The sequence below is a fragment of the Desulfosediminicola flagellatus genome, from assembly GCF_005116655.2.
Taxonomy (GTDB): Bacteria; Desulfobacterota; Desulfobulbia; order Desulfobulbales; family Desulfocapsaceae; genus Desulfopila; species Desulfopila flagellata.
Window position 1 is genome coordinate 346,029 of sequence record NZ_CP050698.1, and the last position, 57,671, is coordinate 403,699.

Here is a 57,671-nt window from a genome sequence, read left to right on the forward strand (position 1 = left end):
TACTCCCAGTTCGAGAACTCCGTCAATATCCCATTTGTACTGCTCTTCTGATAATCGATACTCAGGAATACCGTAGAGAGGCATACCACCGAGTTTTGGCATCATCTCAAATATTTCTACCTGATGACCAAGCCGTGCCAGGTAGTATGCCGCCGAAAGTCCAGACGGACCGCCACCTACTATAGCGATTCTCTTACCCGTGTCAGCTGCAACAGGAACAGGCAGTCTCTTACCACTTTCACGTTCCCAGTCGGCTACGAAGCGTTTGATAGCATTGATGCCAAGTGGATCATCCTGAATCTGACGACGACATTCACCAGCACACAACTCAGGACATACACGCCCGGTTGCTACCGGTAAAGGATTGTTGGCTTTAACGGTCATCAGGGCCGCACCATATTCGCCTTTACGGGCGTGGGCCAGGTATTTCGGGATATTGATCTGGGCAGGACAGCGCTGTCTACATGGGGACAGGCAATTGGTGTACTGGTTCCAGTGCAGAATCTTTGTTGTCTCTCCGACCAGGGAGATGATCCCTTTGGGGCAGGTAGCAACGCAACTACCGCAACCTACACAGCGATCCGCATCGAATATAGGCAGACCACTTTCAGGGTTCATTTGAATCGCGCCGAATTTGCAGGCATTCTTACATGACCCCATACCAAGGCAGCCGTTTTCGCAGCGTATAAACCCATGATAGAGCTGTAGAGCAGCACGGCAATCCTGCAGGCCTGAGTAGTTATACTTACGTGCGGCACGGTAACCGCCTTCACAGGTAGCGCAGGCAAGCGCCGGCTCTGAGCCAGTCACGTCATAGCCAAGGAAGGTTCCGATCTCTTCAGCGGCTTCATTGCCGCCTACCACACATGAATTTACCGGGATCTCTCCCTTGACCATAGCCTCGGCTGCAGAACTGCAACCTGCCTGTCCACATCCGCCACAGTTGGCGCCGGGGAGCAGGTTTGTTATAGCCTCGATGCGTGGATCTTCTTTTACGTAAAAAACTCTTGCTGCTATGCCCAGAATAATAGCCGCCACAAAGGCAATTCCGACGAGCAGGAGTATCGGTGCAATCACAATAATTCTCCTTATTTCCTATTTGGTTTCCGTTTGAAAAACAGGAATTTTGTTCGAGACTCAGGCATATTCAGAAAATTCTGAGTACCAATAATATCGTGCAAAATAACAGTTTTCATATGGGAACTAAGCAGCCATTCCCTGGAAGCCCATAAATGCCAGTGCCATGATGCCGGCGGTTACCAGTGCTACGGCAGTGCCCTGCATACTTTGGGGTACTGCCGAGATCTGAAGTCGCTCACGAATACCGGCGAAGAGGACTAAGGCCAAACCATAACCAACTGCGCTTGTTCCTGAGAAGACCAGCATTTCAGTAAAAGCCAATTCTTTTTTAGCGATAAGCAGGGCAACACCCATAACTGCACAGTTGGTTGTGATCAAAGGGAGATACACACCAAGCGCGTTATAGAGAGTCTTACTCTGTTTCTTCAGGATGATTTCCACCAGCTGAACAAGAGAAGCAATGATCAGGATAAAGGTCAGCGTCTGAAGAAATTCAAGGTCATATGGCCGTAGCACATAGGTGGATACAGACCAGGTGAACGTACCGGCAAGTAAGGTAACGAATACAACTGCTGCGGCCATACCGAAGGCAGTTTCCAGCTTCTTTGATACTCCAAGAAACGGGCAATTTCCAAGATACTGGGCGAGCAGAATGTTGTTGACGAAGGTAGCTGAGATAGCCAGATAGAAAAGATCCATGAGATTTTCCTTTAACCCTGTATAAATTTCTCACCGCGCCAGCGGGAGAAGAGATTCTGGAGAGCAACCAGGGTGCCGATAGTCATAAACGCTCCCGGTGCAGAGACGAGGAAAGCCATCGGTTCAAATGATTCCCCTAAAACCGGTATTCCAAACCATGATCCTGCCCCTAATATTTCACGAACTGAGCCGATAAGAGTAAGAGATATGGCGTAGCCGGTACCGACGCTCAATCCATCTACCATTGAAATGAACGGGGGATTCTTGGATGCGAAACCTTCCGCCCGACCGAGTACGATACAGTTGACCACGATGAGAGGAATATAAATGCCGAGCTGTACAGAAAGCGGGAAAAAGTATGCTTTCATGAGAATCTCGACAATGGAAACCAGGGTAGCAATGATAACGATGTATGAAGCGATGCGTACCTTGGCGGGAATAACATTTCTTAAACTGGAAATAGCACCGTTGGAGAGGATCAATACAAACGCTGTGGCCAGACCCATGCCAAGTCCGTTTTCGGCAGACATGGTCACCGCAAGCGATGGGCATAAACCGAGAACCAGACGGAACGGCGGGATGCGTTTCCACAGTCCGGCAGTCAATGTTGCTGTAAATTTCTGTTTCATTGGTATGAGTCCTTTTAACGCGCTGAGATTAGTTTGAGAATTTCAGCTTTGTTCTCACGCACAAAATCAAGTGCATCGTTGGTACCGTTAACAGCGGCTCTTGAGGTTGTAGAAGCCCCACTGATAGCATCGATTGTGCCGCCATCAGCGCTGAGTGCTACAGGAGTATCTATAGGTAATCCCTGCCATTGACGGCGGAAGGCGATTTCAATTATACGTGCACCCAGGCCGGGAGTTTCACTGTGACTTACTACTTCGATACCCGTCTGGCGCTCGTTGATAAGGTCTATACCGACCATAAGCTTCAGGTCACCACCAAATCCGCCTTTGCCGATTGCCTCAATGGCAAGAGCAGAGACACCTTTGTCTTCGACGGTATAAAAAACCGGGACAGCAACTCCTTCCACATTGACGACGACCTTGTTACCAAGCACTTCTTTGGCAGGCTTATTGAAAAGCCGTTCCAGGCCGGGGCCGCGAACGTAAAGGTCTGTTTGAGCTTCAACTCTCGGTCCCAGCTGGATGTTGGCTGCAGTGAGTGCCGCCGCAGAGAAGCCTGCGATCAGCGAAAGTATCACTACCATGCGAATTATCTCATTCATTTCCACCTCCCTTAACTTTAGACTTGATCATGTCCATGAGCGGTGAGCAGAGATTGACCAGAAGGACGGCATAGACGATGCCATCAATATGTTTCGAATATCCCCTGATGAGGATGAGCAGGACACCGGCAAGAATTCCGCAGAGAAACATGGGGACTCTGTTCACCGGTGAAGTGGTATGATCGGTAATCAGGAAGAAACCCATAAATACAGTCCCTCCGCTTAAGAGGTAAAACATGGGTGTCGCAAAAACTTCAGGGTTGGACATGTGCAGTGCGGTAGCGGTGCCTAGAAGTCCTACTATAAACCCAAGCGGGAGCTGCCATTGAATTTCACGCATCGCCAGCAGAAATATTCCACCAATGAGTATGAAAATCACCATGCCTTCAGCAGTTCCTGCAACCTGACGACCGAGTAAAAGGTCCGTCAACTGGTATTGAGATTCTGCAGAAGTGCCGAGCGTTTTTAAGAGTCGCAGTGGTTCGATAAGCGAAGCTGACCAGTCTAGATGTTTCAGGGCGTCAGTGTTATCCATGCGTCCCGGCCATGAAAGATGCAGGATTGCAAGGCTGAGAACAGCCGGATGAGCAGGGTGCGCTCCAACTCCGCCGAACATTTTCTTGCCAACTATTACCATGAAAAAACATCCTACCAGGATGAGCCACCAGGGAGCATTGAGCGGTAACATAAAGGCCAGCAGTAAGGCCAGAACAACGCTGCTCCAGTTAGAGGTGAGATCCCGTGAGGGAGCGAGTTTTTCTGACAGAAAATCGAGGCAAATAGCAAAGACCACACACATGCCGAAGATACGGAGCGAGGCAGGGCCGAAAAAATAGAAGCTTGCCAGCATAGCGGGAACCAGTGCGATTACCCAACGCTGGTGTATTTGCGCTAATCCTTTTCCATGCCGCCAATGGGGGCCGACGGCTACGTCGAGCATGGGTTTGGTTGCAGGTGTCGGTGGTTGGACTACTTTGAGCTCTTTCATGGCTTACCTCCGTCGGTCCAGTTGAAACGCTCACCGTGAGACATTTCATGATTGCAGAAATGAAGGAGTTGAACGATAGGTCGTTCCGCCGGACAAACATGGGCACATAAGCCGCATTCGTGACACGCTTCGGGGTGTAACCCTTTGGTAGCATCGATTTTGCCGAATTCGATCATGCGATTGACCATATGCACCTGAATATTAACAGGACATACCCTGGTGCAACGACCGCAGAAGATGCACGGTGCGATAGCATCAAAGGGTGTGATGTCTTCTGCAATAAGAAAGATGCCGTTATTATAAGTAATGGGAGTCAGATCTGAATATTGAGCGAAGCCCATCATCGGGCCACCGACAACAGGTCGTGTATAGTCTGAAATATTCAGGCCCTGACTGGCAAGTATATGTCTGAGAGAACTGCCCATTGGGAAGCGAACGGTTATCGCTTTGTCTATACCTGAGCCGCTTATGGTTATGCACTTCTGCATAAATGGGCTGACTCCGTCAAGTGCATCCACTGTAGCCAGTACATATTCTACATCCATAACCGCGATACCATGAGAACGATAGCTCTCCCGGCTTGGGATACGATGTCCGACCAGACGTGTAACAACCTCACGCTCAATGCGGGCGGAATAGTTTTTCGGCAGATAAACCAGTTCAGCCAATTGTGAGAATATGGGGTCAGCCCATGACCGAAGATCTTCCGGTAACGTGAGCCAGACGCGGGCATCCGGGAGAAGTGTGCTAATCCGTTTAAGACCATCGGCTACTTTGTCAGCGTGTTGCTGGAGGAGTAACAGGGAGGTGAGTACTGTGGTTTCCTGCCTGATGCCGGTGATAATGACCGATTGTATAGAAGGAAGATCCTCTATTTCACCATCTGTATAATCACGGCCGGAAAACGTCCAGGGCGGGTTTACTCCGGCTGCACGCATCCTGGCGATTACCGCTTCCTTATTATCGGCACGTACCGGACCGTCGAAAATTTCCTCAGCACTCATCGCTTGACCGCCATTGTTTTCTATAACTATGGCAGGTGAATGGACGCTCTGGGAAGTCCAGGTGGTGGTGATTTCCTTGACGGTGCCACTGATAGTGGCAAACGTACAGTTGCCGAGTCGTGACTTACCGATGACCTGACCCTTGCGAACCTTCTCGCCAGCTTCCACAGTCGGGAGATACCGCACACGACCGGGGTAATCCAGAGGAATCACGACGTGATCGGGGTCTTCGACCTGGCGGATAACAGGATCATGGTCCGATACGCTTGGCAGAATCGGCTTTTTCTTGAACAGCTTCAACAATCCTTGCATGACAACATTCTCATCGTAAGTGGCAAGCTCCGCATAGCAACTCGCCGTTGGCTTTGGTGAATTTTTCCGGAGAATTTTCCAGGTGGCAATCTGAGCAATTCTTATGGTAGGCGCTGGAAATAGATCTTGGAGCATGACAACTTAGGCAGCTATGATCTTCGATCTCCAGATATTCTTCATGTTCCATCATATCAGGTGTGTAGTCGTCATCGTGACATTCAATACACGCAAGTGTATTCGTTTCGCTTGGTTGAACTGTCTGATGACATTCCCGACATGAGGCAGCTTCTTCTTCAGCTTGAATGTTGTGATGACAGGTGACACATGATTCTGCAGAATCCTGATGCGCTCCGTGATCAAAGAGCACGGCTCCAGCCGTATTCGTAAAATAGAGTCGATCGGTTTTTTTAGCACCTGCATCGACCATGCAGCCAATAACGGCCGCAGCTACAGCGACGATTAATGTAATCGTCAGTGACCGGGTCCAGTTTCTGCGATCCCGAATATTACCACTCATGACTATCCCTTAATATGAGTCGTTCGTTATCTTCTTCACTCATCATGTACCAGCGGCATGAACGACGAATGCAGACGGTGAGTTTTAATTTTATAGAATTAGAGACTGAGACTTGAAACGCCATGAGTTTACAGCCGTCTTCTTTGCAGAGTTGGTCCGGTTGGATCAGCGAGGTATGGCAATGTGGACATTTGACATCGGCCAATTCCTCATCATCTTCAACGTGAATAGAACTTTCCCGATCCAGAACGTTGAGATATGGCGACACCTTGCTGGTTCCGACCTGTCCCTGATTGTTGACGATCTCGAATACCGCTTTATCACCATCATTGAGGCTGGCTTCACAATGGGGGCACCAGCAGTTGAGGTAAGTATTCTGCTTGATTTTCGAGCGTTCCATTAATGGTTGGGTGTCCCAAACTTCTTCTTCCCAACGAGCGGGCGGATCTGTACCTTTGTTTTTCATCAAGAACTCCGTAGATGCACTGCTTTTGTAATAGTGGTTGGATAATTCCGGTAACTAAAAACGCAAGAGCTAGGTGACAACGAATTGATATAAAATCTAATAGTTAAGCAGCAATGTGAAAAAAATATGTAAAATCAAGGCGGTAATTGTCTTGATTCTTCTGTGGGGGCTTGATATTAGCCATTCAATGACATCTAAGCAACTCTTTTTTTTTCCTGGTAATTGCTCTTACGGGTTACACCACTCAAGCGTCTCAAAAATACTATACTTTTTGTCTAATCTTTTTTTTGCATATTCCCATAAGTCACATGGTGTTTATGTTTGACTAAAAAAAAGATATGTATATTGAGTTTTATACTACATTGTAGCGATAAAATCTTCTTTTTCCGAAGTTTGCACAAATATTAATAGAAGCCGGTATAGACGATGATATAGAATTCCAGTGAAAGGTGAACAGGTTGAGTCGACTCAAGGTATTTTCATCTCTATCGTGGTTCTGTTATACACATATACATGGTAAAACGCTGATAAGGTGTGGTTATCTTGAGGTGGTGTTGCTTTGGGCTCAGGGTGTATACGCTACTCAGGAAAATGAAAACAATTGGATGAGAAATTCCGGCTAGTATTTCTCTACATATTTTTCATTACAGAGAACCTCCGAGCAATCGATAACGAGGAGATTCCCTTAATGGTATATTTTCTAGGCCGGACACCACGCGGGTGTCAGGTGTGCGCTGAGATTCGTAATTGTTGCGTGTGTATAAGCACGAAATCTTAACTTATTGTAATCACTTTGTCAGCCAGTTGCGTTGCGGTTACGATATCCAACATGTTGGTTGTATCACCTACAGCTTTCTCGGTGAGCAGATTAAAATGTTCCAGACAGGTTCCACAAGCCAGAATCGAAACTCCGGAAGTCTGGTAGTCTTGTAAATTTTCAATAACGGGAGATGATTTCACTGTAAGTTTCACTCCGCTGTTCACAAAAATTATCTGCCAGAGGTCAGGTCCCATCTCTTTGAGTGTTTTGATATAATTGATCAGTAATTTTTTACCGAGTTCGTCATCTCCGCGTCCCATACGGTCTGTCATTATCATTACAACATGCTTCTGGGAGTCTTTATCTGCATGCGCGGTATTTTCCTCAAGCTGTTCGGTTTCAAACTCATCATCACGACTTGCTTTAAGTTCGAAATTTCCCGCAATTTCATTCGGGGTTACCGAATAGCCTCTTGAGTTGAGAAAACGGGTTACATTTTCTCTGGAGGCGTCATTATCGACAACCACTGTTAATTGACTCAATTGTTCCTTTTCTACACAGTCTTTAACCAGCAGAACTGGTGCTGGGCAGGTCAAACCACACGCATCTATTATTTTTGCCATTATTTTGTCCTTAATATGTGTTTCCCTTCTAAAACTACTTTTGGCCCTAATTTCAACGTTGCGTATACGCCTCGAACTTGAGCCAAAAAATGAGTTTTAGGATGAAAACTATTTGAGAATTATCATATTGTCCGTTTTGTCAGTTACGTATCCTATAATAGTAGCTCCCTCAATACCGTGATCTGTCATTTGCCGCACAATGTGTTTACTCGCTTTTTCAGGACAACCGATAAGTAGTCCCCCTGAAGTTTGAGGGTCGAAGAGAATATCTCGCAATACCGGGTCAAATTCAGCATCCATTGAAATCATCGAGGTTCGGTGGTCTCTGTTTTTATACGCACCAACCGGTACTAAACCCATTGCCGCAAATTCATAGGCCATTTCAAGTATGGGTATTTTTTCGGCCTCAATGGTAACGCCAATATCCACTCCTGCTATCATTTCTGCCAGATGTCCCAGTAAGCCGAAACCGGTGACATCGGTACATGCCGAGACAGGGAAATGTTGCATGATTTCAGCGGCTGACTTATTCAGTCTGGCCATATTTTCTGTTGCAATAGCAATAGTCTGAGTAGATGCAAGTCCGCCTTTTATAGCAGTATTGATTATGCCGGTGCCGAGTGGCTTTGTAAGAATCAGGCAATCTCCGTCCCGCAGTCCCTGGTTCTTCAGAATGCGATCGGGATGAATAAATCCGGTAACCGACAGTCCATATTTTAGTTCATCATCTTCAATGGAGTGTCCGCCGAGAAGCACTGTTTCAGCATCCCTTAAGGTATCAGCACCTCCTGCAAGCATTTCTCTCAAAGGCTCAGGTCCAAGAATGTTCATGGGGTAGGCTACAATATTCATCGCCGTTTTCGGCGTGCCACCCATGGCCCAGACATCAGAGAGGCTGTTAGCTGCTGCAATGCGGCCAAACTGATATGGGTCATCAACCATAGGGGGGAAGAAATCAAGCGTCTGGATCAACGCCAGATCGTCAGATATTTTATATATTCCGGCATCATCGGCTGTTGCTGTTCCTACCAGAACATTACTGTCTACCGGGAATGATAAATGGGTCAATGCACGCTCCAGATCCGCTGGAGCAAGTTTAGATGCTCATCCGCCACCTTTGACGCATTGTGTAAGTCGAACTCTGTCTTTTTTATTGTCCATATGAACAGTTAACCTCTTCAGCGTTGTAGGTGTGGAATTCACCGCATAAAGGACATGCTGATTTCAGGGACACCTGTCCGATCAGTTTTTTCTCGCCAGTATCGGAAACATTTATGTGATAGCTGTCGCGAAGGTAATAATCGGATGTGCCGAATACCTTTTGTCTCTTGGGACAGGTGAAATAGAGTTTCATTCTCGTAAATCAATTGATTGTAGACATGGTGCTGGAGGCCGTTATGAAAACCAGAAACTGCACGAGTGGATAATTTGAATGATGTTGAATTGTCAAAAATGCATTCAATATCTGTAATGTTAAGTAATGATGTGAGAAATATTTAGATTCAGATGTCTTTTATACAAGAAATCTTTCCACAACTCAAATCGTTAAATCGTATGAATTGTCTGTGACATATATAAAATTCTGATGAGAGGAACCGCCGACAGTCAGGAATGTGTCGATAGTCGAATTTGAATAAGGGCCTTTTTTCATATTTCACGCATAGATTACCATCAAAATATCAGCAATCCACTGAAAATTGTGAAAGTTCTGGACATAAGAATAGAATACTTTCTATTGTGTTTTGTTACTGAATAACTTTGTTAGATTTGACTGCGAAATATATATTTTAACAAAACTATTATCATTGGAGGTCTAATTATGATGGGAAAACGAGTCATTCGCTTCCTAGCAATTACATCCTGTATTGTGTTGATGGCACAAGGTGCAGCTTTGGCTAAGGAGTACCAGCTCACAATACTCCACACCAATGATCACCATGGTCATTTTCAGAAATTTGATCCCTATCCTATGGTAGGGGTGGGGGGGCTGGCGGCACAGTCGACTCTTGTGAATATTGTGCGGGCTGAAGTTGAATCTGCGGGCGGGCATGTACTGGTACTCTCCGCCGGGGATGTGAATACAGGTGTGCCTGAGTCAGATCTGTTAGATGCGGAACCCGATTTTCAAATGATGAATCGTATTGGTTATGATGCCATGACCCTCGGTAATCATGAGTTTGACAATTCTTTAGAAGTGTTGATGAAACAAAAAGGTTGGGCAAAGTTTCCTTTTCTGGCTGCAAATATAGTGAAGAAAGGTACTGAAGATGTGTTGTTTGAACCGTATATTATAAAGGATGTTGACGGATTGAAGGTAGCAATTCTGGGACTAATTACAGAAGAAATTCCTATTCTTGTGCTTCCTGACAATATAAAAGATCTCGAATTTAAACCTGTTATTGAAACGGCAAAAAAGTATGTACCAGAATTGCAGGAAAAAGCGGATTTGGTAATTGCTCTGACGCATATAGGTTTATATGACGCAGATTCAGACCAGACCGGTGATTTACAGCTTGCTCAAGCTGTTCCCGGTATTGATGTGATCGTTGGTGGTCATACCCATACCGATTTGGAGGCGCCTGTTGTGGTTGCTGAAACTCTCATTGTTCAGGCCGACGCATATTCTGAGAAAGTTGGTAGGTTGAACATAGTAGTTGATAGCGATACTGATACGGTGAAAGACTATTCGTTTGAATTGATGCCGGTTAACGGGAAAAAACGGATCAAACATAACGGTAAAAGTTATTACCAGTACACCGGAACCGGGGTTGTTGAAGATAATGAAATCCTGGAAGCAATGACGCCCTATCTCCAGGGGGCTGATGAAATGTTGAAAAAGCCGGTAGGTACAGCCGTGGTTGAGCTAGTTGGCGGTAAGAGTGTAAGTCGGTCTCAGGAAACTAATCTTGGTAATTTAATTACCGATGCTATGCGTGCCAAGACCGGTGCTGATATCGCCCTGCTGAATGGTGGAGGAATTCGCGCAGGAATTGCTCCTGGAGTTATCACCTATCGTGATGTGTTGAGTGTCCAGCCATTTGGAAATACCCTTACCGAGATAATGATGACAGGCTCCCAAATTATCGAAGTGCTGAACCTGTCGGCCTCAAAGATCGGGAGTGGCGCATTTATGCAGGTATCCGGATTGAAATATACCTATAACCAGACAGAAGCTAAGATAGAGACAGTGATGGTTGGCAATGCCCCTATTGAATTGGAAAAAATCTACAAGGTGGTGACCAATAATTTCGCTGCTTCGGGTGGAGATGGGTATAGCATGTTGAAGCCACTGGCCCAATATGATACCGGATATGTCGACGCAGACGCCACAATGGAATACATACGGAAAAATGGTGAGGTAGATCCGAAAATAGAAGGTCGAATAACACTCGTGAAATAACGTAAAACACCCCGTGGATAAAACGTTTTATCCACGGGGTGTTTTTGGTATAAGAAGAGGTTCTCAGGGGAATCTGTTATCACATTCAAAAAGACTAAGAAGATAATAACACGTGTGATTTTGACACGTGAGAGGTATTTTAGTATTTTAAAAAATGTCTGAACTCTTTTACGTGCACATTAATGCTGGTAAAAAAATCTAGTGGGAGGATATGTCATGAATGAAAATTTAGATCTTAACGGTCCTGTGCAAAAAGAAGCACCAAAAAAACCGGAGCCTGCATGGTACGATTTTATAGTGAAAATTGTTCAGGATCTTCTGAATTTTAATATGCACACCTATACGAAAGAAAAGGCCCCGCGACTGTAAACCTGTCTTTGATATACAAGGGTCCCCACCGGCCTGATGTATATATAGTATGAGGGAGGTATCATCTGCGGACAGGGATAGGTGTTGTTTATCTACAGGTCCTGAAGATATGTCTCTGTTCAGTTTGTACAGTCTCCTGCAGCACCACGAATCATTGTGTGTTTTGTGCTCCAAGCTTTTTGGTTATCTGAGCAACGATGGTGGATTTTTCACAGTGTGATCCAGCTTTTGGGCTACAGTCGAGGAGGATACCCATAACCTTGTCGGCAGTTGTAAAACACTTTGCGTCTTCTAATCTAGAGAGCAAATCTGACATGAGTTTGCAGAAATCTTCACATTTCGCATAATCAGCGGTAGCACGTTGGTGCAGATCAGCTGCTTTTTGTAAATCTCTCTTGATGTCATCAGGTAGTATCTCAGTCATAAAATAATACTCAATAATTTGATAATTACATTGGAGTGATACTCAAATCTCGTTACTGATTTGCGATAGCGGTATAAGCAAAAAAGCCGCATATCCTGAAATGGGTATGCGGCCTTTTTATTACGCCTTCTTTTATGCTGTAGTCTTTACCCAGACAGGCCAGTTGCTATCAAGCCGGATAAATCGTTTGTCATGATCGATGTCCTCGCCCATCTTTCTGTTTGCAATAAGGATCGCTCCAGGTTTTAGCGAATTTTCGACATGCTTTTCAAACGTTAATTGCAGCTCTTTTTTACTGAATGGCCTGAAGTAATAGACGATGTCAAAGTTGCCAAGTTCGTTGAAATCCCAGATGTCATCCTGGCTGACACATTCTTCGCCTACCAGCTGTTTTGCTATATCATAGGAGGCGCTGTCTTTTTCAATGCCTGAAACTTTGCATTCCATCAGTTCTGCCAGTAGTAGAATATTGCCAATCCCGCAGCCGATATCTATAAACGAGATCTCCGATGACTTTTCTCTGGTTTCTCGGAGGTGGCTGCACGCAAGACGAATCTGCTCGTAGGCCTGACGGGTGTCCATGGCAACGAAAGGATACTCCTGGCTTGTGTCGTTGATTGTGTTGGGGACAGCCTGTCGTGTGAAATAGCCGATAAAGCGGTTGATAACTCCAAAGAGAATATCCTGTTCTTCTTCTCTTATGGTGAGTGATATATCGTTCATGTAGAGTTCGTGGGTGTCTGTTGGGATTTTCAGGTTTAATGCTGTTGATGCCGATGAATTAGGCGCAGGCTTCTACCAGTTCTTCAAGGCGTATGGCGTGCTGGCGTTCTTCTTCAATGATGATTTTAAGCTCACGTGCAGTGGCTTCATCTTCGATCAGGGCGAGAAGGAATTCATAAAAGAGGATTGTGTCTTCTTCAAAGGCCTTGGATTGGGCTAGCAGTTCTGCAACTGTTTCAGTTTGGTCAAGTCGTTTCTGGTCAAGAGAGAAGGTCTGATTTGCGACCATATCCTGCAGCAGAGATTTGCCCATCTTCTCAAGTTCTTCCTGCTCTGGGGGAACCGACTGGTTTGACTCAATTGCTTCAAACCACTTTCTGTGTCGGCGCTCCTCGTTTGCCATCCATTCAAGGATTTCCTGGATTTTTGGATCTTTTACGCTATCCGCGGCCTGCCTGTATGAAGCCTCGCCGTTCTTTTCAATCTGAATAGCGATGTTACGTATATCTGTAATTCTGAACATGATTCTATTGCCTGGGGAAATAGGGTGGTGTGTACAGTTAGAATGGGACTATTGGATATGGACGGGATTAAATACTACCTAACACTTTACACCGGATTGAGCTGGAATACAGTAAATATTTATTGATTCTCATATCTGAAACTACAGATATCCGCCCTGTTTATCTTCGTATTACCTGGGTAACAACTGAATATAATTGATCGAAGCCACATATTGCGATGAGTTTTCATGAACAAAACGACTTTAAATGTATATTGACAAAATGGTGGTCGGTTGTACAATTAAACAAAATGTATATGTACATTAAGGAGGCGGTGTGGAATTAACAGATAGGCAACAGCGATTTTACGATTACCTTGCGGACAAAATTGGTAATGACGGCCGGGCTCCCAGTCTGCGTGAGGCAGCGGTGGATATGGGTGTGAGTCATAATGCGGTAGCCCAGCTGATTGGTCAACTTGAGAGAAAAGGAATGCTTGAGCGAGAGGGGCATTACAGTCGCTCTATCCGTTTATTACCTGAACAGGAATCGCAAGAGGATGAACAGTCGCGGGGGCGGGAATTACCGATCATAGGTCAGGTGACTGCAGGATTGCCTATGTACGCCCAGCAGGAATGGAATGGTACGGTGGTGGTCGATAGTCAACTCTTTTCCGGAGACAATCTCTTTTGTTTGCGCATCAAAGGAGACTCGATGCAGAACGCCGGGATACTTGATGGGGATCTGGTAATCTGCGAACCCCGCCAATATGCCCAGAACGGTGAAATTGTGGCTGTGCTTATACATGACGAAGAAGCCACGGTTAAACGATTTTACCTCCATGATGATCATATCGAGATGCGACCGGAAAATGATGCATATCCGGTTATGCGTTACCAGTTTGGTGAGTTGCTGATTCAGGGAAAAGTGATAGGCGTTCTCCGTGGCGACAATAGCGTATTTGATGGTGGTGTTAAAAACAGATGAGCAGTAATCCAGGATGTCTGACAGTGTCATATGGACAGTTTGAAGGCGCGAAACGATGCCCGATAATGCTCGGCACCAGTGGCTATTCATATACTGAATGGGTGGATAGCGGTTTTTATCCACCAGAAACAAAAACACAAAATATGCTGGAGTTGTATGCAAACGCTTTTTCCACAGTAGAGCTCAACTATACCTGGTATCAGATGGCACGCGCCGAGGCTGTAGCCCGAATGGTGGAGAAGTCTCCACCGCATTTCCGATTTGCAGCTAAGCTGACCAGAACCATGACTCACGAACGGGAGGATAACTGGAGAGAACAGCTCAGGCTCTATCGTGACGGAATAGCACCTCTTCGTAAACGACTTGTTGCGGTTCTGGTGCAACTGCCACCGGATTTTGACAGAACAATGGGGAATCGTCAGTATCTGGCGGCATTGCTCGACGGTTTGTATGAATTACCTGTGGCTGTGGAATTTCGTCATGCCAGCTGGGCAGTCGACAGTGTCTTTAAAGAGCTTGAACGACGTAAGGTGACGATGGTTACCGTTGATGAACCAGAACTTCCAGGTCTCTTTCCGACACTTGATGTGGTCACCAACCCAGATCTTTTTTATGTTCGCTTTCATGGCAGAAATACCCGTGGATGGCGATCCGGAAATATGCAGAAAAAGTTCGATTACGATTATAGCAGCGAAGAGTTGCAGCAATGGTGTCAAAAATGGCTTGCACCTATGACACAAAGAGCGGAGCGCGGAGTATGCTACTTTAACAATCATGTTCGTGCCCAGGCTCCGAAAAATGCTCAGCGATTATACAAAATACTCACAGGCTCTGTCTGAAGCTGGTACCGCTATGTACAGAGAACGATCAATTCTGCATTTCAATGTGGCCGATTTTGCTGTTGCGGTGGAACGGGTGGTTGATACCGGTCTTAAAGAGAAACCGGTGATCATTGCTCCTCTTGCTGCTTCACGGGCTGTAGTCTATGACATGAGTGAAGAGGCATATCAGTCTGGTGTGCGTAAGGGGATGGTGCTTAACCAGGCGACCCGATTCTGTCGGAGTGCCAAAATTCTGCAACCGCGGCCCGATTTGTACCGACGTGCCATGAATAGTTTTTTGAAGCGGGTCCAGCAATATTCCCCTGTTGTGGAACATGGTCTGGGTGACGGTCATCTTTTTGTGGATGTGACCGGTACGCATCGTCTTTTCGGCCCTGCACCCGATGTGGGCTTACGGGTTCGGCGCGAAGTTCGTGATGGTCTTGGCATCAACCCTATCTGGACACTTGCTACCAACAAACTTGTAGCCAAGGTCTCATCACGTCTGGTGAAACCTGTGGGTGAGTATATTGTGGAGCCGGGGGACGAACAGGAGTTTCTGGCTCCACTTGCGGTATCACTGTTACCCGGACTGCATATAAAAGAATTACAGCGATTACGTGAGTTTCATATTGTAACCATCGGCCAACTGGCGGATTTAAGTCAGCGGCAGCTTATGGTGCCTTTTGGTACCAGAAGTGAGTATCTGCATAAGGCCAGCCACGGCGATGACTCAACTCTGGTGATGGCGGGAGCGCAGCAGTCGGCACCCGTTGATTATGAACATACCTTTGGTACTGATACCAATGATCAGCAGGAGGTTGAGGGGGTGGTTGCTAATCTGGTGAGCAAGGCCGGAAGTGAGTTGCGCAGCCGCAGGCAGGCAACACGACGCGTTGGCGTCTGGATTCGGTATTCCGACGGTGGCCATGTGGTGCGTCAGGCATCGAGCAAACAGGGGACCGTAAGTGATTTTGCCCTGCGCCGTCTGGCTATGGTCGCTCTGGAACGTGCCTGGATTCGTCGTACACGTGTGCGTGGAGTTAGGCTGGTCTGTGACCGACTGCACCGGCAGTCACCGCAATTATCACTTTTTCCTGAGACTGGTGTTAAAGAACAGCGACAGGGAAAACTGTTATCCGCCATGGATGCTATCCGCAGTCGATTCGGTCATCACCTCATAGGTATGGGGAATCAACACAGTGATGGGCCTGCCGAGCTGGATGAACCTGTTGCCATGTTTTTATAAGATGTTCTAATGTTTCCTCTGCGAGTACGTTCATATTACTCCCTTTCACGAGCTACTGTTTCACCTGCTGCACTTTGCCGTCTAGCTGTAGAACTCGGGTATAGTGGTCTGGCAATGACAGATAGAGATAATTTGTATGGTCTCTGGAATTTTCTCACCGCCTGTAAGCGTGAAAATATTAAACCCATAGTGGGTGCGGAGTTATCTGAAACGGGTAGCGACAAACTGGTAACCTGTTTGGTGCAAAGTGATGTTGGCTATAGCAATCTCTGTCGTTTGATTAGCAAACGTCACTGTCAAAAGTTTCAACTTGTAAAAGATATTCCCCTACATAACAGTGGTCTGCTGGTACTTTCTCAGGATATTACATTACTCGAACGTCTGCACGCGGGTGGTGCACAGGTTGTGGCCGATCTAGGGCCATTACCTACAGCGCACGCACGTACTTTGCGAAACTGGGCAAATAATCATGGAATAACAGCAGTAGCAACACCTGACAGCTCCCTTGGTGTGGCTGGAGATAAAGACCTGTATCTGCTTTTGCGGGCCATAGCCAATAACACAAGCCGGAGCAGGTTACTGAATATTGAGTCTGTAGATGCTATTCATGCTTTTGAAAGCGCAGAAGAATATCGACAACGTTTTGCGGTATGGCCTGAAGTTGTTGACGCATCAGATTTTCTTGCCGAACAGTGTGAATATGACGGCCCGAAATTCGGAACAGTTATGCCGCCATGGCGCTACTCCGAAGAGGGGAGCCCTAAGGAGGTGCTGCGAACTAAAGCGTATGCCGGTGCCTGTCTGAGATATGGTGATGATCTGGGCGAGCCTGTAATTGAGCGACTTGAGCATGAACTTCGGGTTATTGAGGATATGGGCTTTTCTTCCTACTTTCTGGTGGTACGCGATATTGTGCACAGAAAAGGGGAGGATGGTACTCGGAAAAAACGACGTATCTGCGGGCGTGGTTCAGGTGCTGCCTCACTGGTTGCCTACTGTCTTGAAATAACAAACGTTTGCCCCTTGAAATATAATCTCTATTTTGAGCGGTTCCTTAATCCGGGTCGAACTGATCCACCCGATATCGATATAGATTTTGCCTGGGATGAACGCGATGAGGTATTGCAGGAAGTGCTCAGCGACTTTTCCGGCTATTCAGCTATGGTATGCAACCATATATTTTTCCAGCCGCGGATGGCAATCCGGGAAACAGCCAAAGCTTTCGGTATGCCGGGATATGAAATATCCCAGCTCACTAAGCGGTTGCCGTGGCTATCTAGCGGTTCTGAAGAGAACCTGCAGCAGTGTATAGAAAACCTGCCTGCTCTTCGTGATCAGGATTTTTCAGAGCCATGGCCTGAGATTATCAAACTGGCTGCAAGGTTGATTGGTATTCCCAGGTATCTTTCGGTGCACCCGGGCGGTGTGGTAATTACGCCGAAACCAATTACCGAGTATGTTCCGGTTGAGTATGCCGCGAAGGGGGTGCCAATTATCCAGTGGGAGAAGGATGCTACTGAAGAGGCTGGCCTGGTGAAGATTGATATTCTTGGTAACCGCAGTCTCGGAGTAATTCGTGATGCTGTGCAATCCGTTCGTACTGCAGGAATTACTCTTGATGAACTTGGCTGGAACCCGGAAGACGATTCACGCACCAGAAGCGGTGTGGCTCGCGGCACAACTATGGGATGTTTTTATATCGAGAGTCCGGCCATGCGACTGCTTCAGCAGAAGGCGGGGAGTGGTGATTTTGAGCAACTGGTTATTCAGTCATCCATAATCAGGCCGGCAGCCAATGAATTTGTTCGTGAGTATGTTCGTCGACTGCATGGTGGTACCTGGCAGCCTTTGCATCCATCAGTGGGTGATGTGCTAGATGAGACATTCGGCTTAATGGTTTATCAGGAGGATGTCTCACGCGTTGCGGTGGCGATGGCAGGGTTTAGTCATGCACGTGCAGATGGGTTGCGCAAAGTGATGTCAAAAAAAGATAAGGAATTTCGCTTAAAAGATTATAAAGAACGATTTTATAAAGGGTGCCGGGAGCGCAATATTGCCGACGAATATATAGATCAGGTGTGGCGCATGATGATGAGTTTTGACGGCTACTCGTTTTGCAAACCGCACTCAGCTTCATACGCCAGGGTTTCGTATCAGGCCGCCTACCTTAAACATCATTATCCGGCTGAGTTTATGGCGGCGGTCATCTCGAATCGTGGTGGCTACTATTCTACACTAGCCTATACTTCTGAGGCAAAACGGCTGGGGATTGACGTATTGCACCCTGATGTAAACCTCAGCAACGTTCGCTGGACTGGTTGTGGAAAAAATATTCGAGTGGGCTTGCAGGAGATTCACGGCCTCTCCGAACGTGCAATAACCCGACTGCTTGAACAGCGGCAGATAAAAAAATTTGCTGATCCTGTAGATTTCTGGAACAGGGTCGGCCCGGCAGATGATGAAGCGAGGGCGCTTGTTCATGCGGGGGCAATGGATAGTCTTGATCCAATGTTAAATAGAACGTCGCTGCTCTGGCAGTGGTCAAGTTTTCATCGGGGGAAGACGATGCTGAAAGCAAATTCGCTCTTTCCGGTAAAGCTGCCGGAGCCGCCATTACTGAAAGCACCTGATATATACAGCATGCTTGTGCGTGAGTATGAGGTGCTGGGTTTTCTCTGTAAATATCATCCTATTGTGCTGGCAGGTAAGAGGCCGCGCGGGCTTGTGCCGATTGCAGATGTACCAAATCAGGTGGGACGGAGGATTCGATGTGCTGGGTGGTTGTTAACAGGAAAGGTCGTATCGACAAAAACGGGAGAAGTCATGGAGTTCCTCACATTCGAAGATGATACGGGCATTCTTGAAACTACCTTTTTCCCTGAGACGTATCGGCGGTCGGCCCATATGCTGCAGACAGGCAGGGCGTATATCCTGACCGGGATTGTTGATGAGGACTATGGTGCCGTAACACTTACGGTTGAGAATGTGTCGGCACTAAAGTGATGAAGTCTATTATTAGTGTCCTTTCCGCTTCACACCTTACTCCTACGCATCACACTTCAAGGCAGATATTCAGGGGTAATCAGATGTATTTTGGTACTACGCTTTTATGGATTGTGGATGATGTATAACGGATCTATTGATTCTGAGTCTCGGTCGGTACATCATTATCGACCAGCAGATCCAGCGCCGGTGGGATGGATTCTGGAGATGGTGAGATATACTGATACTGTTTGAAGCCGTAATTAACCAGATACTTGATGTCATACCACATTGTCTCGCTTCCCATGACTGCGACAATGATAGTTGAATCTCCACGGGTAAATTTCCCAACATAGGTCTGACGAGCTTTCAGGGTGTAACCGGTTTTTCCTCCGGTAGTTCCGGGTATCTGCCAGAGAGCCTTATTATGATTGTAGAGAGTCCGACCTTCATCGGTCTTCATCGATCGCTTTTTCATCTTTTCGGCAAATTCGGGATTACGCATAGCTTCACGAAAGATAATGGCAAGATCACGGGCTGTGCTGGTCTGACCTTTTGCGGTCAAACCTGTGGCGGTTTTACAGACTGTATTGGTTGCTCCCCAGTATTCGGCGAGTAATGTCATGTAGTTGGCAAATTCTTCTTCGGTCCCACCAAGCATTTCTGCCAGGGCAACACTGGCGTCGTTTGAAGAAGCAAGCAGTACTGCTGAGATAAGTTCATCGGCGCGATATTGCTTGGCAGTATCAAGGTACATTTTCGAACTCGGTCGTGAGGCAGCTTCTTTACTGACCGGAACAGACTCTTCTCCGGTCATTGACTTCAGGGCAATCATGCCGGTAAGCACCTTGATAGTGCTTGCTGGCTGCCGAGGATCGTCAGGTGCCTTGGCAAAAAGTAGCCGCCCGCCAGTTTCTTCCATGATAACCGCGCTACGGGCCGAGATACGTTTTTCTATTATTGGATTAGTGTAGATTTTATCTATTGATGCGGGGTAGCGTTTTACCTGTGAAATATTTCCCTCAACACCTAAAATAGGTGTGTTTTTAGATTGTTGAGCCAGTGCCATACCGCTGGTAAAGTGGAGGAATACCATCAGGATCAGGAGTGACGAGGTGTTTATTAACCGGCAAAAGCCGCAAGAGGTGCGTTGAAACAATAGTATCATCTATGAAGGTGTATTTTGGAAAAAGGAGGATACGAATAGTGATCTGTTTTATTTTGTTGTAGTCTCTGTGTCTGCGGTTGTCAAGTAGCTTTTCCCAGTATATTCAGGGCCTGGAGGGGGGCTGATGTCGCTTCATGATTGACCTCAAACACGTCTTTGTGTAATATCCAACCGAAATCTAACCACAGGGTGTAACAGTATATTTAGTCATTGCTGTTTCTTTCGGTGGTCCGTGAACCCTTTTTAAACTGAGGTGAAATATGCAGGTTGAAGCAGATGTCCGGATGACATTGAATTATATACTCGACTCAAGTCGTGCCAAATATGGTGACAAACCTGCCATAGGTATGGCGATGCAGAAACCACTGTCCTATAACGAGTTTCATCATAACGTTATGGCAATCGCGTGTAGATTGCAGAAAGAGGGTGTGAAAAAAGGGGATCGGATAGCGATACTCGCAGAGAATTCTCATCAGTGGGGCATGGCCTATTTTTCTATTGTCCGCCTTGGCGCAATCGCTGTTCCCATTTTGCCGGATCTGCCTGAGAGTGATGTGCGCCATATTCTCAATGAGATGAAGGTGAAAATTCTCTTTACCACAGGGCGACAGATAGAAAAAATCTACGAGCTCAAAAAAGAGCTCGCGGGTCCGGTAATTACACTTGATGATTATAACGCACAGGGTGGTGTTGTTGAGGTGGTTACTTTCAGCGATTTGCTGGAGGACGCTATGACAGATCTGCGGATGATGGAGGATACACTGGAGTTTCCAGAGGTTGAAGAAGAAGATATTGCCTCTATCCTCTATACCTCGGGTACGTCGGGGTATTCTAAGGCTGTTATGTTGAGTCATAAAAACCTTACATCAAATGCCTACTCCTGTTCACGATTGATGGATCTACCGGTCGGGGGGGTGTTTTTATCAATTCTTCCGATGTCTCATACCTACGAATTTACCCTGGGCTTTACCCTTCCTCTGCTGTGTGGTTGCAGGATTGCGTATGCAGGAAAGTCACCAACACCCGCAATTTTGCAAAAATTGTGTCAGCATGAAAAGCCTTTTGCAATTTTTGCTGTGCCTCTGGTTCTTGAGAAAATATACAAAAAGCGTGTGCTGCCTCAGATTGAAAATTCGAAAGTACTTAATCTTGCATGTAAAACAAAATTTGGTCGCAAAATGATCTATAAAAAGATCGGCGCGAAACTTATCGATTTTTTTGGTGGAAATTTGCAGCTCATGGGCATTGGTGGAGCGGCACTTAACCCTGAGGTAGAGCAATTTTTGAAAGAAGCGTCATTTCCCTATCTTATCGGTTACGGACTGACTGAGTCCTCTCCGTTGCTTGCCGGCGGTCCCATGGGGGATGAGACTATTGCTGTGGGTTCAACAGGTAAACCTATTTCAGGTGTTGAGATTAAGATCGTTGATCCCGATCCTGAAACAGGTATTGGTGAGATTCATGCGGCAGGTCCCAATGTGATGACAGGCTATTTTGATGATATTGAAGGAACCGATGCAGTTCTTTCAAGTGAAGGTTGGCTTGCTACCGGGGACATTGGCTATCTTGATGACTTTGGTAACCTCCATGTGCGTGGGCGATGCAAGAATGTGATCGTTATGGCAAATGGCGAAAATGTATACCCGGAGGCCATTGAGCATAAAATTAATACCTTTACCTGGGTTGTTGAGAGTCTTGTGCTTGAAAATAACGGTCAGCTTGAAGCCTGGGTTTATCCGGATTATGAATTGATAGACGAAGATACCGCAGGGCAGGGACGTGGTGAGCGACGGGCATATATGGAAACTATCCTTGAAGAGATGCGGGTTAAGCTTAATGGCCAGCTCCCTCCAGCCTCACGTATTGCCAGAGTTTTTGAGCGTCGGGAGCCTTTTATCAAAACAGCGACACATAAAATAAAGCGCTATTTGTATGATGGGCATGGAATGGTCGGATAAAATGCATTCGCAGTTGAGGCTTTGTGCTGATACTTAATGCTTGATTGTCAGAAAATAAAAGGCCCGGTTACTCTGTAACCGGGCCTTTGCTGTTTATATTTTTGTTACATGTGTATCGGGGAGAGCATATAAATCGTCAAGTGCCTTGAACAGACTTTTTCGTACCTTCTCAAATTCCTCAACTTTCCTGGTTGCAGCGCTGGAATTGTTATCATTATACAGATTGACAGCTTCGACAACGTTTTGATGAACCGCTTCGTGGTGAATACCTATTTCCTTAAATATATCGAGTGATGATAATTCTGGAGGTGCATCGTCATACCATTTACCAAAAGCACATTGGTGATGATTTGGTATCTCACTGGCGTTTATGGTTGTGTATCCGCTCAGCACGGAGGTAAGTCGCATTTTCCAGTTGAAGTGCGCGTCTTTTATCGTGCCGATATCAAATTGTGGTTGCTTGAAACTGAAATTATCAAGCATGACCGAAAGTGATTCCGTATTGTTTTGCATTTCGACAGCCAGCTCTTTTACATCGGAACTGGCAGCGGCAACTTTATCAGCCTCTGATTTCAACAGAGCAATATCACGGGCAACATCGCTGTTTACTGCAGACGCCTGCGATATGTTCTCAGTAACCTCCTGCATGCCGGCAGATGCCTGGCTTATATTTTCTGCTATTTCATTGCTTGTGACAGCCTGCTCTTCTACCGCTGCGGCCATGGATGAGACAATCTCACTGGTACTGTTAATGATCTTGCCGATAGTACCGATCACGTTAATGGTTTGTTCGCTTGAGCTCTGTACACCTTCGATGCGCTCTTGTATTTCCCGTGTTGCTTCTGTTGTCTGGCGTGCGAGGTCTTTTATCTCATTGGCCACAACAGCAAAGCCTTTACCTGCTTCTCCGGCACGGGCAGCTTCAATAGTTGCGTTGAGTGCAAGCAGGTTGGTTTGATCGGCAATTTCATTGATGGTCTCAGTTACTTTATTGATTTTTTCTGCAGCTACACCTAATTCCTTTACACTGATAGAGGCTTTTGTTGCTTCGTTTACAGCCTGTTCAGTTATGACCCTGGCATTTTCAGAGTTTGAGGAAATCTCGGTAATTGTTGATGTCATCTCCTCGGTGGCCGCGGCAACCATGCTGACATTAACACTGGTTTCTTCTGAGGCGGCTGCAATTGCGGCCATGTTGGTATTCATTTCTTCTGCGGCCGCAGCAACTGTATTACAGTTGGCGGCCATATCTTCTGCCAGGTTATGAAGAGAGGCAGAAAGACCAACCTGAGAATTAGACGACGCGTTAATTGTTGATGCCGCTCCATGTACGCGGGTACACATATTGTTCAAATTTGAAGCGAGGTTGTTTGCTGAACATGCGAGTTGACCCATCTCGTCATTTTGTTCCAAATGACTTTGAACTCGCATATTGCCATTTGCGAGGTCGGCAGTAAGTGTGGCAAGATGCTGTGTCGTTTTAGAGATGTTACGGGTTATTACCAGGCTGAACAATACACCAATCCCCAGAGATAAAAGAGAAAGAGTTATGAGCAGGTTTTTCCCGGCAGTGATGTTTGAATTAACATGAAAATCAGTTGAGGCAGTGAGCTGCGCAACCTCTTTTGAGATAGTATGTAAATTATCTTGTATAGTTTTAAGTGCTTCTTTGCTCTTCGTGCCGTAAATAGCTTTGGCTTCATCTAATATATCTACTTTGTTTTGTGTTGCAGCAAGCGCATTGATTTCTTTGATTGAAGCGTGCAAATCCTTATGAGGTTGTTCAATTGCGGAAATGATAGGTGAAAGTGCCGGAAAGTGCTTTTCAATATTCTTTCGCTCTTCACCATAGAGCCACTTCCCAGGCTCACATTTTGTAGGATCAGTTTCAATAGCTATGGTAGCTGTATTTGTATCGAGGAAGAATTTATTGACTGTAGCAAAGAACATCTGTAGATCGATTTCCCGTTTGAGAAGTGTTTCGTTGAGTTCATTGGCAACTTTGACTGTAGTAATATCCTGTATTGCCGAGTTAAAACGTGTCCAGCTAACCGTTGAGATTGTAAGCAGCAGTAAAAGAATTACGCCAAAACCGGATAGGAGCTTTTTGTTTATTGAAATATCCTTAAATCGCATAGCTGACCACCTTCGTCTTTAATAAGTCGATGTTTTGAAGTTGTTTGGTAACAATAATGTGATGTTGGAATTGGTTGTTCAACAAGCGTGAGATGGATATGATCACCTCCCCCACGATATCATAGAAAAAAAGATTATGTCCAATGGATGGGGCGATATTGTTGAGAGTAGGAATAGGTATTAAGTGAAAAAAATGTTGTAATATATTAAAATAGCAAGGAAAAATATTCAAAAAAAATGGTGCTGAAATAGTGCTATTAAAAACAGTAGGATATACTATGCAAATAAATGCTGCTCAATACGGTAACAGCTGAAGAACGAACTGAAATACAGGCTTAAAAATGTGACGTAATGCTCCGCTGAATACGAGCGCTAGGATGACGATAAACCCGAATTTTTCAAGCTTCATATATTTGATAGCAAGAGTATTGGGTAGAAGACAGACCAGGATTCGGCTGCCATCAAGTGGCGGCACAGGAATCATGTTAAAGATGCACAGGACGATGTTTATTTTGAGGCTGATAAAGAGCATTTTGCTCAAAGGCTCAAGGGTATAGAACATGTTTTGGGGAGTTACTGAAACGAGAAACGGCGTCAGGTGAATGAGTACTATTGATATGGCGGCGAGTAGAAGATTGCTCAGAGGACCTGCTATAGCGACCAGTAGCATGCCCTGTTCAGGCTGACGGAAAAATCGAGGGTTAACCGGTACAGGTTTAGCCCATCCTATCATTTGGGTAACAATTAATGTGAGTGTCCCTAAAGGATCAAGGTGTTTGATTGGGTTTAGGGTCAACCTACCGGCTTGCTGAGCCGTGGGGTCTCCTAATCTCCATGCTACGTAACCGTGCGCTAACTCATGTAAGGTTAATGCCACAAGTAATGGTGGAAGCAGAATAATAAGTTGTGATAAATACTGTGTTACATCAGACATATGATTAATTGCTAAACGTTTTATGCTGTTTGATGATGAATGAATTGTTTCTATATGTAGATATCTATTCTAATCATCAGATTTTCAATGAAAAGCTGCTCATAGCGGATAGTTCTCTTGTATATATGCAATTTCTTCTTCTTTTGAAGTTACTTTACCGTCAAGGCGCATATCCAGCAGGTCGTTGAGCATTGTCCTGAATGTTGGTCCAGGCTGATATCCCATTGCCATGAGATCGCGACCCGCAATGAGTGTTTTGGTCTGGCGGAGATCGGTGACATAGTTGGAAACAGCTTTCTTTACATCGCTTTTTCTGGCGATTGATATCATGTAGAGCAGCCCTTCTATATCGAGTTCCTGGAGTAACCAGTAAATCTCACTGTTGCTGAGAACGCTCCTGCGGGCAAGCAGATTGGCAGCTTTGTCAGCGTGCATTTTTTGTATAATCAGCGTTTCTGCAGTTTTCGGATGAACAAGAAAGCGCTTGCAGAAGGCTTCAAGCACATCTATTTGTGACCTTCCCATGATTGCGAGCAGATAGACCATCCAGGTAGAACATTCCTCTTTGAGGTAGAGCAATTTATACCAAGAAATCGCCCGCTGAGCCTGTTGCAGAATATGGTGAAATCTCCGATCAATCTTCAGATGTGGTCTGAGATCAGGCCAGAGGAACTGGAACAGGTTGAATTCAGCCAACCGTTCAATGGCTGGAATGGGGTTTTCTTCTGAAAAAATCTGCCGTATTTCAGAAAATAGTCGTGTATCTGTGGCTTTGCCAAAAAGCTCCATCTTAACAGCATTACGTATGAGTCGTGCTGTATGGGGAGCAATGATGAAATCCATACGTTTTTCAAATCTGATCGCCCTGAAAACTCTACTCGGGTCCTCAACAAAACTCAGGTTATGCAGAACCTTCACTTGCTTATGTTTGAGGTCATTCTGGCAGTTGAAGAAATCAATTAATGTGCCAAAACTGGCTGGGTTGAGCTGAACAGCCATGGCATTGATAGTAAAATCGCGCCGATAGAGATCGAGCTTTATAGATGAAAGCTCTACAGTGGGAAGTGCTGCCGGATATTCGTAATATTCGAGTCTGGCTGTGGCAATATCTATCTTAAATCCATCAGGCATGAGAACCATCGCCGTTGCGAAACGCTCGTGGGTACGGTATCTGCCGTTAAGTCGACCTGAGAGATGTTTGGCAAAGAGAATACCGTCACCTTCTACGACGATATCAAGATCCAAATTACGTTTTTTGAGTAACAGATCACGAACAAAACCACCGACAGCATAAGCGTTAAAGCCAACCTGGTCAGCCACTTCACCGATAACCTGAAGCAGCTCAATCATCTGTTTTGTGAGACAATCTATAATCAGGCTGTTGAGGTTACGCTTTCTTTCAAGAGACGGATATTCCGTTTCGTGGAGAAGATTTTTCGGCAGATGGGCGGGATCGTTAACCAGATGGTTGAGTAAATCTGTACGGGTGATGACACCTTCAAGTTTGCCATCCTGCAGAATCGGAATGAGTCTTTGCCGATTCTCGATGATCAGTTCCTGAATATCGGAAAGTGTTGCATTGAGTGAAAGAAAATCGATATCAGTCGACATGTATTCCCCCACCTGCAGATTTCCGAGGTCATGGTGAACTGACTTTTCGATAACCTGTCTGGTTATGATACCGACAATATTCAGAAATGGGTCGCCTGTCTTACGGCTGGCAGCGGATGCTTCTACTGGGACCGAGTTTATTGAGTAGCGATTAAGTAAGGTCTGGGCATTTTCGAGGGTGATATCAGCAGGTATGGTTATTGCCGGAGTAGACATTAATTCGCGGGCAATAGGTTGCGGGCGCACATGTCTGTGCAGTATTTGAATGAGTTTTTCATGTGCTTCGATCAGCGTCATGTCTTTTACTGTTGCAGAAGCCGCTGTGGCATGGCCGCCGCCACCCATATCGCGGGCAATGACACCTACATTGATATCCGGGATTCTGCTTCTTGCAATAAGATAGATACGTCCGGCCATAGAGATAAGCGCAAAGAGTGTATCAAGGTTCTCCATCGCCATAAATCGACGAACAATGAGTGCAAAATCATCTACATAGTCAGTAAGAGAGTGGGTCACCACCACAATGGGAATAGATTGAATTGTGTATTGAGTGGCGGTCTTCATCAGATCGTGCAGCAATTGAACCTGCATGGTAGTTAGTTCGTAGGTGATGAACTGTGACACGATGTCGAGTTTGGCACCTTTTCGTACGAGCCAGGCTGCAGCTTCCAGATCTTCTGGGGTGGTGGTGAGGTGAGTCAGTGAGCCCGTATCTTCATAAATACCCAGGCAGAGAATGGTTGCTTCTTCAGGAGTGATATCAATTTCCCGTTCGCGCAGGAGCTGGGTAAAGATGGTTGAAGTGGCTCCAAAATCTTTGACGACTTCAACTGTTCCCTCAAGATCACCTGGGCTCATCGGGTGATGATCGTAGATATGTATTTGGGTTTTACCATTATTGATACACTTGGCAAAGGCGCCGAGTCGGTCAGATGATCGGGTATCAACAATGATAAGTGTCTCAATTTTATCGATATCAATGGTTTTTAATTTTTGAAAATCATAGCGGTACAGTAGGGTTTGAGAAATGAAATCCCGTAGGTTTTTTTCCTGAGATCCTGAGAAGGCGAGTACAGCATCTGGATACAACTTATGGGCTGCAACCATGGAAGCCATGCCGTCAAAATCGGCATTAAGGTGGGTGGTTATTACTTGCATCAGATTGGTGTACTTTGCTCGGTGGTGCACAAAAGTGCTTTGATATGAAAGATATCTCTCTTACTACAACTATGCCGCCACGCCCTTGATGCTTCGGCTATGAAATCAGCAGATCCATGAAATAATCGATATAATATTGATTATATGTACACGATTTCATCCCCTTGGATGAAACTTTTTATGGATATTTTTCAATCGATCCTGATCGACGTGGGTGTAAACCTGTGTTGTTGATATGTCTGAATGACCAAGCATCATCTGGACAGCCCTTAAATCTGCACCTTGTGAGAGCAGATGGGTTGCAAAAGAGTGTCTGAGCATATGTGGTGAAATTTCTTTGTCAATACCTGCAGCAAGTGCGACTTTACGAATAATCTGCCAGAACCTGAGGCGAGTCATACAACTGCCGCGGTTGGTAATGAACAGGTAATTTGAACGTCGCCCTTTGAGGATATGCTGCCTGGCATGATCCATATATTCTTCTATCTTGTCACGTGCCTGTGTGCCAAACGGAATAAGGCGCTCTTTATTACCTTTACCACGAACACGGATAAAGCATGAGGTTAGATTACATGAGGAAAGCGGTAAGGTGACAAGTTCAGAGACTCGCAGGCCGGTAGAGTACAAAAGAAAGAGCATCGCCAGATCACGACGGGCAATAGGCGTCAGGATAGCCGGGGGCTTGAGCAGAGTGTTGACTTCGGTAATAGAAAGTGCTTTGGGGAGCGTGTGCCCGCTTTTCGGTAAGTCCACCATTGAAAAGGGGTTAGAGCCGAGAATATTTCGCTGTGTTAGAAAGTCGAAAAATGTCCGGAGTGAAGACACACGTCTGGCATTACTGCGATGAGAGATATTTTCTTTCAGGCAGTGTTCAAGAAAACTATGGATGAGCTTTATATTGACATCCCGCAACGCTTTTTTTCGTCGCGCGATAAGGAATGTGAAAAACACATTGATATCAGCCGAGTAGGCGATAACTGTGTTCTCCGCAAGCCGCCGCTCTGAGATTAGGTGCTGCAGGAACAATTCATGTGCTGCTATAAACTGTTCAGGAAGAGTAGGCGGCTTGGTATTTCCGGGAGACCGTATCACAATCTGTCAGTGTTTAAAAAGTTTGTATAAACTTTCTAACCCAGCTGAGCTGGATAAGTGCCTTGCTTATAAGTATACGTAATCTGTATAAGAGTAATTTGCGTTGCCCTTATTTTGTCAGATTCAACAGTAAAGGCACTAAACATCTGACAAAATTAGTTCGCCCTTCTGAGACGGTTGAACTTGCGAAGCTTTCTACGAGCTTCAGCCTGCTTGCGACGTTTTTTTACGCTTGGCTTCTCATAGTACTCACGACGCTTAAGTTCTCTTTTAATACCGTCAATCTGCAGTTTCTTTTTCAGCTGGCGAATTGCATATTCGAGATCACCTCGAACTTCAACTTCAATCATCTGGGTCTCCGTTTTGGAAATTATTCAATAAATATAAGCGGACTATGCAGGAAGCAGCATATCCGCCCAATATAAAAAACACACGACAATAACCTTGTTTATATATAAAGTAGATTCCTCTCTGTCAATCCCTTTCTGGGGAAAACAGTCAAAATCTGTATGGTGACAAATGACGAATATCACCTTTTTTCAGAGGAAATTGAATCATCCTCAGGGAATATCTTTCCTGGATTCATAATATTGAGTGGATCAAAGAGTGCCTTGATCTGTTTCATGACAGTAATGGTGGCAGGATTTAGCTCGAGAGGCAGAAATTTCGACTTTGTGATTCCTATCCCGTGTTCTCCAGACAGGGTGCCGTCGATGGAGATGGTAAATTGAAAGAGCCGTTCTTTAGCTTGTTCGCCAGCAGCCAATTGAGCTGGGTCACTTTTGTCGAGCATGATATTTACATGGATATTGCCGTCTCCGGCATGCCCGAAAGTGAGGATAGTGAGAGAAAACTCTTTAGAAAGTTGCTCGCAGTAGGCGACGAGTTCAGGTATTCGGCTGCGTGGAACAGCTACATCTTCACTTATTTTATGTGGTTTCAGGTTAAATGTCGCAGGCGAGATAGATCGTCTGGCTTGCCAGAGTTGTGTAACCTCGTCACTGCTTTCCGCTCGTCGAACTTCAAACTCAGGTTCTTTGGCAAGCATATGCTGAAGTTTGTCTCGAAGTTGCTCAATTTCCTGTTTAGTCCCGTCCAGCTCAAGCAGGAGTATGGCCTCTGTGCCAGCAGGCGGAGGGTCTGTCATGAAACCTGAAACAACGCGTATAGCGGTCCTGTCCATATATTCAAGCGTGCACGGGGTGATATCATTATTAAGTATTCTGGCAACAAGCCCGGTGATTGCAGATAATGAAGAAGAACTGATAAGATATGTTTCTTTATCTTCAGGTAATGCCAACAGTCTGCATGTGAGTCGGGTGATTATGCCAAGCGTACCCTCGCTACCCACAAAAAGGCGGGTGAGATCGTAACCGGTTACCCCTTTTTCTGTGCGGGTTCCTGTGGTGATGATCTCTCCAGAAGGAAGTACGACTTCGAGGCCCATTATAAAATCTTTGGTTACCCCATATTTAACTGCGGAAGGTCCACCTGCACATTCTCCGGCATTACCGCCAATTGTGCAGAATTTAAGGCTTGCCGGATCCGGTGGGTAAAAAAGACCGACTTTTTTTACTTCTCTCTGGAGGTGTGCGGTAATTACACCAGGTTCAACTATTGCTATTTGGTTGGCGGTGTCAATTTCAACTATCCTGTTCATCCGTGAGAGTGCTATCACCACTCCACCTTTAACCGGAATTGCACCTCCAGTCATACCTGTTCCTGCGCCACGGGGAACAACCGGAAACCGATAATGACTTGCCAGCTTCATGATGGCGCTTATTTGCTCTGTAGTATCAGGAAACACAACAGCCTCGGGCATTGAAGGCGTTCCTCGACCGTCATAAGAATAACAGTGCAGATCTTCAAGCCGGGTTGTACAATGAGATGAACCAACGATTTTTTGCAGTGTATCTATGATTTCCGTATTCATATTTTGCAGATCAACAGGTTGTGTTGTGGAGGTGAAGGTGTAGAACTGGCCGTGTATGTAAAATACATCCTGGTGGTAGATAGTCCAGCGGTTTCACGGCTGAAGGAAAAGATCGATTAACACAGGGAGAGAATCTAATGCAAGGACAAAAAATCCGTATAGCTTTACTGGCAGGTGGTACATCCGGTGAGCGGGAGGTATCCCTCAACGGTGCGGCCGAAGTAGAAAAAGCTTTGCCCAAAGACAAATTCTCTGTTCGAAGGTTTGACACAGCTACCGATCTCCCGGATCTGGTGGCAGCTAAAGATGAAATAGACTTTGCGTTTATACTGTTACACGGCTTACAGGGTGAAGACGGCACAATGCAGGGACTGCTTGACCTGCTGAATATTCCTCATCAGGGGAGTGGAGTTCTTGGCAGCGCAATAGCAATGGATAAGCATCTGTCCAAAGAACTGTACCAGCTTGAAGGTTTACCTGTGGCGCAATCGGAGATTGTTACCCCGAAAAACGCGATGGCGGGCAAAGGTATTGCCAAAAAACTTGGTCTACCTCTTGTGGTTAAGCCTGTAAGAGAGGGATCGAGTCTTGGGATGACCATTGCCAAGACCGAAGACGAGCTTATAGATGGTATCGAAAAAGCACTGACCCATGGTCGTGAGGTTATGGTTGAACAGTATATCCGCGGTCGGGAACTTACCGTGGGCGTGGTGGGCAACGATACTCTGGAAGCTTTACCGTTAATAGAGATCGTACCGGGAGAGGAGTTTACCTTTTTTGATTATACCGCCAAATATAAGCCTGGGGCATCAAATGAAATTTGCCCGGCGCCGGTGAGTGAAGAGGTTACCAGAAAAGCGCAGGACTTTGCCTTGAGGGCGCATAAGGTGTTACGACTCAGGGGCTATTCGCGAACCGATATGATGCTTGATGAGAACGAAAATCTGTATTTGCTTGAAACGAACACTATCCCGGGTATGACCTCCACCAGTCTGTTGCCTCAAGCTGCGGCTGAGTTTGGTCTGCCCTTTCCTGATTTCCTGGAGCGGCTGGTTGAGCTTGGAATGGAGAAATAGCAACCTGCGGCAGAATGCCGAAATCTGCCGCAGGGTAAATGTTATATAGAGTCGCAGATAATACGATCGGGGGCATTAAAGACATTCAGTCTGTCCGGGCGTGCATAAGCCGCCAGGGTAGCTCCCGATCTACGTGCTATGGCCAGGCCGAGTGATGATGGTGCAGTGCGCGACATAATAATCGGGATTCCGATTCGGGCACATTTCAATACCATATCAGAAGTCAGCCGACCTGTGGTGTAAATGGCTCCACGGGGGGATGCTTTGCCCAGCAGAATAGCGCCCAGTACCTTGTCTACAGCGTTGTGCCTTCCGACATCCTCGTAAAATACTTTAAGGCAGTTATCCTGCCATAAGCCGCAACCGTGGACGCAGTGTGTATCATTTCCAAGATCTGAGAAGTGGAGTGACTGACGTATGAACTGGCGTATTTCCGGAAATGTTATTGTTGTCTCCAGCAGAGGTTCGAATGCACCTTCAAGCATCTCTTTAGAGATTTTACCGGTACCGCCGCAGCCTGAGGTTATGATCACCTCTTTGGGTTCGGTGTATTCAACATCAGCATACACGGCTATCCGCCCTTCAGGACAGATAATCACTTCTTTGACTTCTCCTGGCTTCGTTATGTAGCCCTGACCAAAAAGAAAACCTGCGCCGAACTCTTCCAACCCTATTGGCAGGACCATGGATGATCCGATAGTCTCATCATTGAGTGCAATGGTATAGGGGGTTTCTATAGCCACCTGTTCTTTTTGTTCCTTTCTGCCATCTGGCGTAACGATGGTGGTGGTGTGTCCCATGGTGAGAGCTGTTGAAGATTGTTGCTGGTCTGCCATATTACCCTGTTCCCTAGTGTTTTTTTAATTGCTGTGTGACATGAAAGAGTAGACAAAGTATAGACAGTGGTAGCAGATTTCAACAAGAATTATCACAGGGTGGCAATCAGAGGGTATTGGTGTTGATTGTATTATGTTATCGAAAAATGGCCCCTCCTGTCGATATTGACAAGGCTGATTGGTCTTGCTTTTAACTGAAATCTCATCTATTTTTTTAACTCTGACCGAATGCTTCCCGGAAATCTCCAGGGGATTAAGGTGCCGGTCACAGCTTGTTGAGGTCCTGCATGGTGTATTGGTATCGGATATTAATGCTGCTTTTTTGTATTGTTTGTATTTTCCACACTGACGTGTTTTCGGCTGAAAGTGGTAAAGTACGTCATCCTATTCTTTTGGGGCAGTCATGTGCCCTGACCGGGCCAGCCAAAGATCTTGGTCTTGAGTTGCGTGGTGGTCTGCTTGCCGCATTCTCCAAAGTAAATGACGAGGGTGGAGTAAATGGCAGAGAGATTCAACTGCTCAGTAAAGATGACGGATATGAGCCTGACAGGGCGATTCGCAATACCCGTGAGTTGATCACGCAAGATCGTGTACTCATGCTTATCGGTGAGGTGGGAACACCCACTTCAAAAGCGGTAGTACCGATAATTGAAAAACACGAAATTCCCTTCTTTGCACCATTCACCGGTGCTGAACTCCTTCGCGATCCGTTCAGAAAATATGTTATCAATGTAAGAGCCAGCTACTTTCAGGAGATGGAGGGCCTTGCTAACTATCTTATAGGACATCGAAATGTCAAACGAATTGCCTGCTTCTATCAGAATGACAGTTACGGATTTGCCGGACTTCGCGGTATAGAGAGAGCGCTCGAAAAACGGGGGATGAAGCTGGTCTCAACCGGAAGTTATGAACGCAATACTGTTGCCGTAATGGGAGGCTTACAAGAAATATATAAGGCAGACCCGGAAGCTGTGGTGCTGGTGGGGGCGTATTCTGCCTGTGCCGAGTTTATCAAGTTGAGTAAAACTAAGATAGGCCGGGATATGATTTATGGTAACATCTCTTTTGTCGGGACAGAAAGCCTGCGTGAGACACTTGGCGGTTATGGCAGTGATGTGATTGTCTCCCAGGTGGTTCCACGCCCGAATGACGAATCCATCCCGTTGGTGCGTGAGTATCGACGAGCCATGAGCAGATATCAGCATGACGTACCCTTAAGTTTCACCTCGCTTGAAGGATATATTGCGGGCAAGCTTTTTGCCAGGATAGCCAAGGCTGTACCGGGTGCACTTAGTAGGGAAAGCTTTGTTGAGACAATGCATAAAGTGGGACGTTTTGATCTTGGAGGGCTTGTGTTGCAGTTCGGACCGAACGATCATCAGGGGCTTGATACAATCTACGTAACGAAGATCTTTCCTGAGATCGAGGAACTATAAACATATGAGTATCCGTGACAGGGTGGCAGAGCCGGCCGGAAGGGCTATCCGCAGTATTTTCTGCCCCGAACCTGGGCCAAAGCGTATATCACTTTCATCAGCACCTTTCTATGCTTCAATGCTTGTTATCTTCGGGCTCACGCTCTTTATAGGTGTATTTTGGATGGTTAACGAATTCCAGGCTTATGAAGAGAGTATTGAGAATATTCGCAGCAATTATAATAGTCGGTATAGGGGCAGGGTTCAGGAAGAATACGGGAAAGTTGTCGATTTCATAGAGTATAAACGATCACAGACAGATCAGCGCATAGAAGAGGATCTTCGTGACAAGGTGCAGTCCGCTTACACCATCGCTTCCCATATGTACACACTTTACAAAGATGAAAAAGATATCGAAGAACTTCGGTCAATGGTAGCCGAGGCGCTGAGGCCGATTCGCTGGGACAATGGTAATGGCTATCATTTTGCCGGGGTTTTAAGTGAGGGGCGGATAGATCTTTTTGCTGACGAACCCTGGTTCGAAGGGCGCTCATCAGGTGATTTCGGTTCCATAGCAGGTAGGGATGTTATCGGAGATATCAGCAGTATTGTACGGGATAAAGGTGCCGGAGTATACCGTTATGAACTTGTAAAACCACAGTTTCCCGGCAGGACGTTTCCCAAAATTGCTTTTGTGAAGTATTTTGAACCATTTGACTGGTTTATCGGAGCCGGTATTTATACGGATGCACTTGAGGATATTCTTCAGGCCGACCTGCTTACGCGCATACAGAGTATGAGTTTTGGTAAAGACGGCGAGGTATTTGGTTTTCGACGGGATGGTACAGTTATCTGCAGTCAGGATAAACGGCTTTTAGGCCGGTCTGTAGAAGACCTTGTTGGTGCTGACGGCCATAAGTACGGCATGCAGCTGCTTGAAGCGGGTAAAAATACAGAAGGAGATTTCGTCAGCTACACGAATAATCCTGATTATGGTGATACCCACGTAAAGCTCAGCTTTGTGAAGCCATATCCGGAATGGGGCTGGATATTCGGCACCGCAATGTCGATGGAGGATATGGAAGAGGCCATATCCTTTGAAACGCAGTCATACCGTGATATCGCATTTAAAAACGTATCGGTCTTTATCATTCTCTTTGTAGTGGCAGTTACCATGCTGTTGCTGATATCCTACTTCTACTCGTTGAAAATTAAGCATGGCCTTGATTTGTTTACTAATTTCCTGCGACAGGCGACTGACTCAAAAAAGAAAATAAAAAATACAGATCTGGCTTTTTCGGAGTTTGAGGATTTGCGGTTACTGGCCAACAGAATGGTGGATGATCGCATTCAGAAAGAACTGCTTTTGCGACGTGATGAATTGCGTCTTGATACTCTGCTTCAACTTGGAATGATGGATAAATATTCGCTTCATGAAAAGTATGATTTCATTCTGCAGCGGATAGTCCAGATTACCAGAAGTCGGGAAGGGTATCTGGCAATGGTCAATAGCACCCAGACGCATATCAGCCTCTGCTCGTATGCTATTGTAACTGAGAACGGGATCGAGCAGAAATCGTTAGAGTTCGAGCCGTCACGCTCAATTGATAAGGGCGGACTTGCGGGTGCAGCTGTGAGGAATGGTATAGAAGTAATACGCAATTCATGTGAAACATTTGAAGATGCGGATCGCATATACCCATATACAGAACAGATTATCCGGCATTTGGATGTACCGATTTACAATGATGGTAAAATCGTTGTTGTGGCTGGAGTCTGTAATAACAGCAGTTCGTATGACTATACAGATGCCCGCCAGATGAAAATGTTGCTTGAAGGTCTATGGCTCCATGTATTAAAAACATGTGCTGAGCAGGAGATGACACGTCTTGAACGGCAGATTATCGCTGTGAGTGAAGCGGAAAGAAGTAGTATCGGCAGAGATCTCCATGATGATCTTGGTTCACATCTGACCGGTGTTGAACTGCTGAGTAAGGTACTTCAGCAAAAGCTGGAGCAGGACGATCCCGAAAAGGCAGAACAGGTTGGCACTATCAGGGGGTTGATCAGGGATGCTATAGAAAAAACGCGAAGGCTTGCACAGGGGTTATACCCTGCCCATGTTATAGAACATGGGCTTGAGGCTGCGATTGAAGAACTGGTTAATGAAGTTGAAAACCTGTTCAGGGTACAGTGTAGTTATTCTTTTGAGGGTGATAGAGAGTGGGTGGATAATGCTGTCGCCACTCATGTCTATTATATCATTAGAGAAGCTGTTTTTAACGCTGCACGACACGGCAGTCCTGATAATATAGGTATCTTTATGCGGACTAATCCCGAAAATTTTTCAGTACGAATTGTTGATGATGGCAGTGGTTTTGATGAAGAAATAACCAGAAAAGGGCTTGGATGTCATACAATGAAATACAGGGCAAAAGCGATTGGTGCAGAGTTGACCATCAGCTCTGAGTTGGATGGTGGGACAATTATAGCTATATCCGGAGAGGTACGTACCTGATGTCTAAAATAATGATTGTCGATGACCATCCAATTTTCAGAATGGGCATGGCTGAACTCCTCAATCAGGAAGAAGATTTTACAGTATGTGCAGTGGCTGAAGATTTTATAGGTGCCAGAAAGGCGTTGCGTGAGCATCAGCCGGATATGGCTATAATCGATATCACCCTTGCAAAAGAAAATGGCCTCGATCTTGTTAAGGAAATTGCCTCAGGTGATCGTCCGATTCCTGTGCTTGTACTCTCTATGCACGACGAATCTGTTTGGGCGGAGAGGGCAATCCGTGCAGGTGCCAAGGGGTACATTATGAAGAAAGAGGCGTCAGAATCAGTGATTACCGCTTTACGGAGTATCTCTAAAGGGCGAATTCATGTAAGCGAAAACATGATGACACTGCTTCTGGACAAACTTCATGTTAAGCCTTCCCTACAGGGAGCACCTACAGAAGAGGTGCTCACAGATCGTGAACTCGAAGTTTTCCGGTTGATCGGCTCAGGACTTTCTACCCGGGAAATTGCTGACAGAATGAAACTCGGCGTCAAGACTATAGGAACGTATCGTGATAGAATTAAACAGAAATTAGGTATTAAGAATGCGGCAGAGCTTACCCGTCGCGCAGTCCTCTGGACAGAAAAATCCCATTCCGGCAACGCCGGCTCTGATAACTCTGTAGGGTAATTCCTTACACGTATCTCCGCTCCCTCCCTACAAAAGAAAAGGTGTCGGGCTGATTTAATCTTGGCCATAACTTTTCTATAGTGCCACATATGCATATACCATTGTGCAGAAGGTGCATATAACCGTTTGGTTTTAAGATATAAGGCTCACTGCGGAAACCAGGTTTCCGCGGATGTCTGGCTTATAAAATGTGTTGGTGACAGGGGGCAATCCTGTGACAACGACAAGCATAAGGTCCACAATCATATGAGTAGCAATTATTCAGTGTGTCTGCTGACCCAGGGGAGTGGGTCAGAACCAGAATTTCTGGTCTCTGAGGTCAACCTCCGCCCAGGACAGGAATTCGCGCCCAACAGCCGGGGGGCGATTTTACTTTCCAGTGGCTTTCCCTCAATTTCTCCCGATTCGGGCTTTCCCCTGTCACCAACCCTTCAACTCAATAATGATCTCACCGCAGGTAGCGATGAGATGCTTAAACGTCTGGCTCTTGCTGAGATGGCAAAAGTTCAGGCTACAACCTACAGAAGCTATACAATTGATCCAGATCCGCGACTGTGTGTTATCGGGGCTGATGCTGAAAAGCTGAACAAATTTCTGGATACCTATTCAGGTGTGTTGGAGATCGAGCCTATTCTGCTTTCTGGTTATGATTCTGAATTACCGACAGCAAATGACCTGGAAATCACCAAGACCCGGGACGGCTATTTGCTGGATTATTCGGTTCGGACACCAGTTAATGCAGAGAAGTGCACGTATTGTGGTGAGTGCGGCCCCGTATGTCCTGAAGCGTGTTTGAATGAACATCTTTTTGTTGATTTTACTGCCTGCACTTTTTGTAAAGAGTGCGAAAAGGCCTGCGTGCATGGAGCGATAGATATTTATGGCGCTGAACAACGTCAAATGCGCATTCCGGCTATCATGGTTTTGGAAGGCACAAAACTTGAATTGCCTGTAGACACTACTTCGATTTATCAGGAGAACGGACTTGCTGCCTTTTTTGCAACACAGTTCGGGAGCCAGGTTGATGAAGTTGTTTTGTGTGATACCGCCCTCTGTCAGTTTAGTGGCAAGCTTGGTTACGGTTGCTCACGATGTATCGATACCTGTAGTCATGGTGCTATATCTACCAGTGAAAAGGGTGTGCACGTTGATCCGCTAAAATGCGAAGAATGCGGAGGGTGTGTAGCTACATGTCCAACTGGTGCGATGCAATATGAACGGTTTTCAGACAGTTCGTTTATTTCATATATCCAGTCAATAGATCTTGCAGCGGGAACAACAGTAGTGCTCGGTAGCGAGAAGGCATTACATAAGCTCTGGTGGCAGAGCGGTGACAAACGTTTCGAGGATGTCATCTTTGTTGAATATCCGGAAATTAAGGCGCTTACCCTGTTTCATCTGCTCTTTCTTTATGCGAGTGGTGCAGGGAAAATAGTTCTGCTGGGGCTTGATGAAGAATTCGAAGATATGGAGCCTTTCCAGCGCCAGGCTGCTCTCGCCGGATCATTATTGAACACGTATTGCCAGGACACATCAGCGATAGAGATTTCAACAGTCCAGCAGTTTCTCACCCGTGAAAATCTAAAATCTGAGTTTTCATTATCGGCTCCGCTAGTAGATCTGACCGTAGGAAGCCGTCGTGAAAATCTTGCTACTGTCCTGAAATATTTCACAGATCAAACCGGACGACAGGCGCGAATCAAAGCCAACAAATTACTCCCTTTTGCAACCATCTTTTGTGATGACAGCAGGTGCACGCACTGTTTTGCCTGTCTTAATGATTGCCGTATTCAGGCCCTCAGTGCAAGAGACGATGAACAGGCGCTTATGTCGCGTTCCGCACTCTGTGTTGGTTGCGGAATTTGTGTAAAGGTTTGCCCTGAAAATGCTTTGCAGATGATACCAGGCGCAACCCTCGACGAAAAATTCTTCAACCGGGAAATGCTTGCTGAAGCCGAAGCTATGAAGTGCAAAAAATGTGGAAAGGTCTTTGGCAGTAAAAAGAGTTTTGAGCGGGTTATGTCGATTCTAAAACAAAAAGAATCGGTAGATACCAGTCATTTTGAATACTGCGAAACCTGCAGAGTCGTTAACCTTTTTGAGAGTGCAGAATAATGGAACAGTTTACTGATAGAGACCTATTCAGAGTCAGGTTGCTTTTTGTAGACCTTATTAAATCATTTTTCCAGGCTGAACCTGATGCTGAAAATTTCAGCAGATGGCGTGGCACATTTTCGGCGCTCACCAAAGAGCAGATAAATCCGCTTTTTGATGGTGCGGTTCGTGATCTGGTCAGACTGCTTAATGAGAAAACACTCACAGATATTCAGACAGAATATTATGAATTGTTTACCAATCCTTTCGGAGCCAATCAGATAAACACTATGGCCTCTTATCATCTCGATGGCCGCAGCTTTGGTCAGACGCTTGTGTCACTAAGAGGATTGCTTGCCGAGGCTGGAATTGAGCGGGAAGAGGGTGTAGTTGACAGTGAGGACTCGCTGCCAATGATGCTGGATATCTTTTCCTGTCTGATTGAGGAAGAGAAACAAAGCGGAAGTGATTCGGTCCGAACTTTTCAGGCAAAGCTGCTCACCGAATACCTTGCCCCGTTTGCAAGCAAGTTCAGCACGGAGGTTAGTAAGGCCTCTAAATCGGATTTCTACAAATCCTGCTGTCAGCTGCTTTGCGGTTATCTGGACCTCGAGAAGGGTTTAGTGGCCGTAGCCTAAATATGCAACATGGTCCTGTCGGGCAGTTCGGCAGAGGCCCGGAAAATAACATCCCTATTTAAATTAAGGAGGGGAAACATGAAAAAGGAAACGGACAAAAGACGTTCATTCCTAAAACACATCCTGGCAGGGAGCGCCGTGGTCGTAGGTACTGCAGCTGCTATTAAACCAGCCAAGGCGAAGAGCGGACCGGCTGGTCTGGAGTCGGATGATGTTCTGTACAAGGAGAGTGCAGAATTCAGTAAATACTACAAGTCGTTACGCTCTTAATAATTTTCTTGTTTCGCACGGAAAATTTGAGGTGACAGTGTGATTTTGCAGTTGGGCAGACAAAAAAAGAGTACAAGACTGCAGAACGAGTTCTACGACAACAAGGAGAACGTGAAATGGCCAGATCCAAATTAAGGAAGTCCTCTGGGGACAGCGTGGTTGCCGCTGGTCGCAGGGTGACCCTGAATCCTAAAGTTGCGAGGCGATCTTTCTTAAAGATCTCCGCGGCCACTGCTGCGCTTACAGGCGTTGCAATGACCAGCAAAATGACCCGCAAGGCGAATGCCGCAGCAGGTAAGTCGAGCCCGTATGTGGGTTCGGAGAAAGTAAATACCATCTGTACGTACTGTTCCGTTGGTTGCGGAATTGAAGCTGAAGTGCATAATGGTGTCTGGGTACGTCAGGATATCGCAGCAGATCATCCTGTATCCAGGGGAGCACATTGTTGTAAAGGCGCTGGCGCCATCGATATGGTGACAAGCCCTAAGCGTCTGAAGAACCCGATGAAAAAGGTCAACGGTAAGTGGACCAACATCACCTGGGACCAGGCTATGAACGAGATCGGCGACAAACTTCTCGCTATCCGTGAAAAAGATGGTCCTGATGCTCTGCATTTTAACGGTAGTGCAAAAGTCTCCACAGAGATGGCTTATCAGCACAGGAAGTTTGCTGCTTTTTGGGGGTCGAATAACGTCGATCACCAGGCCAGGATCTGACACTCCGCAACGGTGGCAGGTGTCGCCAATACATGGGGTTACGGAGCAATGACAAACAGCCTGAACGATATGAGACACGCAAAGTCTTTCATATTCATCGGGTCAAATCCTCCGGAAGCGCATCCGGTTTCCATGCAGCATATCCTGCATGCAAAAGAGAAAAACAACGCACCTATTATCGTAGTTGACCCTCGTCGGTCAAAGCTTGCTGCAAAAGCAAGTGACTACGTACGTATCCGTCCGGGTACTGATGCTGCGTTTATGCTTGGCCTGATTAACGTAATTGTTAAAAACGGCTGGGAAGATAAAGAGTTCATTCGAACTCGTGTAGCTGGGTACGAAGAGCTGGTAGAAACTGTTCAGCCATACACACCTGAAGAAGTAGAGTCCGTCACAGGTATTCCTGCTGAGCAGACTTTACATGTTGCTAAAACGCTTGCTGAAAACCGTCCTACCAGTCTTACCTGGTGTATGGGTGGTACACAGCATTCAATCGGTAGCTCAATTACCCGTGCTTTCTGTCTGTTGCAGCTGGTACTTGGTAATATGGGTAAATCCGGTGGTGGTACCAACATTTTCCGTGGCCATGATAACGTTCAGGGTTCCACCGATATGTGTATTCTTTCTCATTCTTTGCCAGCATATTACGGACTGAGCGAGGGTGCGTGGAAGCATTGGTGTCGCGTTTGGGGTGTTGAGTTTGACTGGATGGTTTCACGCTTCAAAGATAAAGAATGGATGCATAAGCCTGGTTTTACCCTGTCCCGTTGGTATGAGGGTGTTAATCAGGATGACAAGATCCACCAGTATACTCCGATCAAAGCTATGGTTCAGTGGGGTTGTGGTGCAAACTCTAACTCACAGTATCATAAAGTTGTTCAGGCCTATAACAAGCTCGACCTGCTGGTTGTAGTTGATCCATTCCCTACTATGGCTGCTGCTGCCTGTGATACAGACAACATTTATCTGTTGCCTTCCGCAAGTCAGTATGAGACCTCCGGTAGTGTTACTTCAACTTCCCGTCAGATTCAGTGGCGTGACAAGGTCGTCGATCCTGTGCATAACAGCAAAGACGACTATCAGATCATGGAATTGCTTGTAACTAAGCTTGGTTTTGCAAACGAGTTCTACAAGAACATTAAACAGGTTCCTGAAGATATCACTCGTGAGCTCGGTGGCGGTTCTCTGACCATCGGTTACAACGGCCAGACTCCTGAGCGTATCAAGAAGCATATGGCAAACTGGCACACCTTCGACATTGATACCCTGCAGGCGAAGGGCGGTCCATGTGATGGTGAGTATTATGGTATGCCATGGCCATGCTGGACTGATGAGCATCCAGGTACCCCGATCCTCTACGATATATCTAAGCCGGTATCCGAAGGTGGACTGCCGTTTAGAAACCGTTTTGGTCTTGAGAAAACTTACGACTCAAGTGGACGTAAAGAGAATCAGCTTGCTGCAAAAGGTGTCTGTAACCCAGGTTCTGAGGTTGATGGCGGATATCCTGAGTTCAAGGATGTTGTTCCTGGAACCAACTGGAAAACCGATCTGTCTCAGAAGACACTCAAAGCTGCTATCGCCAAAGGTATGGCTCCGTTTGGTAATGCCCGTGCGCGCTGTGTTGTCTGGAACTTCCCTGATCAGGTGCCCATCCATCGTGAGCCGCTTCACTCGCCGCGTCCGGATCTGATCAAGAAGTACCCGACCTACAAAGACAAAGTAAATCATTACCGTGTTGATACACGCTTTGAGTCTGAGCAAAATCCTGAGCTCGTTAAAGAGTTCCCGTATGTTATTACAACCGGTCGTATGGTTGAGCATATGGGTGCAGGCGCAGAGACCAGAAGTAATCAGTATCTGGCTGAACTCCAGCCTGAGATGTACGCAGAGATCAATCCACGCCTTGGTAACAACCTTGGTTTCCGTGATGGAGAGATGGTCTGGATCGAGTCACCTGAAGGTGGCAAGATCAAGGTTAAGGCCAAATTCACAGAGAGGGTTGATGAAAAGACAATCTTCCTGCCATATCATTTCGCCGGTATCTTAATGGGTAAATCACTTGTTGATAAATATCCTGAAGGAACAGCGCCGTTTGTTGTGGGTGAATGCGGTAACGTGGTCACCAACTATGGATATGACATTATCACACAGATTCAGGCCACTAAAGATGGACTGTGTAAAGTCAGCAAGGCCTGATGAGGAGGAAATGACATGGGTAGAGTAAAATTCTTATGCGATACAGAACGCTGTATCGATTGTAGCGGCTGCGTTGTTGCCTGTAAGGAAGGAAATCATATTCCTGTTGGCGTAAACCGCCGTCGCGTTATAACACTTGATTCCGGTAAGCCGGGCGAGAAGTCAATATCCGTATCCTGTATGCACTGTGCTGATGCCCCGTGTAAGGCGGTATGTCCGGTAAATGCTCTCTATCAGAGAGATGACGGGATTGTATTAGTCGACAAGAAAACCTGCATCGGTTGCGGTTACTGTTTCATGGCATGTCCGTTCGGCGCTCCACAGTTCCCTAAAGGTGCTGTTTTCGGAGCACGTGGTGCCATGGATAAGTGTACCTTCTGTGCAGGTGGACCTGAAGAGACTTTCAGCGCCGAAGAGAAACATCTTTATGGACAGAACCGTATAGCTGAGGGCAAGGTACCTCTTTGCGCGGGTATGTGTGCCACAAAAGCGCTTCTGGCCGGTGATGCTGATATCGTAGCTGACGTCTATCGTAAACGTGTATTTCAGCGTGGTTCAGGTGTAAATGCCTGGGGCTGGAGTAAAGCTTACGATAAAAAGTAACTTCGTGATCTTTTGGAGTTAAGTAAACACTGTCATCCCTTGGTTTACCAAGGGATGACAGATAATTCAGGATATTAACAGGAGCGCATATCATGCAGAGAAGTATCGCATCTGTGTTTCTGCTCGCAATTATTCTTGTTGCGGCGGGGCTTACCAGCTCGGCGGTTGTGCAGGACATGCATGCGTCAGCGGCAGCAGCAGGTTCTGTATCTGATTATTTCGGTAATCTGATGAAGATGATCACCGGAGATTGGCTGGAGTATGGAGAGTTATTTACTATTTTACAGGGACAGTGGTTTAGCAAGATCTTTTTACTTGTGATTACTGCTGTACCAGCAGTGTTTCTCCTTCATTATCTGATCATTGGTGCCAAGCATTTTGATCATGATAGCGAGCAGATTTATTTTTTCAGCCTGTTTGCACGGGTTGTACATTTTATAGCAGCAGTTTCGTTTTCTCTGCTTGTTATTACTGGACTGATGATTATTTTCGGTTCGTTTTTCGGCGGTGGAGTTCTTATTCGAACTGCTCGCTATATCCATCTTATCTCGGCAATGGTTTTCGCCCTTCCGGGTCTGTTGATGTTTGTGATGTGGTTTAAAGAGATGCTGCCACAGCTTCATGATATCAAATGGATGTTTATTCTTGGTGGCTACCTGAGCAAGAAAAAAGTGCCGGTACCAGCGGCAAAATTTAATGCAGGCCAGAAGATGTATTTCTGGTTCGCCACCGTCGGTGGCGGTGTTATGGCCTATACCGGTTATATCATCTGGGGATTTGGTGCCAGCCTTGATACAGTGCGGATCTTCACAATGGCCCATAACGTACTGGGAGTCGGAATTGTTGCTTTCTTCCTGACTCATTGCTACATGTCTGTGTTTGCTATTGCAGGATCACTTGAGAGCATGAAGACAGGTTACAAGCCAAAAGACGAAGTGGATATTCTTCACAGCCTGCATAAGTATTAAATTTGTGTAACCATTCACGCACTCCACCTATTCTGCGATCAGCCCATCCTGCATAACACCATATGCTGGATGGGCTGAATTCAGATAATTGTGTTAACGCTGAAGATGGTTCACCTGAAAAGATCTGTTTGTGACAGCAATTTTCGCATCCCTACTATGCGTGACCTGGTTGGAATCACTCATTGGCGAAAATGTTTGTGCAGGCAAAAAAATAGCGTGTTCCCTTTTGGGGAACACGCTATTTTTTTTGTGAGTTCTAGCACTACCTACTGTTTTTTTCTGATGTAATCTATTTCGAGCCAAGTTTTTTCAACTCTGCAACAACAACCTCAAGGGGTGGTCTCAGATTAATGTCTGAGACATAGATCCCGCTGATAATCCCTTTTTTATTGATAAATATCAAGGCTCTTTCTGCAGTGCCGTCAGTTCGAAGGACTCCGTAACGCTCGGCAACTTGACCGTGTGGCCAGAAATCAGAGAGTACGTCAAACCACAACTCACCCATTTGCAGAGTCCAGGCATGAAGCGTCGGAATATTATCTACCGTGATCCCGAGAAGAACCGCTTCATTTTGATCGAAGAAACTTTTTGCGATATTGTATCCTGGCCATTGGTCGGAACAGACCGGGGTCCAGGCAGCAGGTACAAAAGAGAGAACGACGTTACGTTTGTTTAGATAATCGCTTAACCTGATCTTCTCGCCTTTAACAGATGACAGCGAAAAATCGGGGGCAGGTTGTCCCACGGATACACGGAGTTCACTGTCTATTGGTTTCAGTGTTCCGGGGTCGTAAATATATTCTGTGAATGCTTTATTTGCTGCATCAGCAGTTGAGAATACAAAACAGCACAGTACAAGTTGCAGAACGGGCAGAAAAGACCATCTCATAACTACCTCCTTCTGCATCAGTTGTAGCCGCTTTTACGCAGCAGGTCGTTGAGGAATTCCTCAACCTGATTGAATCCGCCAGATTGTCTGAGAACGATGGAGTACTGGCTTTTATCATCCTTTTTGCAGCCGATAAATCCTGGTGTCCCTTTGCCGCCGAGGGTTTTGTACATGTTCATGTCGGGGTCCGGAAAGAGGGGGAACTCGACATCGTAGGTATTTTTGAAATGATCTACTTCAAAGGCTGAATTATTGGCACCGAGCCCGATTATTTTCACTGTAAAATCGGGTTGAGAGAATTCCTGCATTGCTTTATACAGTTCATTCACATTTGGAGCCTCTTCCTGGCAGAAAGGGCAATACATACTAAAGAGCTGGATGAGGAGAACATCAGCCTTGATATCTTCAAAGGTGAACGTTTCTCCAGGCTCTGCTTGTAAGCCAAGATAGTCTCTGTGCTCCTGATTTTCAGGAACGATAAGGCTGAGGTTGGGCAGCGGTTCTTTATTTTCTGAAGCGGCTGTTGAAAAAACCGGACATTGGATAATGAGAACCAGCACAAAAATGAGAGGAATCAGCAGATTGCGCTTCATAGGAAATCTCCGTTAACAATGAAGTAATGCGTTATTGCCTGAGAACTGCGACAATGAGAGAGCATGTTTTGTCTGGTATATGAAAAAGTCGAAAGAATATATTGATTTGGTATATTCTTACCCCAAATTAATGCATGCTGGAATCATAGGCAAACCATTTTTATGTAATTTGTTCTAATACAGTAAGCGGTTACAGTTTGGTTATGAGACTCCATATGTGTTAAAAATGGTTAGCTTGTCGATATATGTATGCGAATAGAGTATTTCATATATTATGACGTAAGTAACAACGTTGTCTAGTTCGCTCTCCTCATGCTGATGAGAGTTCGCGGATAGTAGAAGTCTTGGTATGTAGTAACAGTAGGTTTGACGTATCAGGGGTTCGATTACTAAGTATAAGCGTAATCAATTGTAACTATTCACCTAACAGTAAACTTCACTTCTTGCTGGATAGTTACGGTCAACTAGTCATAAAGATTTTTCAATCGGGAGTAACAATTGTCTTCAATAGTAACATTTATCGGTTGGCATGATAGCGGCAAAACAACTTTGGTATGCAAGGTTGTTGAGCACCTCAAAAATATGGGGTATCGGGTAGCTGTAATCAAATCGAGCTGTGAAGGTGGTGCTCAGTTTGATTGTGCAGGAACAGATACCGCTCAGCATAAAGAAGCTGGTGCTGATAGTGTGATGTTCGTCGGACCTGACCAGATGGTTTTGCAGACATCAAATAAAAGTTTATCTCTGAGGACTCTTGCTCATCGTTATTTTCCTGATGCGGATATAGTCATCGGAGAGGGGTTCAAAAATGCTCGTAAAATATCAAAAATTGAGGTGACACGTAACCCTGATCAGATGCTTCGAAATGAAGTGCACGGTGTCATCGCAGTGGCAACTGATATTGAAGATATTGCCGGTGATTATATTTTTCGTTTGAGCGAAAGTCTTGAGATTGCCCAATTTATCGAGAAGCGGTTGATGGTTGGCAAAGGGAAAGGACATGAGACAGCAGCGTTGTTAATAAACGGTCATAAAGTGCCGTTGAAGGGCTTTGTACAAGAGTCGCTCGCAGGAACAGTTCATGGTTTTGTACGTTCGCTTAAGCTGGTTGACGATATTACCGATATTGAATTGCGAATAAGAATAAAGAAATAACTCGTTTTCAATTGGGCCTGCAGGTGCTTATTACTGCAATTTTTCAACCGTCGAATCCCTTTTGACTGTCTGCGGGTGCACTATTCTGTGAGGCTTCGGCGTCAAGCGCATTGTGACCGGCAGCACCTGCTGCTTTTATGATGTGATCTTTGGTGTTTTCAGTTGTCTGTTCCGGAATGTCTACAATAACTTTTCTATGGGCGTAATGGATACCTTTGGCCCGCAATGCCTCCGTTATCCTCTTATAGGCTTCTCTTCTGATGACAAAGTGGGCACCGGGTTTCGCAGTGAACTTTACCCTTATGGTCATAACCGAGTTGGTAATTTCCCGTACACCTTGAGATTTAACAGGTCTGATAAAATCCGCTCCAAATTCTTCATCCGCTAACATCGCCTGACCAACTTTCTTGATTATTTTACGAATTGTATCAATTTCAGCATCATACGGGAAGTCGAGGTTGAACTTCACCACGATACCACCCCGCATATAATTTGTGATTGCCCCGAGTTCGCTGTGTGGCACGATCTGCAACATTCCTCGATGATGCCTCAGCATGACGTTTCGGAGACTGATGTTTTCAACTGTTCCTGATATTCCGCCCGCTTCGACATATTCACCTACACGGAATGCGTCATCCAACAGGTAGAAAAAACCGGAGAACATATCGGCTACAAGTTTCTGGGCTCCAAATCCAACTGCAAGCCCAATCACACCGGCTCCAGCAAGCAGGGGTCCAATATCGACTCCGGTAGAGGAAAGGATCGTCATGGTGACCATTGTGACAAGTATAGTTCCGATAAATCGCCTGATCATCGGTAGCAGGGTGTAGGATCTGCCGCGTGTTGCAGCTGATCCCCATTCATCATCTTCGTCTTTGTTTTCTTCTTCCGCGGGGATTGATTCCTGAATTTTCCTTTCAATCCATGAGCTGATAAACTGCCAAAAAATGAGCGCCACTGCGAGAATGATCAATGAATCAAAAAGAACGGAAGTCAGATTTGAAAACACAGGGATTTTAATGTTCCAGAGGCTTGCCACCCAGACAAAAAGCGCAAGAACGAGACCGGATCGTGAAAAAGCCATCACCTTTCGAAAAGTCTGCCTGCCTTTATCTCTCTGTTCTTGTTCCTCCTCTGTTGGAACATCCTGATCGTTGTAATCATCCGTATGGATTTTGAGAGTCTCCATAGCGTATTTGATCAGCCATTGAAGCAGTTTGTCTGTGACTATCCAGATTGGTAGAACAAAGAAGCTGAGCATAAATGCCCCGCGATGTTTTTGTTCCGGGTCGATGAGGTTGTTAAACAAAAGCAGCCATAGAGCGAATAAATATGACAGAGCAAGCAGGTGCCAGATAGAAGCAAAGGTTGTTCTACCCCAACTTGCTGTTTCACCGTATATCTCTACAGCAGATACAATCTGATCCTTAATCAGAGATCTGTAGAAAATAATGATTGCACCTGTAATGGTGAGCAGGATAGTGGCGAAAAAAAGTAGGAGCAGACTTACGGTATTGGTCTGGGCACCCAGTCGTATGGTAATCACAGACAACATCAGTACCATAGCCATATAACTTGTTGACCAAACTATAAGACGATGTACTCCTGTAGCGATATTACATTGCATTGGCAGAAGCCGAAATAGCATATTTTTGGGTGAAAAAATGATGCGTGAAATTAAGGCAATAACACGAATGAAAGTGATACCAATGAGCACTGCGAGGAAAAACAGCTGAACAAATGGTGAATCAGTCCAGATGAAGGAGAAATATGCAAGATACGCCCCACCAAAAAATAATAACAAACCAATAGCATGAGGTAATTGTTTAACGAGGGAAGCAGAAAATTTGTCCAATCCGGAAAGTACAGAAGGCAGGTTTCCATTAACAGATCCTGTAGAAATCCGTTTAAAGACAAAATGCTTAAAAATAATTTCGATCAGATAGCCCACAATAATGAAAAGTGAAACCCAAAGTATGTTCCCAAGAGCCCCCCGGGAAGTTCCGAAGGGTCAAAGCGAGAGAAAAACTTTTTTGAGATCAGGAACAACATCGGGAATGCTGGCAAGAAGTTGTCGTACTTTTATTTCGGAGGAGTCTGACTTTTGGGTAAGAGATTGAAGCAACTCGCCGAAGAACGCTCCGGGTCCAGGGATTTCATTAGATAGTACTGATTTGGATTGAGAGCTTGCGCTATTCTTTTTCAACTCTTCAATGAGCAGTTTTCGGACCTGTTCATCGCTCAGAGTAGCAATGAGAGAAGTCGTTTCTGAGACTGCGGGACTCTCTTCAGGTGTTTCAGTTGTTGCCTGGTGGGCAACAGTTATTGCGGATAGTGAGACACTGAAAGCAGGCAGTGAGAAAAATGTGAATAAAAGCGTTAATGATGCAACACACATTACGGGTTTGAGGTTAATCAAACATTTCTGCATTAGTCTCACTTGCTTAGCTTGAGGGATTGGTTAGGAGGGTGTCCGGGAATGCCCTCTCGAATTCTGCACTTATCTACCTCAACTATTCGTCATTTCAATAATAACAACGCTCGAAGGTAAATGTAGACTTCGATATCATACATATGTCTTTGCTGTTTTATTAGCAAAATCAAACGATTTGAGAAGAACTGCCTATTCTCGGACGGCCATCTGGGAGGCTGTCCGAGAATAGGGATTCGGGTCAAAATCGAGGTAGTATTAAAAAACAATCGCAGTCATATATGTATATGATATTGCGAGCATTGGTTTTGTTATAACGAAGAGTTTGGAGCAAAGGCTATTGTCGGACAGTCTTCTAGAACCTTTTCTCAAAATACGGTTTAAGCACTTCCGGTAAAGCAACAGAACCGTCTTCCTGTTGGTACGTCTCAAGTATTGCGAGTAAAGTTCTGCCTACAGCAAGACCTGAACCATTTAGCGTATGTACCAGCTTGCTCTTCTTCTGACCATCAGGGCGATAGCGGATTGAACCGCGTCTTGCCTGGAAATCAAGGAAGTTGGAACAGGAAGAAATTTCCCGGTAGGTTTGTTGGCCAGGTAACCAGACCTCAATGTCATACGTTTTGGTTGAAGAAAAGCCGAGATCGCCAGAGCAGAGATTAACTACCCTGTAATGAAGTCCTAGTAATTGCAAGACTTCTTCTGCCTCTCCAAGAAGCTCTTCGAGGGCATCCATGGAAGTTTCAGGTGTGGTGAATTTAACCAGTTCAACTTTTTCAAACTGGTGCTGCCGAATAAGTCCGCGTGTATCACGTCCATGAGACCCGGCTTCAGACCTAAAGCACGGTGTGTAGGCTGTGTATTTGACTGGCAGGTCTTTTTCATCGAGGGTTTCGTCACGGTGAATATTGGTAACCGGAACTTCAGCTGTAGGGATGAGGTAGAGATCCCAGTCATCAATTTTAAACAGGTCATCGGCAAACTTCGGCAGTTGTCCTGTTGCAGTCATGCTTGGTGTATTAACAAGAAATGGTGGTAACACTTCTGTGTATCCATGTTTTTGTGTATGCAGATCAAGCATGAAATTGACAAGGGCACGGGATAGCCTGGAACCAAATCCGGTAAGCAAAGCAAATCTGGAACCCGAGAGCTTTGCAGCACGTTCAAAATCCAGAATCTGGAGGTCTTCACCAACTTCCCAATGAGGTTTGGGAGTAAAGGTGTATTCTCTTTTTTCACCCCAGGTTCTAATCTCTATGTTATCGCTATCGTCATTACCGACAGGGACACTGTCATCGCAAAGATTAGGGATAGCCATGACGATTTCCTGCAACTTGTCCTGAATCTCTGCAAGTTCATTATCGAGCTCTTTTATGGTTTGGCCGATATCACGCATTTCAATGATCATCGGTTCAGCCTGCGCCTTTTCCTCGGCAGAGCCCTGCTTGAGTTGTGCAATCTCTTTTGAAGCAATATTACGTTTGTTTTTTAGGTTCTCGACTTCACCAAGAATCTTAAGGCGTCGTTGATCGATAGTTAAAAAAGTGTCGATCGGAGCGGTGTCCATTCCCCGGCGGGAGCATTTATCTTTAACGAGCTCTATATTTTCCCGTATAAATCGTAGTTCTAGCATGATTGTATTTTTTAGGCAGAAGTTGTGTGTTGTGGAAACTCAATAGTAAAATGGATAGCTTTTCTTCGAAAATTGACCGTACACAAAGTACTAGGAGGCCGTCCGAGAATGGCTTTTTCTCAAACTCTTCGGAATTTTCCAAAAATAATGCTCGCAATATCATTTATATGGCTGTGCTTATTTTTGGAAAATATCTCGATTTTGACCAAAATCCCTATTCTCGGACACCCTCCTAGGCATTAGGTTGAAAACATATATATGCAATATCAAATATATGTCGGATATGCTGTTTCAGCAGTCCTGGATTTCAGGCAAAATGCGGAATTTTCGGATGGAAACTATATAACTTATGTAAGTATTTCATGTTTATCATGGCTGGTGGATGAACGCAACCTCAATCAAATTGCAATTAGATAGCGCTTCTGCTATCCTAGCCATCACAATTTATGACTAAAATGCCATGCTTTAATACGTTGGTAATCTCGTCTCGGAACGCTATTTAACTCTCTTTTTATCATTCGATGGCCGCTCACTCATCTCTTATCATATTTATCTCGGAACTTCGTAAGTCGATTCGCAGGCTTGGATTGTCTCTTTTTCTGGTGACACTGACAATATTTTTCTTATCGCCGCAGATGCTGCGATATGTGCAGGAACATCTGGCAGAGAAACTCTACTTTTTTTCTGTTGCAGGACCGTTTCTGGCACATGTGAAGATGTCGCTTTTCGGAGCCGTTTTTGTACTGATGCCATGGTTGTTGACGGTTCTCTGGAAAGCAATGGGGAAACCGTTTAAGGTTGAAGGCAAGCAATTGTTTTTCTTTGTATTATTCACTTGCCTGTTGTTTTACGCAGGGACAATGTTCTGCTACTTTGTCACCCTCCCGTTTGGTATCAAATTCCTGCTGGGATTCGGTTCGGAAGAGCTGAAACCTGTTATTTCTGTTGGACGGTTTGTTAACTTTGTGACCCTCTTTATTCTTGCCTTCGGTGCGATTTTCGAATTGCCGATATTTATGGTATTCATGGCAAAAGTAGGGGTTTGTCCCAGAAGTTTCTTTGAGCGTAACCGGCGCTATGCACTGCTCATGATAGCTATTGTTGCTGCTCTATTAACACCTACGCCAGATGTAGTGAATATGTTGCTTATGGGTGGACCTTTATACATCCTTTATGAAGCGGGCATTGTTATCCTGATGATTATGAGGATAAAATAAAGGCGAGGTTCGGTTAGAACTCTATCAGTTTAAAGCCATTCATTTTAAGTAGGGCTGCGGTGACACCAATTTTTCCTGAAATGCCGCAGGAAGGTGAACGACTTTTCAGGATGATAGTTGATATAGATCTGGCTCTGGCCAGTTTTAATACTTGCTCTGCACCTTTGATGAAATTTTGAGTGACGTCTTTTCCTGAATCAGTCATTACCCTTGCAGAGTTTGCAAGGACACCATAGCCGTCACCATCGATAAGCTTTGCTTTTTCTCTGGGAGTTGGAAGTCCTCCGAGTTGTTCCGGACAAACGGGAATCCAGGCGGATTTTTGCAGGTGCTCAATACACTGTTTATCCGGTACTATGTGTGCATCGTAACGTGTGCATAATCCCATCAGGCAGCTGCTGACCAGACAGTGTAAAGGTGGTGAAGGTAGCATAGTGGTATCTGTTCAACTTTAATGAGAATTAATCATATGAATTCTACAGTGTATTTATAATAGTTCTATATTACAAATTTTTGGATTGGTTTGGCTGGATTCTGTTGTATGTGTAAAGCACTTTGCCTGTTAATTCAACTTTTCGGTGTTGTGACTGTCTTGTTTGACTGTGGATTGGCGCATATCCTGTTGTACATGTTTCATGAGCCTTTCTTTATAACTCTTGATGCCTCGTTTATGAGTACATCGCAGACGTGAATTATTCGTATAAGGTATGAGAAGAAATCAAACACAGAAACTGACTCCACTTCAGCAGAAGTGGATTTTACGGGCAGGTATCGCTTTAGTCGTGCTGGCAGTGGTCTGGCTTTGCGCAGCGCCTCGGATTGGTTTGATTTCTATACTGAAGCAGCGCTCGGAGTTGCAGGAATTACAGGCTGAGACAGATAAGATAGAAAAGGATAAAGTGACGTTGGAAGTCGAGATTGATAAGCTGAAAAACGATTCAGGCTACCTGGAAGAGGTAGCCCGTGGTGAATTTGGCATGCTCAAGCCTCATGAAAGGGTTTATGATTTTTCTAAACCGGATGAGGATGAAAAATAATAATACTCTAGTCCGCCCGGACCAGTTTTTTAGCCTCAGGTGAATCGTGATTTTCCTCCGCATCCACCTTGTGGCGCAGAGGGGAATACCCCACCACCACCCGCAAGTCTGTGACTGCCGGCTGAGATGGTTTTTCTTACTTTGGTGCTCTGGCATTGTGTGCATAACACATCTTTAACTTTTTCAGCAGAAAGCACTATTTTTTCAAACACTTCCTTGCATTCCAAACACTCAAATTCGTAAATTGGCATAATCTCTCTCAGTTGGCAGGGAACGTTGCGTACACTGCATAGGTACTTGATATGGTGTACTCTGTCTGCCTATTATATGTATTGCTTTAATAGGTTGCAATGGTAATTATGACATATCGTTCCCGCCTTCCTGATTGTCAAATTCTTTTCATTCAGTAACTCTCATTTCTGAAAGTGCAACGGATCGTATATCAAAATCGTTTGTCAGCAGAATGAAAAGAACCTGATTGTATATCGGCTACTCCAGTAAGGAGGTGAAAATATCACAGGATCTGCAAATCGCGAGTTTGCTTTTATTGGTTGTGTCCTGTGTACATTCGCATAAGGTGCCACAGAGGAACCAGCAGAGGTGGCCTGATTGAAATTCCCACGCAGGGCACTGTTCCTTCTGGCCGCATTCTTTTTTATCCCAGCATGGAGTGAGGGTGTTATTACGTCCCCTCTGGTGGATGAGGAGGAAGTACAACTGGCGTTCGATATGTGTTGGAATAGTACGCCATCCCTGCTCATAACTGTGGATTGTCTTAAGGGACATTCCCAGAAGTCCAGAAAGCTGTTTTTGGGTTTTAGCAAGTTTTTTTCGGGATTTTCTGAATTCGTGCTTGTCCATGTCATCGTCCTTGCAATGCTTTTGAATGAAGTGCCTGCCCGATGGAATCGGAAATGCAAATTCGAATGAGCAGACGTGACCATCTACAACCACATCGTGTCATACCATATTAGCATATGCTCATTTTAAAAGCTTCAACATTTGTGGTACTTTTTGCGAAAAAGTGCGATACTACTACCATGTAGTAGGCTGGAGTCAAAGGGAAAAGTTTAGGCAATGGAAAGAATGATGCCTGTATGGTATGTTGTCCTGAATATTACACGGGTATGACAGGCTTTTGAAAAAATCCGGTTAGCATAATGTGAATACTCAATCATCTCTTCCGTCGTTTTGACAAAAAAAGCAGATTAATATGCAAGTAGCTAATATTATTCAGAACCTAAGGTCAATACTTTCATATCATACGTCTGTTGGTATTGATTCATACCCTGCTGGAGAGGATATCGATCGATTCCAGAGCGCCGAACCTGAAAAAAGAGCTGTTGAAAAAGTGTCGATTGTGACCCCGCAAGTTGGCAGGCCGCAATCCCGTTCGGTTCGTCCTGTACAGGTTAAGCCGGCAAAAGTTAAAGCTGTTGTTGATCCGCAAGTGGCTCTTGCAAATATTCGTGAGGAGGTCAGCCTATGTAGAGGTTGCTCACTCAATACCAGCCGTACAGTTGCTGCAGCTGGAGGCGGTGGCAGTAGAGCACGAATGCTTATTGTCGGGGACTGGCTGGTCACGGAACCGGGACGTCAGGTGCCTTCCGGCACAGTTTTTGGGATTGAGCAGGACAGAATGCTAGGCAAAATGCTTGATGCCATACAATTTCCGAGAGATCAGGTCTTCGTTACAAATGTTATAAAATGTGGAGTTCCGGGATCCTGTCAACCCAAAGCTGAACATGTACGTGCATGTCTTTCTTATCTGCACAGACAGATAGCTGTACTCGAGCCGGAAATACTTCTTACGATGGGGATGATTTCAACCAGAACCCTGCTTGAGAGGCGTGAGACCTTATCAAAATTACGCGGTCGCCTGCATACGTGTAAGATTCCTGAAGGAAAGACCATCCCGTTAATTGCTACTTACCATCCTACATATCTTCTACAGAACCCGGAAATGAAGCGGGCGACCTGGTATGATTTGCAAATGCTCGCAAAACAACTTGAGAAGAAATAGCCTGAGCGTAATTTTGCATACACGCTTTTGCTGAGCGATTGTACGAACCGGTTGACTTTGACAGGCCCAAAAAATTCCCTCTGAATTATCTCAAAATTATTAAACCTCGTTTACCGAGTTCGCGAAGAAAAGTCGTTACTGATTGTTCTGCTTCCTGGCGGGTGATGGTTGTCTCTAAGGCAAATTCACTAATTATCGCACTCACAGTTCGTTTACCGTCTATATATGTCCAGACCCTGCTGCCTAAACTGTCGAGTTGAAGTTTTCGTGTCATTCTTTTGGGTTGGTTTTTGTTAAAGCGCCTAAAAATTGCTAGCAGCAGTGGTTTTATTGCCAGTTGGTATTCAACAAGGATGGTTCCGGAATCATCTGCCTGCCATTCTATAGATGGTGCAATGTCAGGGATACATGCGAGGGCATCGTCACGACTGAGACCAGGTGTTTTGGGAGGTGGAGACTTAAATAATTTCATATTGTGAACATATTTCGTGAACTGTGTCGAGTTCGAAAGGGCGAATGGACTCAGCAGTGAGAGCTAATATTCTGTTGTGTTCCTCAACGTGCCAGATTCTTCCCCATTGGAAAGGTTTGTTACGTTTCAGGCGCATGCGTAACTGTTGTATTAATGTTGGGTAACTGCATGTTTCCAATAGCATCGGTTCATCCTGAATGACTTCTCCTGCGTCAACATCACCCTGAAGTGCTGCGAGAATACTTTTCAGCGGATGTGAGGCAAGTCTCTCAAGAGCAGGGGCTAATCTACAGATCTGCAGATTCATATTCCTATTTTGAAAGGCTAAGCGTGTAAGGCCGGGTGCGAATGTATAATCGACAAATTGAAAGCTGGATGGAACTGAGAGTTTAAAATCCTGAACAGACCATAACTGGCTCGTAGTTTCAGATTTCTGAAATGTTATGGTCAGCAGAAGGTCAATTATGCGGGAGGTTGAGACCTTACACGCATCAAATAACCTGCATATGATAGTGGCATTGGTATTTTTACATGTCCAGAGTAGGCAGTTTAACGATGCTTCAGAATTCCAGCTCAAGCCACTGGCACCTCTTTTGGTGGCAAGAGCACTAAATTCCTTAGGCAGAGGAATTTTGCCTATAGTGTCTCTAGATGATTTGTCAGCACTTTTCCGGAGAGATTTCACCACGTGCTCGACGGTGGCAGGACCGTCCAGTTCCCAGCGAATTTCAACAACAGGTTTGAAATCCTGCTCTATCAGAAGATGTCGTGGTGCGGAAACTATAACATCCCACTTCGAAGGGAGAGAGAGTTGAAGACCATTCCATGCAATCTGGCGGGAGTGTGCTTCTGTTCTATTTTGAAAGTGTGATTTAGCGTGGGACAAGATATTGCCAGTCAGGTTTTTTGAGTTCTTCGAGACGTTGCTTGTCTTGTGCACTTTTCATCTCTTCGCACATTTCGTTAAAACAGAAACGTTCTTCATCGAGCATGTCTGGAAAGGAGAGTTTAACCATATTGCCAATGTTTTCATTGGGATCACGGAGGTTATGCTGGAGAGTAAGGCTTACTCTATTCTTGTCA

Annotated in this window: 54 protein-coding genes (2 of these 54 cut by a window edge); 21 read left to right on the forward strand and 33 right to left on the reverse strand. The window is 45.4% G+C overall.

Going from position 1 to position 57,671, the window contains the following annotated elements; translation table 11 throughout:
* From FCL46_RS01405 to FCL46_RS01455, 11 genes are all read right to left on the reverse strand, one after another.
* Positions 1-1,077: the 5' portion of an FAD-dependent oxidoreductase gene (locus FCL46_RS01405; protein WP_136809744.1), read on the reverse strand. It extends 1,056 nt beyond the left edge of the window; 1,077 of the gene's 2,133 nt are visible here — the first part of the coding sequence; it begins with the start codon at positions 1,075-1,077; its stop codon lies off the left edge, out of view.
* A 126-nt stretch (positions 1,078-1,203) separates the two neighbouring features.
* The gene (locus tag FCL46_RS01410) at positions 1,204-1,779 is read right to left on the reverse strand and encodes an electron transport complex protein RnfA (RefSeq protein WP_136809743.1); all 576 of its coding nucleotides are present in this window, start codon (positions 1,777-1,779) and stop codon (positions 1,204-1,206) included.
* Positions 1,780-1,790: 11 nt separating this feature from the next.
* Positions 1,791-2,408 (reverse strand): electron transport complex subunit RsxE, encoded by a 618-nt coding sequence (gene rsxE / locus FCL46_RS01415; protein WP_136809742.1) that lies wholly within the window; start codon positions 2,406-2,408, stop codon positions 1,791-1,793.
* 14 nt (positions 2,409-2,422) lie between these two features.
* Positions 2,423-3,010, reverse strand: a complete 588-nt coding sequence (locus tag FCL46_RS01420) for an RnfABCDGE type electron transport complex subunit G (RefSeq protein WP_136809741.1) — start codon at positions 3,008-3,010, stop codon at positions 2,423-2,425.
* Positions 3,003-3,998 (reverse strand): RnfABCDGE type electron transport complex subunit D, encoded by a 996-nt coding sequence (locus FCL46_RS01425; RefSeq protein WP_136809740.1) that lies wholly within the window; start codon positions 3,996-3,998, stop codon positions 3,003-3,005. Before FCL46_RS01425 ends, FCL46_RS01420 begins: the two co-directional genes overlap by 8 nt.
* Positions 3,995-5,314: a 4Fe-4S dicluster domain-containing protein gene (locus tag FCL46_RS01430; protein ID WP_167506018.1), complete on the reverse strand. Its 1,320-nt coding sequence runs from the start codon at positions 5,312-5,314 to the stop codon at positions 3,995-3,997. The genes FCL46_RS01425 and FCL46_RS01430 overlap by 4 nt, the downstream gene beginning before the upstream one ends.
* A gap of 10 nt (positions 5,315-5,324) precedes the next feature.
* Positions 5,325-5,831 carry a cytochrome c3 family protein gene (locus tag FCL46_RS01435; RefSeq protein WP_136809738.1) on the reverse strand — a complete coding sequence of 169 codons (507 nt, stop codon included), beginning with the start codon at positions 5,829-5,831 and terminating at the stop codon, positions 5,325-5,327.
* Positions 5,821-6,297 (reverse strand): hypothetical protein, encoded by a 477-nt coding sequence (locus tag FCL46_RS01440; protein ID WP_136809737.1) that lies wholly within the window; start codon positions 6,295-6,297, stop codon positions 5,821-5,823. Before FCL46_RS01440 ends, FCL46_RS01435 begins: the two co-directional genes overlap by 11 nt.
* A 774-nt stretch (positions 6,298-7,071) precedes the next feature.
* On the reverse strand, positions 7,072-7,680 hold the full coding sequence (gene yedF, locus FCL46_RS01445; RefSeq protein WP_136809736.1) for a sulfurtransferase-like selenium metabolism protein YedF: 609 nt from the start codon (positions 7,678-7,680) through the stop codon (positions 7,072-7,074).
* 108 nt (positions 7,681-7,788) lie between these two features.
* The gene (gene selD / locus FCL46_RS01450; protein WP_136809735.1) at positions 7,789-8,841 is read right to left on the reverse strand and encodes a selenide, water dikinase SelD; all 1,053 of its coding nucleotides are present in this window, start codon (positions 8,839-8,841) and stop codon (positions 7,789-7,791) included.
* The gene (locus FCL46_RS01455) at positions 8,831-9,034 is read right to left on the reverse strand and encodes a hypothetical protein (RefSeq protein ID WP_136809734.1); all 204 of its coding nucleotides are present in this window, start codon (positions 9,032-9,034) and stop codon (positions 8,831-8,833) included. Before FCL46_RS01455 ends, selD begins: the two co-directional genes overlap by 11 nt.
* A 465-nt stretch (positions 9,035-9,499) precedes the next feature.
* Here FCL46_RS01455 and FCL46_RS01460 point away from each other — a divergent pair, with 465 nt between their 5' ends.
* Both FCL46_RS01460 and FCL46_RS01465 read left to right on the forward strand, forming a co-directional pair.
* The gene (locus FCL46_RS01460; protein ID WP_136809733.1) at positions 9,500-11,080 is read left to right on the forward strand and encodes a 5'-nucleotidase C-terminal domain-containing protein; all 1,581 of its coding nucleotides are present in this window, start codon (positions 9,500-9,502) and stop codon (positions 11,078-11,080) included.
* A gap of 216 nt (positions 11,081-11,296) precedes the next feature.
* Positions 11,297-11,449, forward strand: coding sequence for a hypothetical protein (locus FCL46_RS01465; RefSeq protein WP_153307143.1), 153 nt, complete (start codon positions 11,297-11,299; stop codon positions 11,447-11,449).
* Positions 11,450-11,600: 151 nt separating this feature from the next.
* Here FCL46_RS01465 and FCL46_RS01470 read toward each other — a convergent pair whose 3' ends face one another.
* From FCL46_RS01470 to FCL46_RS01480, 3 genes are all read right to left on the reverse strand, one after another.
* The gene (locus FCL46_RS01470; RefSeq protein WP_136809732.1) at positions 11,601-11,873 is read right to left on the reverse strand and encodes a hypothetical protein; all 273 of its coding nucleotides are present in this window, start codon (positions 11,871-11,873) and stop codon (positions 11,601-11,603) included.
* A 132-nt stretch (positions 11,874-12,005) separates the two neighbouring features.
* Positions 12,006-12,596 carry a class I SAM-dependent methyltransferase gene (locus FCL46_RS01475; protein ID WP_136809731.1) on the reverse strand — a complete coding sequence of 197 codons (591 nt, stop codon included), beginning with the start codon at positions 12,594-12,596 and terminating at the stop codon, positions 12,006-12,008.
* 58 nt (positions 12,597-12,654) lie between these two features.
* Complete coding sequence (locus tag FCL46_RS01480) at positions 12,655-13,119, reverse strand: ferritin family protein (RefSeq protein WP_136809730.1); 465 nt, start codon at positions 13,117-13,119, stop codon at positions 12,655-12,657.
* Between the two features lie 316 nt (positions 13,120-13,435).
* Here FCL46_RS01480 and lexA point away from each other — a divergent pair, with 316 nt between their 5' ends.
* Genes lexA through FCL46_RS01500 form a run of 4 tightly spaced genes read left to right on the forward strand, consistent with a single transcriptional unit; the run spans position 13,436 to position 19,159 of the window.
* Positions 13,436-14,086 (forward strand): transcriptional repressor LexA, encoded by a 651-nt coding sequence (gene lexA / locus FCL46_RS01485; RefSeq protein WP_136809729.1) that lies wholly within the window; start codon positions 13,436-13,438, stop codon positions 14,084-14,086.
* Positions 14,083-14,925: a DUF72 domain-containing protein gene (locus FCL46_RS01490; protein WP_136809728.1), complete on the forward strand. Its 843-nt coding sequence runs from the start codon at positions 14,083-14,085 to the stop codon at positions 14,923-14,925. Before lexA ends, FCL46_RS01490 begins: the two co-directional genes overlap by 4 nt.
* 13 nt (positions 14,926-14,938) lie before the next feature.
* Positions 14,939-16,156, forward strand: coding sequence for a DNA polymerase Y family protein (locus FCL46_RS01495; protein ID WP_167506017.1), 1,218 nt, complete (start codon positions 14,939-14,941; stop codon positions 16,154-16,156).
* 9 nt (positions 16,157-16,165) lie between these two features.
* The gene (locus FCL46_RS01500) at positions 16,166-19,159 is read left to right on the forward strand and encodes a DNA polymerase III subunit alpha (RefSeq protein ID WP_136809726.1); all 2,994 of its coding nucleotides are present in this window, start codon (positions 16,166-16,168) and stop codon (positions 19,157-19,159) included.
* Positions 19,160-19,292: 133 nt separating this feature from the next.
* Here FCL46_RS01500 and FCL46_RS01505 read toward each other — a convergent pair whose 3' ends face one another.
* Positions 19,293-20,234, reverse strand: a complete 942-nt coding sequence (locus tag FCL46_RS01505) for a D-alanyl-D-alanine carboxypeptidase family protein (RefSeq protein ID WP_167506016.1) — start codon at positions 20,232-20,234, stop codon at positions 19,293-19,295.
* Between the two features lie 332 nt (positions 20,235-20,566).
* Between FCL46_RS01505 and FCL46_RS01510 the strand changes: the two genes are divergently transcribed.
* Positions 20,567-22,264: an AMP-binding protein gene (locus FCL46_RS01510; RefSeq protein ID WP_136809724.1), complete on the forward strand. Its 1,698-nt coding sequence runs from the start codon at positions 20,567-20,569 to the stop codon at positions 22,262-22,264.
* Between the two features lie 93 nt (positions 22,265-22,357).
* Here FCL46_RS01510 and FCL46_RS01515 read toward each other — a convergent pair whose 3' ends face one another.
* From FCL46_RS01515 to FCL46_RS01540, 6 genes are all read right to left on the reverse strand, one after another.
* Positions 22,358-24,400: a methyl-accepting chemotaxis protein gene (locus FCL46_RS01515; RefSeq protein ID WP_136809723.1), complete on the reverse strand. Its 2,043-nt coding sequence runs from the start codon at positions 24,398-24,400 to the stop codon at positions 22,358-22,360.
* Positions 24,401-24,695: 295 nt separating this feature from the next.
* On the reverse strand, positions 24,696-25,334 hold the full coding sequence (locus tag FCL46_RS01520; protein WP_136809722.1) for a site-2 protease family protein: 639 nt from the start codon (positions 25,332-25,334) through the stop codon (positions 24,696-24,698).
* A 99-nt stretch (positions 25,335-25,433) separates the two neighbouring features.
* The gene (locus FCL46_RS01525; RefSeq protein ID WP_136809721.1) at positions 25,434-28,103 is read right to left on the reverse strand and encodes a CBS domain-containing protein; all 2,670 of its coding nucleotides are present in this window, start codon (positions 28,101-28,103) and stop codon (positions 25,434-25,436) included.
* Positions 28,104-28,259: 156 nt separating this feature from the next.
* Entirely contained in the window at positions 28,260-29,195 is a 936-nt protein-coding gene (gene xerD / locus FCL46_RS01530) for a site-specific tyrosine recombinase XerD (RefSeq protein WP_228723307.1), read from the reverse strand.
* 155 nt (positions 29,196-29,350) lie between these two features.
* Entirely contained in the window at positions 29,351-29,542 is a 192-nt protein-coding gene (gene rpsU, locus FCL46_RS01535; protein ID WP_420811259.1) for a 30S ribosomal protein S21, read from the reverse strand.
* Positions 29,543-29,724: 182 nt separating this feature from the next.
* Positions 29,725-31,128, reverse strand: a complete 1,404-nt coding sequence (locus FCL46_RS01540; protein WP_136809719.1) for an FAD-binding oxidoreductase — start codon at positions 31,126-31,128, stop codon at positions 29,725-29,727.
* A gap of 137 nt (positions 31,129-31,265) precedes the next feature.
* On the opposite strand from FCL46_RS01540, the gene FCL46_RS01545 reads away from it, so the two are divergent.
* Positions 31,266-32,204 carry a D-alanine--D-alanine ligase family protein gene (locus FCL46_RS01545; RefSeq protein ID WP_136809718.1) on the forward strand — a complete coding sequence of 313 codons (939 nt, stop codon included), beginning with the start codon at positions 31,266-31,268 and terminating at the stop codon, positions 32,202-32,204.
* A 41-nt stretch (positions 32,205-32,245) separates the two neighbouring features.
* On the opposite strand, the gene fdhD is transcribed toward FCL46_RS01545, so the two are convergent.
* Complete coding sequence (gene fdhD, locus FCL46_RS01550; protein ID WP_136809717.1) at positions 32,246-33,040, reverse strand: formate dehydrogenase accessory sulfurtransferase FdhD; 795 nt, start codon at positions 33,038-33,040, stop codon at positions 32,246-32,248.
* A gap of 287 nt (positions 33,041-33,327) precedes the next feature.
* Between fdhD and FCL46_RS01555 the strand changes: the two genes are divergently transcribed.
* The 9 genes from FCL46_RS01555 to FCL46_RS01595 all read left to right on the forward strand — a co-directional run bounded on the left by FCL46_RS01555 (position 33,328) and on the right by FCL46_RS01595 (position 45,138).
* Positions 33,328-34,476: an ABC transporter substrate-binding protein gene (locus FCL46_RS01555; protein WP_136809716.1), complete on the forward strand. Its 1,149-nt coding sequence runs from the start codon at positions 33,328-33,330 to the stop codon at positions 34,474-34,476.
* A gap of 4 nt (positions 34,477-34,480) precedes the next feature.
* On the forward strand, positions 34,481-36,973 hold the full coding sequence (locus FCL46_RS01560; protein ID WP_136809715.1) for a cache domain-containing protein: 2,493 nt from the start codon (positions 34,481-34,483) through the stop codon (positions 36,971-36,973).
* Positions 36,973-37,650 (forward strand): response regulator transcription factor, encoded by a 678-nt coding sequence (locus tag FCL46_RS01565; protein WP_167506015.1) that lies wholly within the window; start codon positions 36,973-36,975, stop codon positions 37,648-37,650. The genes FCL46_RS01560 and FCL46_RS01565 overlap by 1 nt, the downstream gene beginning before the upstream one ends.
* Positions 37,651-37,896: 246 nt before the next feature.
* Positions 37,897-39,765: a 4Fe-4S dicluster domain-containing protein gene (locus FCL46_RS01570; RefSeq protein ID WP_136809713.1), complete on the forward strand. Its 1,869-nt coding sequence runs from the start codon at positions 37,897-37,899 to the stop codon at positions 39,763-39,765.
* Positions 39,765-40,382 (forward strand): TorD/DmsD family molecular chaperone, encoded by a 618-nt coding sequence (locus FCL46_RS01575; protein WP_136809712.1) that lies wholly within the window; start codon positions 39,765-39,767, stop codon positions 40,380-40,382. The genes FCL46_RS01570 and FCL46_RS01575 overlap by 1 nt, the downstream gene beginning before the upstream one ends.
* Positions 40,383-40,460: 78 nt before the next feature.
* Positions 40,461-40,652, forward strand: coding sequence for a hypothetical protein (locus FCL46_RS01580; protein WP_136809711.1), 192 nt, complete (start codon positions 40,461-40,463; stop codon positions 40,650-40,652).
* 116 nt (positions 40,653-40,768) lie between these two features.
* Positions 40,769-43,567 carry a molybdopterin-dependent oxidoreductase gene (locus FCL46_RS01585; protein WP_136809710.1) on the forward strand — a complete coding sequence of 933 codons (2,799 nt, stop codon included), beginning with the start codon at positions 40,769-40,771 and terminating at the stop codon, positions 43,565-43,567.
* Between the two features lie 15 nt (positions 43,568-43,582).
* Positions 43,583-44,170, forward strand: a complete 588-nt coding sequence (gene fdh3B, locus FCL46_RS01590) for a formate dehydrogenase FDH3 subunit beta (protein WP_136809709.1) — start codon at positions 43,583-43,585, stop codon at positions 44,168-44,170.
* A gap of 92 nt (positions 44,171-44,262) precedes the next feature.
* A complete protein-coding gene (locus tag FCL46_RS01595) occupies positions 44,263-45,138 on the forward strand; it encodes a formate dehydrogenase subunit gamma (protein WP_136809708.1) in 876 nt (291 codons plus the stop codon).
* A 289-nt stretch (positions 45,139-45,427) separates the two neighbouring features.
* Here FCL46_RS01595 and FCL46_RS01600 read toward each other — a convergent pair whose 3' ends face one another.
* Both FCL46_RS01600 and FCL46_RS01605 read right to left on the reverse strand, forming a co-directional pair.
* The gene (locus FCL46_RS01600) at positions 45,428-46,027 is read right to left on the reverse strand and encodes a redoxin domain-containing protein (RefSeq protein WP_217909547.1); all 600 of its coding nucleotides are present in this window, start codon (positions 46,025-46,027) and stop codon (positions 45,428-45,430) included.
* 17 nt (positions 46,028-46,044) lie between these two features.
* Entirely contained in the window at positions 46,045-46,620 is a 576-nt protein-coding gene (locus FCL46_RS01605; RefSeq protein ID WP_136809706.1) for a TlpA family protein disulfide reductase, read from the reverse strand.
* A 498-nt stretch (positions 46,621-47,118) separates the two neighbouring features.
* Between FCL46_RS01605 and mobB the strand changes: the two genes are divergently transcribed.
* Positions 47,119-47,775, forward strand: a complete 657-nt coding sequence (gene mobB, locus FCL46_RS01610; RefSeq protein WP_136809705.1) for a molybdopterin-guanine dinucleotide biosynthesis protein B — start codon at positions 47,119-47,121, stop codon at positions 47,773-47,775.
* Between the two features lie 43 nt (positions 47,776-47,818).
* Here mobB and FCL46_RS01615 read toward each other — a convergent pair whose 3' ends face one another.
* From FCL46_RS01615 to serS, 3 genes are all read right to left on the reverse strand, one after another.
* Positions 47,819-49,726, reverse strand: coding sequence for a mechanosensitive ion channel family protein (locus tag FCL46_RS01615; protein ID WP_136809704.1), 1,908 nt, complete (start codon positions 49,724-49,726; stop codon positions 47,819-47,821).
* Positions 49,727-49,786: 60 nt separating this feature from the next.
* Positions 49,787-50,206, reverse strand: a complete 420-nt coding sequence (locus tag FCL46_RS01620; RefSeq protein ID WP_136809703.1) for a hypothetical protein — start codon at positions 50,204-50,206, stop codon at positions 49,787-49,789.
* 355 nt (positions 50,207-50,561) lie between these two features.
* Positions 50,562-51,839: a serine--tRNA ligase gene (gene serS / locus FCL46_RS01625; protein WP_136809702.1), complete on the reverse strand. Its 1,278-nt coding sequence runs from the start codon at positions 51,837-51,839 to the stop codon at positions 50,562-50,564.
* 521 nt (positions 51,840-52,360) lie between these two features.
* On the opposite strand from serS, the gene tatC reads away from it, so the two are divergent.
* Entirely contained in the window at positions 52,361-53,056 is a 696-nt protein-coding gene (tatC, locus tag FCL46_RS01630; protein WP_136809701.1) for a twin-arginine translocase subunit TatC, read from the forward strand.
* Between the two features lie 13 nt (positions 53,057-53,069).
* Here the strand turns inward: tatC and FCL46_RS01635 are convergent, their stop codons facing one another.
* Entirely contained in the window at positions 53,070-53,444 is a 375-nt protein-coding gene (locus FCL46_RS01635) for a 2-thiouracil desulfurase family protein (protein WP_267313666.1), read from the reverse strand.
* A gap of 319 nt (positions 53,445-53,763) precedes the next feature.
* On the opposite strand from FCL46_RS01635, the gene FCL46_RS01640 reads away from it, so the two are divergent.
* Positions 53,764-54,093: an FtsB family cell division protein gene (locus tag FCL46_RS01640; RefSeq protein WP_136809699.1), complete on the forward strand. Its 330-nt coding sequence runs from the start codon at positions 53,764-53,766 to the stop codon at positions 54,091-54,093.
* 35 nt (positions 54,094-54,128) lie between these two features.
* On the opposite strand, the gene FCL46_RS01645 is transcribed toward FCL46_RS01640, so the two are convergent.
* Both FCL46_RS01645 and FCL46_RS01650 read right to left on the reverse strand, forming a co-directional pair.
* On the reverse strand, positions 54,129-54,344 hold the full coding sequence (locus tag FCL46_RS01645) for an FmdB family zinc ribbon protein (protein WP_136809698.1): 216 nt from the start codon (positions 54,342-54,344) through the stop codon (positions 54,129-54,131).
* Positions 54,345-54,582: 238 nt separating this feature from the next.
* Complete coding sequence (locus FCL46_RS01650; RefSeq protein ID WP_136809697.1) at positions 54,583-54,954, reverse strand: helix-turn-helix domain-containing protein; 372 nt, start codon at positions 54,952-54,954, stop codon at positions 54,583-54,585.
* A 352-nt stretch (positions 54,955-55,306) separates the two neighbouring features.
* Here FCL46_RS01650 and FCL46_RS01655 point away from each other — a divergent pair, with 352 nt between their 5' ends.
* On the forward strand, positions 55,307-56,116 hold the full coding sequence (locus FCL46_RS01655; protein ID WP_136809696.1) for a uracil-DNA glycosylase: 810 nt from the start codon (positions 55,307-55,309) through the stop codon (positions 56,114-56,116).
* Between the two features lie 85 nt (positions 56,117-56,201).
* On the opposite strand, the gene FCL46_RS01660 is transcribed toward FCL46_RS01655, so the two are convergent.
* The 3 genes in view from FCL46_RS01660 to FCL46_RS01670 are tightly spaced (each overlapping or abutting the next) and all read right to left on the reverse strand, a layout consistent with a single transcriptional unit that may run on beyond the window.
* Positions 56,202-56,588 (reverse strand): PqqD family protein, encoded by a 387-nt coding sequence (locus FCL46_RS01660; protein WP_136809695.1) that lies wholly within the window; start codon positions 56,586-56,588, stop codon positions 56,202-56,204.
* Positions 56,575-57,528: a hypothetical protein gene (locus FCL46_RS01665; RefSeq protein WP_136809694.1), complete on the reverse strand. Its 954-nt coding sequence runs from the start codon at positions 57,526-57,528 to the stop codon at positions 56,575-56,577. Before FCL46_RS01665 ends, FCL46_RS01660 begins: the two co-directional genes overlap by 14 nt.
* Positions 57,461-57,671, reverse strand: the 3' end of a protein-coding gene (locus tag FCL46_RS01670) for a hypothetical protein (protein ID WP_136809693.1). It continues 395 nt past the right edge of the window; only the last 211 of its 606 coding nucleotides appear in the window; its start codon lies off the right edge, out of view — the gene reads right to left on this strand; the stop codon is at positions 57,461-57,463. The genes FCL46_RS01665 and FCL46_RS01670 overlap by 68 nt, the downstream gene beginning before the upstream one ends.

Bases quoted from the DNA above. Each gene is read 5' to 3' on its own strand.
- FCL46_RS01410 (WP_136809743.1), bottom strand. From the start codon at position 1,779: ATGGATCTTTTCTATCTGGCTATCTCAGCTACCTTCGTCAACAACATT.
- rsxE (WP_136809742.1), bottom strand. From the start codon at position 2,408: ATGAAACAGAAATTTACAGCAACATTGACTGCCGGACTGTGGAAACGC.
- FCL46_RS01420 (WP_136809741.1), bottom strand. From the start codon at position 3,010: ATGAATGAGATAATTCGCATGGTAGTGATACTTTCGCTGATCGCAGGC.
- FCL46_RS01425 (WP_136809740.1), bottom strand. From the start codon at position 3,998: ATGAAAGAGCTCAAAGTAGTCCAACCACCGACACCTGCAACCAAACCC.
- FCL46_RS01430 (WP_167506018.1), bottom strand. From the start codon at position 5,314: ATGCAAGGATTGTTGAAGCTGTTCAAGAAAAAGCCGATTCTGCCAAGC.
- FCL46_RS01435 (WP_136809738.1), bottom strand. From the start codon at position 5,831: ATGAGTGGTAATATTCGGGATCGCAGAAACTGGACCCGGTCACTGACG.
- FCL46_RS01440 (WP_136809737.1), bottom strand. From the start codon at position 6,297: ATGAAAAACAAAGGTACAGATCCGCCCGCTCGTTGGGAAGAAGAAGTT.
- yedF (WP_136809736.1), bottom strand. From the start codon at position 7,680: ATGGCAAAAATAATAGATGCGTGTGGTTTGACCTGCCCAGCACCAGTT.
- FCL46_RS01455 (WP_136809734.1), bottom strand. From the start codon at position 9,034: ATGAAACTCTATTTCACCTGTCCCAAGAGACAAAAGGTATTCGGCACA.
- FCL46_RS01460 (WP_136809733.1), top strand. From the start codon at position 9,500: ATGATGGGAAAACGAGTCATTCGCTTCCTAGCAATTACATCCTGTATT.
- FCL46_RS01465 (WP_153307143.1), top strand. From the start codon at position 11,297: ATGAATGAAAATTTAGATCTTAACGGTCCTGTGCAAAAAGAAGCACCA.
- FCL46_RS01470 (WP_136809732.1), bottom strand. From the start codon at position 11,873: ATGACTGAGATACTACCTGATGACATCAAGAGAGATTTACAAAAAGCA.
- FCL46_RS01475 (WP_136809731.1), bottom strand. From the start codon at position 12,596: ATGAACGATATATCACTCACCATAAGAGAAGAAGAACAGGATATTCTC.
- FCL46_RS01480 (WP_136809730.1), bottom strand. From the start codon at position 13,119: ATGTTCAGAATTACAGATATACGTAACATCGCTATTCAGATTGAAAAG.
- FCL46_RS01490 (WP_136809728.1), top strand. From the start codon at position 14,083: ATGAGCAGTAATCCAGGATGTCTGACAGTGTCATATGGACAGTTTGAA.
- FCL46_RS01495 (WP_167506017.1), top strand. From the start codon at position 14,939: ATGTACAGAGAACGATCAATTCTGCATTTCAATGTGGCCGATTTTGCT.
- FCL46_RS01500 (WP_136809726.1), top strand. From the start codon at position 16,166: ATGTTTCCTCTGCGAGTACGTTCATATTACTCCCTTTCACGAGCTACT.
- FCL46_RS01505 (WP_167506016.1), bottom strand. From the start codon at position 20,234: ATGGTATTCCTCCACTTTACCAGCGGTATGGCACTGGCTCAACAATCT.
- FCL46_RS01510 (WP_136809724.1), top strand. From the start codon at position 20,567: ATGCAGGTTGAAGCAGATGTCCGGATGACATTGAATTATATACTCGAC.
- FCL46_RS01515 (WP_136809723.1), bottom strand. From the start codon at position 24,400: ATGCGATTTAAGGATATTTCAATAAACAAAAAGCTCCTATCCGGTTTT.
- FCL46_RS01520 (WP_136809722.1), bottom strand. From the start codon at position 25,334: ATGTCTGATGTAACACAGTATTTATCACAACTTATTATTCTGCTTCCA.
- FCL46_RS01525 (WP_136809721.1), bottom strand. From the start codon at position 28,103: ATGCAAGTAATAACCACCCACCTTAATGCCGATTTTGACGGCATGGCT.
- FCL46_RS01540 (WP_136809719.1), bottom strand. From the start codon at position 31,128: ATGAATACGGAAATCATAGATACACTGCAAAAAATCGTTGGTTCATCT.
- FCL46_RS01545 (WP_136809718.1), top strand. From the start codon at position 31,266: ATGCAAGGACAAAAAATCCGTATAGCTTTACTGGCAGGTGGTACATCC.
- fdhD (WP_136809717.1), bottom strand. From the start codon at position 33,040: ATGGCAGACCAGCAACAATCTTCAACAGCTCTCACCATGGGACACACC.
- FCL46_RS01555 (WP_136809716.1), top strand. From the start codon at position 33,328: ATGGTGTATTGGTATCGGATATTAATGCTGCTTTTTTGTATTGTTTGT.
- FCL46_RS01560 (WP_136809715.1), top strand. From the start codon at position 34,481: ATGAGTATCCGTGACAGGGTGGCAGAGCCGGCCGGAAGGGCTATCCGC.
- FCL46_RS01565 (WP_167506015.1), top strand. From the start codon at position 36,973: ATGTCTAAAATAATGATTGTCGATGACCATCCAATTTTCAGAATGGGC.
- FCL46_RS01570 (WP_136809713.1), top strand. From the start codon at position 37,897: ATGAGTAGCAATTATTCAGTGTGTCTGCTGACCCAGGGGAGTGGGTCA.
- FCL46_RS01575 (WP_136809712.1), top strand. From the start codon at position 39,765: ATGGAACAGTTTACTGATAGAGACCTATTCAGAGTCAGGTTGCTTTTT.
- FCL46_RS01580 (WP_136809711.1), top strand. From the start codon at position 40,461: ATGAAAAAGGAAACGGACAAAAGACGTTCATTCCTAAAACACATCCTG.
- fdh3B (WP_136809709.1), top strand. From the start codon at position 43,583: ATGGGTAGAGTAAAATTCTTATGCGATACAGAACGCTGTATCGATTGT.
- FCL46_RS01595 (WP_136809708.1), top strand. From the start codon at position 44,263: ATGCAGAGAAGTATCGCATCTGTGTTTCTGCTCGCAATTATTCTTGTT.
- FCL46_RS01600 (WP_217909547.1), bottom strand. From the start codon at position 46,027: ATGAGATGGTCTTTTCTGCCCGTTCTGCAACTTGTACTGTGCTGTTTT.
- FCL46_RS01605 (WP_136809706.1), bottom strand. From the start codon at position 46,620: ATGAAGCGCAATCTGCTGATTCCTCTCATTTTTGTGCTGGTTCTCATT.
- FCL46_RS01620 (WP_136809703.1), bottom strand. From the start codon at position 50,206: ATGCAGAAATGTTTGATTAACCTCAAACCCGTAATGTGTGTTGCATCA.
- serS (WP_136809702.1), bottom strand. From the start codon at position 51,839: ATGCTAGAACTACGATTTATACGGGAAAATATAGAGCTCGTTAAAGAT.
- tatC (WP_136809701.1), top strand. From the start codon at position 52,361: ATGGCCGCTCACTCATCTCTTATCATATTTATCTCGGAACTTCGTAAG.
- FCL46_RS01635 (WP_267313666.1), bottom strand. From the start codon at position 53,444: ATGGGATTATGCACACGTTACGATGCACACATAGTACCGGATAAACAG.
- FCL46_RS01640 (WP_136809699.1), top strand. From the start codon at position 53,764: ATGAGAAGAAATCAAACACAGAAACTGACTCCACTTCAGCAGAAGTGG.
- FCL46_RS01645 (WP_136809698.1), bottom strand. From the start codon at position 54,344: ATGCCAATTTACGAATTTGAGTGTTTGGAATGCAAGGAAGTGTTTGAA.
- FCL46_RS01650 (WP_136809697.1), bottom strand. From the start codon at position 54,954: ATGGACAAGCACGAATTCAGAAAATCCCGAAAAAAACTTGCTAAAACC.
- FCL46_RS01655 (WP_136809696.1), top strand. From the start codon at position 55,307: ATGCAAGTAGCTAATATTATTCAGAACCTAAGGTCAATACTTTCATAT.
- FCL46_RS01660 (WP_136809695.1), bottom strand. From the start codon at position 56,588: ATGAAATTATTTAAGTCTCCACCTCCCAAAACACCTGGTCTCAGTCGT.